Source organism: Vibrio sp. YT-15 (genome assembly GCF_033337445.1).
Taxonomy (GTDB): Bacteria; Pseudomonadota; Gammaproteobacteria; order Enterobacterales; family Vibrionaceae; genus Vibrio; species Vibrio alginolyticus.
This window is the reverse complement of sequence record NZ_JAWOQR010000024.1, coordinates 1-43,743: the sequence shown is the minus strand read 5'-3', so window position 1 is coordinate 43,743 and position 43,743 is coordinate 1. Positions and strand designations below refer to the sequence as shown.

The window sequence follows — 43,743 nt, the reverse complement described above, 5'->3', positions numbered from 1 at the left end:
CTGTCCCTGTATTGTTGGGTACTATCAAAACAGATCGACCACTTAAAGTCATGTCCGAAAATTGGGGGCCACTTCTCAAGTAACGTAGTCAGCTTTATCAACAGATGTTAATGCATTTCAAATTCGTACTCACCATTGCTGTTCACTGTAAATAAATAAGATTCTATACGTTCATCGAGAACGCTGAGGCTATTACTACAATCACGAATACGATTACCCATTTCGGGCGTAACCAATAAAGTTTTTTTAGCTCCGTTTACGAGCAAATACGCATTGCTTACCATCATTCCACAAACTGATTTGCCTTCAACAGTAAGTAGACTCCAATCAAAATTACATTCTGCGATTAGTTCATTTGCCACTTCGTTCAAGGTAGCTGCTAACATTTGAACTTTTATTTGTACTTGTTCTGACATCAGTGAAACGCCTGGCCACCAGTTGGAGCATGTTGAGCATTCTTGATGTGGTTTACACACAAACATGTCAATACCGCTACAGTTCCTTCCACCGGATTTTCGTCCTTCGTGCCTGCATCCAACAGGACATCAAGGAACGCGCCTTTCAACATTGGGTTGTTTGAATGATCAGATTCTTCATGTGCATACATGCTGGAAATAGTGCCGGCATTCTGCAGACGGATATAGTCAATGATATGCTGAACTTCGGCCATCCATTGTTTAAGTAGCGGGTCTTCTCGCTCAATTCTGCAAGAGTCTTCCGCACTGTGGCCAAAAGACGCGTTACCATCAAACGTAAACTTCACAAAAGCTGAGAACAATTCATTGCCAAGTTCCGGTCCAATATTATTTTCATTAAAAAAGATCTGCATCCGTCGTAAAGAGGCTGCAGTACGCTCGGCTAGTTCTATATCGTCTTCATTCAATGTCGTCAGATAGGTCATTACATCCCTTTATCTTATTAGCTAGTTGTTTGCTTGTACGGCTATCCAGGTGCGCTTTTCTCGGGCAATGTCTGTGTATTTCTCGTACAAGGCTTATTAATATGTCGTTTAGTGTGCTTAAAAAGAAAATATCCTCAAGCGAATTTTGATAAGATACCACGACTTCAAAACTGAACGTTTAAAATGCAATCAATCGGACCTTACTGAATGCCTAATACAGTCACATCGTTTTTTATCGATACACTAACAACGCTACTATCGACTTCCGGGTTATTCCTCGCGTTCGTTGTGACCCTATACTTACTTCAAAGGCTGACTTGCGGCTTAGCTGCGCGACAATTTGGAGGGAAAAGTATATACCTTAGCGCGATCGTAGGTACCCCTGTACATGAAATATCGCACGCTCTTATCTGCCTCCCATTTTTCCATAAGATAAACGAGGTGGCGCTATTCAAGCCTGATGGCGCTGGAACATTAGGCTACGTGACTCACTCATACAACCCCGCGAACCTCTGGCAGCAGATCGGCAACTTTTTCATAGGTATAGCTCCCCTGTTCGGTGGTACTGCGGCGATCTACATTTTAACCTGCTCGTTTCTGCCATACGGTGAAAACGTTATTGATGTCATTGACTCGTTAAGCGCCCCGTTCCGTCACACATCTGGGTTTACCACATTTGTAACCGCCCTTTATGATGCAGTGCTAAAGCTGAGCTCGGTTCTTTGGGTGATAGCTCAAGGCAGTCCGGGCAAATTTGCCATTTGGATGTATTTAACCGCGGCCATCGCTTTGCATATGTCACCTTCCCCGGCAGACCTGCGCGGTTCTGTTAAAGGGGCATTACTATTACTGCTCGTACTCGGTTGCGTTCGTTTCATTTCCGACCAGGCATGGGAATCTTTACTCGACCACCTAGCTTCGGGTCTTCTCTCGTTATCGATTACGTATTCTATTTGTATTTTACTGGCAGGAAGTTTGGCATTTTTCGTATTTGCATTTTCTTTGGTAAGCAAGAAATAAGTTATGACTCAAACACAGCAATACCAAGCACTAATCAACTGCCCGTCATGTAACAGCAAGGCAGATTTGGTCGGCCAAGTTATGGGTAGGGATAAAAAAGGTAGAGGAAAATACTCTTGTCTTTGCATGGCATGCGATGAATTTATCCAGTTGCCATCAGCATGCCCGAAGTGTAGCAGCAAGGAAGCCACTATTAACACTTCGGGTGCTCAGTATCGAATGTATTGCAGTTGCTGCAAAGAGGCATCGATATTGTTCTACGATAGCAGGATCGTGCGACCAGAGTTCTTAAAGTGTATATTTTAAGGGTAACTTCTCACGGTTTGATATTGTTGAGATTGAAATCATCCAGATCCAACATATCAAGAATTTCGATAATTGAAATATCTTCTCCCTGATCATACCGACGCTTATAGTCGAGATAAAAAATATCTCGAGGTGGACACTTTGAGTACAACTGTTCTTTTTCTTTCTTGCTTAACGCGTGTATAAACACGTAGTAATCTACCGCTTCAAGATAAGCCTTTAAAAAAGGTTTTTGTTCAGTTATTCGAAAAAACTTCCAGTTGTATCCTGTAGTTCCGCCTGAGACAGCAAAACCAGGTCTAAAGTAGGCCCCATACCCATTATTAAATTTGCCTACTGCAGCTGTGAAACCAGTAGCAATCTTCTTTGATCGGAAATTTGATTCTTTGCCCTTTCCGTAACCCATTTCCTTTGCAGTAAAAACGTGTTGAGTGTTGGGAACCCATATTGGAGAGCGCTCATTATCTTCTACAAAGTATTCAGGTATGTTGGTGCCAAACAGTAACCGAGCTGAACGGCGCCATAACTCTGCGTCAAATTCGACCTCAATATATGGTGTCCCGTGCTTTGCTTCCTGCTCAATCCACTGCAAAAACATTTCTTCACGACGGCCATTGTAAACCGCAGCAATAGCGTTATGTGACGCAATCCATTTAGTCGTAAACTCCACGGCAGCATCATGGTCATTGAATGACTTCGGGCTATATGTACTCGTTTCAAGGGTTCGTGAATGAACCTGCCAGCGATGAAATGGGTTACCAGATTTGGTTTCTATACCAACGTTGGGTGCTAGACAATCCAATGTATAGAACTTCTTGTACAATCTGGCTGGTCGATAATTGTTATCCAGATAGTAGTCATTACGTTTAGAGATAGCTTCACTAATGTTCGCGGCGTATGGTTGGAAATCTTTTCCATTAGCCTTGAATTTCAATTGAAATCCCTCCCCTTTGGGGAGTTTAGTAATGTTCCGAAACTCTGCGGTTGACTGCATTCGTTTTTACCTAAGTTTTACTGTGTATGGTCTACAGAGGGTTTAATCGAAAGACTTCTCTGGTAGATCAATGTTTTCGCCAAGCACACTACATACGTAAGCGCGCATAGCAGCAATTAATAACGTGTTTCCGTTTTGTGTACATTCACCGCCCTTCACATACGCCGAGCAGGTTGTTGAGCCATCACTTGGAGAAATGAGGCTAATGTTTTGTGCATCAGCGATTGGACCGCCCAACTGCCAGTTAGTGGAAGGACTGTAGCCACGACCGATTTTTGTAATATAACCTTTAGGGTCATCATCCCACACCCAAAACCCAGCCTCTGAGCCAGAACCAAAGCCCATAGGGTCATGCTTAATTGGAAGGTTTTGGCATTTCGCTACCGCCCAATCAAGAACAGCACCTTCTAAAGTTGAAACGTTAACGCGGGACATGAATCTTCCTTACTACGACTGGATAGCGACCATCACTATCACTTCAATGTAATTTAGGTTAATTCAAGCCTCCGATCGCGCAACAGCGTTATCGCCCTCTCTATCCAGGTTCGGATTCTTTTTTCGGAGTTTAAAATCTTTGCCACTAGCGTCCAACGTTAAGTGATTGACGAACAAGCCTCAAACTCAACTTACACCCGGCAGTTAAAATCAGCATAGACAAGATAGAGAAAACTAACCGCTCATTAAAGCTTAAGGCGTTTACCCAATGAATAAATTGCAACGCTCCCAAATGAAGGATTTCATCTGTCTGCTTACCTTCGTACAATCGAAAAAAACATTCTTTCGCGTCAGTCAACAACCTTAGTTTTCTCCTTGTCACGCAACTGCAGTATGAATGCAACCCAAGGAAGCCCTACCATGATAGCCAGTACATACGCAGGCACATAATTGACAAAAAATGGAGCAGATACCGCAAGGCCAAATGAAATACTTGCTAGAAAACTTACTATCTTTTTCATCAATTACCCATTTTCGTTTAAAAAGTTTGAAGTCGGTTACCACCGTCTTTTTATCTAGTTCTTGCATCATTGAAATAATAGATCTGCCGCGACCAGACTGAGAAGCAACACCGACGACAAATTGATGGATTGTATTTTTCGCCGATCCGGGTTTAGCTGGAAAAGTGAAAGGAGTACCAGCTATTGCCATTGTATAACGGACTAGAACCCTACCGAATTTCTTCGCGTTAACCTTTCTTTTATGTGCAACTCTATAACTCATTCAATCTCTCTACTTTTCATTTTCTGTTAGACAGGCATGCACCCGTGTTTTGAAATCTTCTTGGCACATCAATACTGCCTGCTCACAAGTCACACCGAGCTTTCTAGATAAGATTCTGTAGGCATTACCAAACTAAAACTCTGCACACCAAGAACCGGACTGACCCATGAAGATTTCATACTGTCCAAATGGGGTTTCAGCCAAAGCGCCCTGCTTATCATCGCTAAACACGAACTCTAATTCTCTAACGCTCTCTGTAGTTGCCATACCTTAAGTTGCTGCCTTATTGGTGATTATGCATTCCGATTAATGGTGTCATTTTATCATCTACGTAGTTTTAAAAACTTCTAATTTTGAAAATGTAGTAGTAGAGCTCTACTATTTGCGGGAATGGTGATCGGTGGTTTTATAGAAAGGTAACTTTCAGACAAGCAACATATTAAGGGCAACAGATCATGTCAGACGTTCAAACTATCACTTATGAATCAGGTCAAATGGGCCTATTCTTCGGTACCAACCAAGAATTGCAGTCATTTACCGAAAAGCACAACAATACAAAAAAACGTGATCTTATAATGGCGGCTGCCCGTGATTTCCTTATATCAAACGCTCTGAATGTAGCATCGACAGACGCGCAGCGATTTAAAGCTAATGTAACGGCTATACGTGTTCTTAAAGCTCTCCGTGGTCGTAACAGCAGTGCTACTCGCTTAGAGCAAGAGAAGCTAGCCAAATACGTTGGTTGGGGCGCTCTGAGTTCTATCTTTGACGAGAAGAACACAAAGACCGAATCAAAGCGCCAGCAGCTAAAAGACATGCTCACCGAAAGTGAGTACTACAGTGCGCGCACATCTACCCTATCGGCATTTTACACGCCTTTATATTTGACGCGTGGCATCTACACGATGTTAGCTAATGCCGGCTTTAATGCTGGTGGCCGAATTTGCGATCCTGCAGCGGGTATGGGTGGTCTTATAGCTCCTATGTCTGCCGATATGTTTGAAAACTCAAAAGTTACGCTGTGTGAGCTTGATAGCGTGACTGCAGAGGCACTAGAACACCTTTACCCGAATGCAACCGTATATGGTAATAAGGGTTTTGAAGAACTGAACATCAAAGCGAATCAAGATCTAGTTATCCAGAACCCCCCTTTTGGTAGTGCTAAAGTGATTGATAAGCTGGACTCACAGCTTAACGGTCTGACTCTTCACAACTATTTTATGACTAAAGGTGCAAAAATTTTACGCATGGGTGGCCTGATGGTCGCTATCGTGTCTACCTCGTTCCTTGACTCCAAGAGCACTAAGGCTCGTGAAATCGTCGCTAACCTTGCCGAGCTACGCGGTGCTATTCGACTACCTAAAAGTGTGTTTCAAGAGCACAGCGGCGCTAACGCTTCGGTTGACGTCCTATTACTGCAACGTTCTAACTCCGCATCTGCGGCGACGGCTGATTGGGTTCATGCTTTCGAGCAAACTTTACCTACAGGCGAATCGTACTACCTAAACAACCACTACGTGGCAAATCCAGATGCAATTCTCGGTGTCATGGAAGCACAGCCAGGCATTCAGGGTAAGCAGATCCAGTGCGTGTCAGAGTCCAAAGATATTGTTGGCGATGTACAAAGAGCTTTTGCCGCTCATTTCCCGAAAGATATTTACTTTGAATCGACTCAGACCTCAGAAAGTGATGATGACGAATTCTTAGCGCCTATGGCTGGCCTAGTCTCAGACAATGCCTATATCGACTTTGGCGGCTTTGCGCTAACCGAAGATGACAAAGTAGCAATTCGAAAGCAGGACGACGAACACGGCAACATGACGTTTGACGTATGTCAGGAGATCACAGGCAAACGCGCTGCCCGTATCGCTTCTATGATTGCAGTAAAACAGTCTATGGCTCAGTTACTTGAGCTAGAGCGCACAGATGGTCACGAACTGGCTATTGAAACAGCCCGTCAAGAACTTAACGTCCGTTACGATGCCTTTGTGCGTCAACATGGCTTCATTCAGGAAAGCGCCAACCGCCGCGCTTTCGGCAAAGACCCTTTCTATGCGAATCTGGCTAGCCTTGAGTCTAATTTCAATCGCGGTGTGACTCGTGAGCAAGCTAAACGCCTAAACGTACCAGCAGAAAAACCTCACGCCGACAAAGCAGAGATTTTTAGCCGTCGTATCATCAAGCCGTGGGTTGCTCCAACTTCTGCAGACACCAGCACTGACGCATTGTGGGTGTGTTGGAATGACAGCCACACTATTGATATTCCGCGTATTGCTGCGCTTTGCGGTCAATCAATCGAGCAGACTAAGCGTGAACTCGTAGGTAACCTAATCTTTCTTGACCCGAAAAACGGCCAATATGAATTTGCAGAAACCTACCTGTCAGGCGATGTAAAGAGCAAGTTTGAGCTTGTCAGTGCTTTAGTAAACGGTAACTCTTCGTTACTGCCTAACTACGAGGCTCTAAAAGCTATACAGCCTGCAGACGTCCCAGCTGTAGACATTAATGTCGAACTTAACGCGGGTTGGCTACCTATTAGCGTAGTGAAAGACTTCATTAGCCAACTGTTGAGCTGTAGTGTCGATGCTGAACACGTTTTAGGTCAATGGTTCGTTAAAGCTACAGGCGTGCCGAGTGTTATCAATACTCAACAATTCGGCATCGATGGCTACCCAGCGACAAAAATCATTTCTCGTATGATGGCAGGCCGTGACCTAATTGTGCGTCGTACTAACACACACGGTACGTTCATTGACCGAGAAGCGACCGTTCAAGTTGAGTCAATAGCAACAGAAATCACAACTCGATTCGAGGATTGGATTTGGTCATGTGACAAACGCCGCGCTGAACTTGAAAGCTTATATAACGAGAAATTTAACCGCTATGTGAAACCTAAATACAGCGGTGAAATGCTTGTATTCCCGAACATGAATAGCAGTATTTCTTTACGTGCACACCAGAAAACATGTGTACGCCGCGCACTGGCGCAAGGTTCTTTTCTCATGGATATGTCGGTAGGTTCAGGCAAAACTTACGCACTAGCTGCTATTTGTAACACGTGGCACCGATTAGGCCTTAAAGAGCGTACAGCTGTTGTATTACCTAACCATTTGGTTGAAGCAATCGCTGTAGAATGGCTGACTTTATACCCTACTGAAAAGCTACTAGTACTGTCACCGGAAGATATGAGCGCACAAAAGCGCCGCGAGACACTTAACCGAATCAAGACAGGTGCAAAGATTGTACTGATCCCTGAGTCGACCTTTAAAGCTATTGCATTACCGAAAGAAGCCGAATCTCAGATCATCCATGATGAAATTTGGGAGACTCGCCGCGCTATCGAAGTTCTAAGCGCTCGTTTCTCTGTTAAGAAGCTTGAAACCAAACTGAAAAACCTTGAATTCAAACTGGAATCACTGACCAACCGTGAAGCGAAAGACGAGTATTTAGACTTCGCTGAACTGGGTTTTGATTCAATTCTTGCGGATGAAGCACACAGCTATAAAAATTTATCGTTCTCGACGGTTGCACTGTCAAATGTTCGCGGCATTGGTAACCCTGACGGTAGCCAGCGCGCTTGGGATATGTTTTGTAAAATCCGTCACTTAAACGAAAATAACGACCATGCAGGCGTTGTATTTAGTACTGGTACACCGATCTCAAATAGCATTATCGAGCTTTGGAGCATTCAGAAATACCTAGCCTACGACGAGCTGAAACAAGCTAATTTGCACTGGTTGGATTCATGGGCTGACTTGTACACAACCACCAGCAGCGAATTTGAGATCGACGCGACAGGTATCAACTTCAAACCAGTGTCACGCCTACGCTCATTCAATAACTTGCCAGAGCTGCAGGCTATTTATGGCTGTATTGCGGAAACCGTTACTAAGAAACAGCTTAACGACTACCTACCTAAATTAGCTGGTGGCTATAACATGATACCGCCAGTAGTCGGAGGAAAGCCGCAGACAATCTTTGTAGACCCATCAGATCAACAAAAAGAATTCATCGATTCGCTAGTTGAAAGAGCTAAGGACTTCAAAAGCTCTCCAATCGATAACGACAATATGTTGCTGTTGATGTATCACGCACGATGCGCGTCACTGGATTTGCGAGTACTTGACCCGAGCAAAGCCGAAAATGAGAACTCAAAAGCAACAGCATGTGCAAACAAAGTCGCGGAGATTTACCGTCAATATGACGCGGTAAAAGGCACACAACTAATTTTTTGTGACCTGTCGACTCCGAATAAAGGTAAAGAAAAGTTACGCGCCAAAATTCGCCAGCTAATGAAAGATGCGAACACTGGCGACGAAGCAGCACAGAGAGAATTAGAAACAATCGGTCATGACCAAATCATGGCGGCTGAATCTAGCTATTCAGTCTATGACGATATTAAGCAACAGCTAATTGCGCTTGGCATCCCTGAACATGAGATCGCTTTTGCTCAGGAGTACAAAACACCAAAGGCTAAGGCAGAGCTTTACTTGCAGATCAATAACGGTGTAAAACGCGTTGTGCTAGCATCCACTCAGTTAATGGGAACTGGTTGTAATATCAACAACTTAGGTGTAGCAGTGCACCATTTAGATCCATGCTACAAACCGTCTGACATGGAGCAACGCACAGGTCGATTAGAGCGCCAAGGCAACCACCTGTATGAAGCCGACCCAGCTAATTTTGAAGGTGTTAATGTAATTTATTACGCGACCCGTAACAGCCTTGATAGCTTCCTATATCAAACGCTGGAAACAAAGGCGAACTGGATTGAAGCATTCCGCGCTGGTGAAACTAACCTACGTACAATGAACGCCCTATCAGCAGACAGCATCACGTTTGCTGAGATTAAAGCGGAGATCTCAGGTAACCCTCTAGTGCTTGAACATCTTCAATTGTCCAAAGAGATCACTAAACTGTCGGTGCAACACAAACGCCACCAGCAACAGCAGCACCAATACGAGGACGGTATTAAACGTTACCTAAGCCGTGAAAAAGCACAGGCAAAATTGATTCATGACATTAAAAGCGACATGGCAAAGTATGAAGCGAACGCATTGCCAAAAGGTGAGTTTGAGGCCGTAGTGTCAGGCTATGACGTTGATAAATTCGCTACAGCTGCGGAGCTGTTAGAAGCTGAGTTACAACACTGGTCTAAAGCTAATAAAACCAGTTACAAACCTGTTATGTACTATTGCGGCTTTGCTGTTAGGTTTGGCGTGAATTACGGTAGCCACGCCGTTTATATCGAGGGTGATAACGAGTATTCCGTTATCCTATCCGGTGGCGCTAAAACAAGTGGAACATCGATCCTTTATACAGTGATTAATCAGCTTAAAGACTTAGACAAAACGCTTAAAAACCAAGAAAGCTACTTAGAAGAAATCCGCGTTAACCTAAAAACGGCACAGTCACAGATTGGGCGAGAGTTTGACGGTCTACAGAACTTGATTGACGCTAAGAAACGATTAGCCGAGGTTAAGCATGAACTTATGACACAAAATGAGGAAACTCTAGCCGCAGCTTAAAATTATGGCGTAGTAACAAATTTTTGTTATTACGCCTTTTCTCTACCTGTAATGGTATTGCGCGATTACTACTCTCGCTTAAGGTTGAAGAATCTTAGTTAGAGGCGTAACTCAAATGACGAATTCAAAAGCACAAACAACTGACCTTATAGCTCCAATTACTTATGCCAATGAGTATGGCGAGCTTGTTCTAACCCCTGTCACTGAGTACATGCCAGTTTCTTGTATTTCAGTTGATAAACTGCCTGTTATTCAACAACACATGTTTTCTATTGAGGATGCAGAGGTAATCGGTCTGATCACTGAAAACCGTAAAGTGCAGTTGTCTACCCCTTATCTTCTTCAAAAGGGTCACCCACGTAAAACGGATGCGTACATCATCCATCACCAATCACCAAGCGTTGCTTGTGTGTGTAAGGCCGAGATTAAGACCTCTATCATTGAGAGTGGCTTAAGCGCACAAGGAGAACTCGACCGCATCTATCAAGGGTCGGCTCATAAGCTTGTCGCTCAGTACGGCATTTGAGGCACCGATAATGGAATGTAATCACGTAGTTGCCTCTGTGGGCGGTAAGTTCATAGTACTTGGCGATGTTGCGACACAGTACCGTGAGTGGTCAGCCCAGGTTGAAGATTTCAACGAGAAGAACAGAACCCACGTTGTAACACCACCGCCAGAATTCAAGTTTGCCAAATACTGTATGAATTGCGGCGAGAAGATTAACCAAGACGCGGTAAAAACTGAATTGCGAGGTGGCGATGAAAGCCGATAGCCCAACTGTCCCAATGCCAGATTACGGTGACGCTAAAGCGTTTATAAACCGATTGAAAGTCGCCACTGGTGAAAAAAGAGATGGTGAGTTAGCAATAATCTTAGGTAAACCGAAATCGACAATCGCCACGTGGAAGCAGAAAAACAGAATTAACCATGAGGCAATGATCCTTGTTCACCTATTAACTGGTGCATCTATCCAATATCTTGCGTTTGGTATAGGCGAACCATTCCCTAACGGGAAGCAAGCTGCCAACCTTCCTGTAAGTGATGAACAGCCAGAAAGCAATGTTGTTCACATGATTAGAAATGGTGATTTGTCTGTCTGTAGAACAATGACATTAGGTAAAGGAACATTAGATTTCTTCGGGTTAAACCGTGAACATCTCACGATCGTTGACCATGATGATGAAACCCTGTTTATCGACCGCCAAGAGTCATTACCAAGTTCAGGGCGATACCTTGTAGCCATAGATGGTGTGTTCGGTATTTACGAGCTTCAACGGCTACCGAACAACTGGGTTGAAGTCCAATTCTCAACTAGTAACCGCGATTTGAACTTAGCTGATCTGTTGATTGCCGGCAAAGTCAAAATGGCAATGAAAAAACGATAATTATTAGAAGGATTCACCACATGAATGCACAACAAATTTTGGCAAACGCGCCCGAAAACGCCGTCTATTGGTCACCAGTTGTAGGGCAGTACTTCGACCGCCAGTTCATCATTTCAGGTCGACAATTTGAAGGCAGTTTGATCCAGGTTGGTCAAGAATATCGTGACGAATTGGTGGCTTTAAGTTCACTCACAGACGACATGTTACCAGAGAATGACACTGCATCCGTGGAAGTTAGCTTAAATGAAGATCGTCAGGGTCTGGTACAAGTTGAAATCAATAACATCAATTTCGGTGTATTTGCGACCCTCGATGCTGATAAATACGCTTGGTTCCCCAAACGTACCGAACAATTGTCAGGAGACATGATCGTTGCCATTGGGAAAGCTCTGACCAACTGGAACGTGTGCAAAGCACAACAAGAGGTTTAACCATGAAAATCTCATTCAACCCGACAGCCGTAAAAACGACATTTGAACATCGTCGGTCTGAAACAGAAATTACGGTGGAGCGTATTAACAATGGTGCTTTGGTAACCCTTAACGGCTCAGACTCTGGAGCAGCATCATTTGAAATCAACTCACTTGAAGAACTCGACCAGTTAAAAGCGATGCTCCCAACCTTAAAGAATTACCGCGAAAAATTAAATAGAGGTTTCTGTTATGAATACTCGGTGTTGAGCATTGACCGTGATACGTATGGCGACCCCTTTGAGGAATGCATTCAATTCACCATATCTGCTGCAAACCCCGACACTCCGTGGTCTGAACGTAGCTTATCAGCCTGTCTCTCTTTCGATGATAGACAACGTTTCCTCGATACCATTGAGCTTTCGTTATAGCCCTATTTCATACTCTCTGCCTGTAGACCACTTGCAGAGAGTTCTCTCCACCACTCCCCTTTTAAAAGTTTCCAAAACCTATTAATTAGGTACTTGCGCGTTGAACGGCCCATAAGAAAATTGAAAAGTAACCAAGAGAGCTAACCACTCTCACAATTCAATTATGTGGAACTATCATCATGCAAACCGAGCAAGTAAAACAAACTGAACAGCTATACCTTCCTGTTGTTGTCCGTGAGGGCCAAGAGTTCGACTTCACCGCTTTAGAGTCTGGTACGCCTATACGTGTATCACCAAAGCTGATCGATGACTTGACCATTGGTGGCAACAAACGCCGTAAGAAAGAGCGTAGCGATGACTTCGCAGAGAGTATCCGTGCTAACGGTGTTATTCAGTCCCTGTCTGTTCGTCCACATGTTGATAACCCACACCGTTTAGAGTTGTGTGCCGGTTATGGTCGCCGTGACATGTCATTACGTTTTGACCTTGAATCTGTGCCAGTTGTAGTCAACCAATATTCAGACCGTGAAGCACTGGCGGTGATGTTTGCTGAAAACCACGACCGCGAAAATATCACGATCGTTGATGAAGCTGATTTGGCCCAAAACTACCTGTCTTACCATGATGGTGATTACGCTACGGCTGCTGTGGCTCTCGGCCTGTCAGAAAAGACATTCCGCGAACGTCTGCAACTAAAACGCCTTACTGATAACGTTTTGGACCACTTAGCCGATCCTAGTAACAAGTTTACTCTCGGTCACGCACTGATCCTGAGTACATTTGATGCTGAAACGCAGGAGAAAACACTTGCTGCAATTTTGGCTAACCCAACCGAGTACACGGTAAAAAATCTGAAACTACGCGCCTCTCAGCGCCAGATCCCTTTAGCTAAGGCTCCTTTCGACACCAAACCATGTGACAGCTGTATCCACAACACAGGGGAACAGCTAGACCTACTTGGCAACGGCGATACCGATGCAAAATGTAGTAAAGCCTCATGCTTTATTGAAAAAGCTCAGGCGTGGGTACACAACGAGCGCACAGCTGAACTGGAAGAAAAGTATGGTCGTGTCATTGCTTGGGAAGCCAAACCAGAATCTGACCGCCGTACAGTGACTGAGGAAGCGGTAGGTAAGAAGCAATTCACTAACGGATGCATGGGTTGTGAAAGCAAATGTACGGTAGTCGATGACCGCCCGATGAAATGGGGTGAATACACTCAAGATCAGTGTATTGATACTGATTGTTTCAATTCATGTGTAAGTGCTTTGAAAGAAGCAAAGGCAGAGAAAGCACGTAAGCAGAAAGAAGCGCGTGAAGCGAAAGAGAAAGAGAAAGTTGCCGCCCAGGAACAACAGGCAGAATCTTCAAATGTTGATGTGGCTGACCAACCGACAGTAGAAAAGAAAGTCACCGTTGAGCAAGAAGAAGTTGTCGTTACTACCGCTCCAGTTCAGCGTAAAACATCTGCAGCCGTGTTAGAGGATTACCGTAAGTCTCTACGTGCAACCAGTGCAAGCGTTGCAATTACCGACCCACAATTTCGTATGGCTACTGCCCTAGCCGCCTTGTGTGACGTTAGCGGTTACGAGCCACCTGTTGACGCGATTAAAAAGAACCGTTGGCCTCGCTTTAATGACCGTGTGCTTGCATTTATGGATCTGACCCTACAACAAATCCAAGAATACATGGCAGAGGCGGTCATTCACCATGCAACCGTTGGTGATAAACATTCCAACACTGATTTGATGATTAATGTTCTTGGCAAGAACCCGAAAGGTCAGAGCATCGCAATCGAAGCATGGAAACCAACTAAAGAACGCCTTGGCATGTATAACATCGCGCAAATCAACCAAATGTGTGTTGAGGCAGGATTCGATAAGGCTTATGAAGCAGCCAACGGTGAAGCGTCATTCTCTCTGTTATTCAAAAACCGTAAGGATGACATCGTAAGCGGTGTTATGGGCTTCAAATTCGATTGGTCACACTTCGCACCCTCTGACTACCTTGCCTTAGTTCGTTAACCATTCGGGGAGTGGCAACACTCCCCAAACTTACCCTATTGCGCGATGACCAAACTCGCTCAGTATGAATTACATAACCAACGGGAACTAACCACTCCCTACTCTCAATAACACTGTGGATTATCAAAATGAATTTAAAAAACGTATGTGAACTAGTTAAAGCTGCCGGTCAAACTCGCGCAATCATCACAATTGACACTAATAACGAAGATGCAGTAATCATCGTTAATATTCCAACCTCTAACGCTGCTTGTCTGCCAAAGGTTGAAGACGACAAACAGATGGCACTACGTTCAGCTCTAGCCACGCCTATGCGTGTTTTAGGCAAGATAGAAGATGTTGATGCGGTCTTTGATGAACAGCTTGCAGAATTTGGTGAGGGCTTTGCTCCTGCTTCACTTCAACTGAAAGGCGTAAAAACTAACGCTGCGGCTGCTAAGGCTTCAACTCAAGCCGTTACAACTACCCCTAAAACTACGGTTAAAAAAGCAAGCAACAAAAAGAATGCTGCAAAAACTGAAAATTCAGATGCAGTAGAAACTAAAAATACCACTGAAACCGCGCCAAAAGCTCCAGAGAAAGCCGATAAGGTAGAAACCGCACCAACTGATGCAGTTGCAACTCAAGATGCTCCAGAAGCGGTAGAGGCTGATGACGAGGGTATGTCACTTGAGAGCGACAACTTTGATTTCTTCCAGAATGGCGCACTTTAAGGTTTAGGGGTATCCGAGATATGAGTAATACAGCAACACCAGAATTGAAATGGCAATTCAAGTTAGGCAATACACTGATTGATTTCCCAAACCCTTTTGGTTCAATCCAAGACAATAAACGACTTTTGGCACAGCACTTTCCTCAATTACGTTGGACTGAAATCTACGAGGAAGATGCGCGATTAGAGAATGGTTGTATGGTTTTACCTGTTGTACCGCCACCAGTGAAAACAAACGGTTAAGCACATGGCAGACAATATCAAAGAGAAGTTAAACCAGTGGCGCGATAAGTGCGCCACCAACATGGCTAATCATTCTGTCGAAGAAGTTGAATTGGAAGAAAAATCATGCGTAATACATCAGTTGAATTCAGTGGTTCACAAAATCAAACACCTTTCTCCATCCTTACCGGAATCAATGGAACTAAAGGACATTCCACCGCTCATGTAGCGCATGTTAATAAAGCCACAAACAAGGCGGCTGGTGGCTTTAAGCCATTAGCCCCTTGGTACGCAGCGGTTAAGCCGCAAGAGCTTATATTAAGCCAGAGTGTGCGTAATAATTTGGGTTATAAACGCGAAGATGTTTACCAAGATACCATCATCGAAAAAACCTCATTTTGGGAAGCTCTCGCGCTGTTTGGACTCAAACACGGCATGTTGACCGAATTCGACATCGAGAACCTTATAGAAGCTCCTATCGGCACTACAAAGCAGGTTTCTGCTGCAAAAGAGCTTGGCAAAAAGGTACTTGGTTTCTACCAAACTGGCTTAACTGATCAGCAATACAAAATCGAAGCATGTTTTAAGGCATTTGAAGCCCCTGTTTCTATCCGTGCTGACATTGCCCATTGGTACGTTACTCCGACCGAATCGAATTGGGGTTTTGATTTAACTCTCGATGAAGACGAGTGCTATGGCGAAGACTACGATGAACTAGACCAAAGCTTCAATGACCTAAGCATCCGTATTGAGCATTGCTCTCGCGTATCAGCGTTGTCATTCGACCTAGACCAATTCAGCCCAAGTGTCGGCACAATGTATTTTCAAACCCTGCGTCTGCTATCACTTATGAACTTTAAAACGATGGCACTGGAATATTGTGATACCGAGGGAACGCTTGAAGCATACGCTGAAATTTTCAAAGTATTTGACCTGACTTCTGAACAAGTACAGAAGATCACTGGCTGCGATGAAGATTCCATCGAAGAAGTGTTGAACGACATCAACCCACTAATTTTCAAAGCTATTGGTTCGCACGATGAATATATTGATTTACATAACGTTATCAACGCTGCCTTGTACTACAAAGCAACCGTAGCAACGAAATGGTATCAGAAAGATACCCCATTCTATCGCGGTCAATCAGTCATTATGAACGCTATGGGACTGTTAGAAACTGTAAATAAAATCCGTCCTAACCCACTAAACCCGAATGACGTTAAAGGCATTGCCGCACTAAAAACTACGTTACGCACTGTCATTGAGTTAGGACATGAAGCATATGACTCACCGTGGTTGCTTGGCAGTGACAATCCGATCGATTGTTTCGCTTTTATCACAACTGGTAGCGACATCGAGAAATACACTCTTGAAGTAGAAAACGAGCACCGTCAATCAATCGGTGAATGTGGCGCACTTCGCCTTGACCTATCGGCTAACGACACAGGTCTACGCACTATCGAAAACATTCATCTAGCTGACAAGTGCTTGATGTTGCTTGCTTCGGTCTAGCGCGATTTCAAACTTAGCATACCATCTTAAATATCGGTTGAGGCTAACCACTTCAACCCATTTAACCAAGGGCTAACCACCCAACAAAATCACTGTGGAGAAGTACCATGCAAGTTCAGAAAGAACCGCGCTTAAGCATCAATAACCAACATAAAGACCCTAAGCCAGAATTCGGCTTAGTGTTCTTCAACAGCCCTAGAGGTTACGCGGTCACACGCCATGAGTTCCATGAAGAACAAATGCAAGGTGGCGTGATCATTGATACCGATGCTGTGATTAAGCTGCTTGAAAAAATCAAAGACACTAACGATGCAGCAAAGGCAGCAGAAGCCAAGGAACAATCTAAAGGCTCGGAAGTCTCCAAGTACTCCCTAATCCCTCAAAATGTCTTATTAGAATCAGACCGATTGCTTGTATGGCACACCCCTGCGACTAAATGCCCTATGTGGTACAGAATGTCAGGCACTCACCCAAAGGCACTTCGTAATGTCACTTGGACACCGTTGCTCTTTGTTCTGAATAAGCACAGCGAAACACTGTATGTGTTTGCCTTAGAAAGTGATGAACGCCCAACCCTCGACACAATGACTTATTACGCGCCTCTGGCAAACGTTTTTGATAGTCATTACTTGTGTCAGGGGTCAGCTCCCCTACCGAAGCAACTTAGCTCAAGCAACATCAAAGAAATTCAAGATACGTTGTACATGAGTGCATTTGATGGCTTTAAGCATAACCTCGCTATCAAGCTTCCAGACGACATCCCCGACCAACGTGCGTTTTGGGAAAGTAAGAACCTGACAGGTGAGCTGGTGGATGTTGCTAATGAGCTTTATCCATACGAGAAACTAAGCAAAGTACTAGAAGAACTATAAGACTAAGGGAACAGATATGACTAATTCAAAATTTGGCTTCGAAAACACAGCTCGTACATTCTACGTCCCTAGTGATTGGGTAGACCGTAAACTCAAAATTGCCCTCGTAGGTTGTGGTGGCACTGGCTCTTCGATTTTGACCGAGCTTTTCCAAATGTTCGGGATCCTCACCAAGTTAGGTTGTGATGGATTCGAAGTGACAGCCTATGACGGTGACCTTGTTTCTGAAAGCAATGTTTTTCGCCAAAACTTCTGGCAACACGATGTCGGCAACAACAAAGCTGATGTTCTGATCACGCGATTCAATCAATTCGGTGGCGTTAACTGGAAATCAAAACCTGTTTTCTTCACTGGCGAGATGGCAGTCACTGAGGAATATGACCTACTAATCACGGCTGTAGATAAAGCATCCGTAAGGTATGAGATTGGTCGCGCACTTGATACCTCAGTTAAACGTGCTCTATGGCTAGACATGGGCAATGATAACCATCAATCAAATGTCCTGCTCGGTAATGCGAGTCGTCAAAAGTTCTACGGTGAAAAACGACTTCCAACGCCTTTCGAGTTGTTTGGTTCGCAATGGGAAGAAGCCGCTAAGACTGAGGTCGATACCGCTTCATGCAGTACCGAGGAAGCCATTCAAAAGCAGACATTCGGCATCAATGGTATGACTGCACGTTCAGCAGCGTCAATGCTGCTATTCCCCCTACTTCGTTTCGGAAAACTTGAGCATCACGGCTTATTCATCGACTTGCATCAAGCCGAGATTACCAAAATGCCGGTAGATCCTTTGCAGTGGTCTTTCTATGGCTACCAAGAAGAAAATATTAATTAACCAACTATTGCAGGGGTTCTCCCCTGCATTTGCTTTAACCAAGGAACATGAATGAAAAAGAGAGAGCAAGACACAAGAGAATACTTCACGAATATAACTCAAGCTATTGATGCGGCTTACGAGTCGTGGGTAAAACAAGCGACTGATGAATTCCCTGTACTGAGCATTCTCAAAGATGGTGAGCCAGTTCCTAACCCCATTTATCGCCACGCAGCGCGATATGGTCTAACTGTAATACTTCATTCGGTGCAAACAATCTGGTCGTATGCCGCTGACATCGTTGGGGCTGACGTTGATACTTCTATCAAGCGACACGACAACTTCCTGCACTTGACCAACATGACGTTCTTACCGGCAGAGATTGGCAGACACGCCTATTCTGCGTCACGGTTGCTGACCTACCAAGCTACGGCCAGTGAACGTGCTAGTGACGAAGCAACTCAGCCAATACCAGACAGTGAGTTTAGTACTGCGGCTCTAGACCTGTTTATGCTTGATCGTGAAATGTCAGCGTCAATGTTTGACTTTGTAGGGCCAAAACTGGGGATCAGTGGTGTACCAGTAGAAAAAGCCTATGTGCCTTTAGAATATCGAAGTGAAGTGTTTAAACGAGTTCTATCTTCCCTGTTCAGCGAATTCGAAGAGATAAAAACCGTTGATACAGGCTTTCGACTGATGAATGAGCAACACGAAGACATTATCACTCATTTATCGAGAGCTGCTTTTGCAAGTCTTGCATCAACAAAGCCTTGCTCTAAAGGTGGTTGCTCAATGCATCGCTATTACCATGAGCATTATCAAGACTAACGCGGGAACGCCCACCAGCCTTCAATTTGTCGGGGCATATTTTCAATATCTAAAGCAAAGGCCACTTTTATAGTGGCTTTTGTTTATAACTCACCTAAAGGTCTTTGATTGAGTCATTTAAGCGCGACAGGTTGATGTACTGCTTCCACCCCTTTCCGTTCCACTTCTCTTTTGGGTCATCTTCCTGCCCAGTAAGAAGGATTAACCCCTGACGATTATAAATGTCAGTTACCGGGTCAACGCTTGACTGAGGTCTTAAGAACCCCGTTAAAAGACGTCTATTCCCTGTTTGAATTGAAAAGTCTCCAGGTACAGTAATTACTGCAGCAAACTTTATTTTATGCGCTTTTGCTAACCGACTATCCTGCTTCACTACCAAATCAACTAAGCGGTATGTATGGCACTGATTTGAGCATATGGTGCTGAAAAAACTGTTGGTGCTCTCAGACAGTCTTTGGAAGGATTGTTCATAATCTTCATCGCGGTTCACGAGCAAAATGCCATACACAATTTTATGCGTTAATTCGTACTTCTCTGGTGTATGAACAACATCTTGCACTACCGGACCAACTGCTACGTTTTCTTGTATGGCCGCGTCTTCCATGAATGCCAGTTCGTTCATACCAACCCAAATTAACTTTGAGTTATGGGTGGTCTGTGCATATTCCATAAGTGACCTATTCATGTTTTGCTGCTGCAAGTTGTCGTAACATTGATTCTGCACTTTTTAGATGCACTAACCGATCACACACGCGTTCGTCCGTTATACCTTCATCGCATCTGGATTTGAGTTCTTTGTTGAACAACTCCAAGTATGCCAAAGCATCTTTTTGTTCCTTCAAGCTGGTGGATTCCGTGGCTTTGAAAGCAAAATCTTCTACTAATTGGACATTGAAATACTCAGATTCCCTTCGCATCTCTGGGTACTGTTCCATGAAGTACTCAGCAGTATCCGCGAGAACTTTTGTAATCCCTGTATCGTTCTTACTAACAGCCACCACAGAAGCACTAGCCGATAGAATTGCACCCGTGAGGATGACTTTCATCAATGTATTCATATCAACCTAAACGTTATTTTTAATATCGAAGTATTTTATGTTTCTATTGCCATAATACCACGCTCTTGTGCGTTTGAAACTCCGTAGTAATTTGGAAATTCAAATAGCGAGTAAGGCGAATAGAAATGATTAATGCAGTTAACACTATCGACGTAAAAGAGTTAGATTCATGGGATACATGGAAACAAGACCTTATAGACTTTGACGGTGAAATCACACCTCTTACATTACGTTCAGTGGATGCAATCTATCGCTATCTTATACAAGGCTACACTTACCAAATTCAGTACAGCTCAGGCAAAGACAGCGAAACTGTTCTAGGGCTATTCTTGCTTGCGTTAATGCGTGCTAAGCGTGAAGGTAAAGCCATTTCAAACGCCCACTTTTTGGTGCATGTTGATACAGGTATTGATAACCCTGAAATTCGTAATCTTGCCCAAAACAAAATCAACAGCCTTGATAGTTTCATTATGGAAAACTCGCTTCCTTTAGTGACCTACATTGCACACCCTAGCTTATCTTCTACATGGGCTTCTCGCGTTCTTGGTGGTCGTGGCTTACCAACCTTTGTTTCATCAAAATTCCGTCAGTGTACCCATGAATTAAAAATCACTGGTGCTAACCGAGTTGTTTCTAAACATACAAAATTGATGTCGAAAGAGCAGAAAGCAAAACTGATCATGCTTCTTGGCTCTCGTGACTTGGAAGGAACTATCCGAAAAAACAACATCGCCAAAATGGGTGGTGATGACATCAAGATCAGTAAATCAGGTAACAAGTATTCTCTATACCCTATAAAAACTTGGTCATCAGCTAATGTGTGGGAGTACCTGACCTATTCGGGCAACCGCCCAAGTTCAGTGCTACCAAGTTACCTTGAAGACCACTACCAGACGGTCGACATTTACCGCGATAGCGGCGCGGGTGAATGCGTAGTTTTCCAAGCGGATACTGATACAGACGGTGGAGCTGGACAAAGCTCGTGTGGCAGTCGTCATGGTTGCGTATATTGCCTCGCCTCTCCAGCTGATAAATCTATGCTTACATTGCTTGAAACTGATCCAGAACGTTATGGTTATATGACGGGCTTGAACCGCGTACAGCGCTTTCTTGAGCTTACGCGTTACAACTGGGATATGCGTCATCCTGTTGGCCGAACAATTAACATTGGCGGGTACATTAAGATTCAGCCGGACGTATACTCACCTGCTGTTCTTAAACGACTTCTACACGCGATTCTTAGCTTCGATTATCTTGAACAAAAACGAGCTGCCAAAATTAAGCAGAAGGTACTTAACGGCACATTACCTGAGACAGAATACAACCTGCGTATGTCAGAGCCACAATTCCAGATCATTGATGAACGCCAACTGATTGCTATCGAGATGCTTTGGTCACTCCACCACTTCCAGAAGCGCCCATTTGAAGCGCTTGATATATGGCATCTGGTTTATACGGATGGTGAGCTTGAGCTGCTAGAAGAAGTAGATAGCATGGTCGCCACCCCTAAAACTCCCCAACCAGCACCATTTTGGTTGCATGTTGGCGAATGGGGTGACAACTCTGGCCTTGATGGTTTAAGCGACAATATGACGGAATTCGCTTACTTTGATAGTCACCAAGACCAAACTCACCGCTTAGTGAGTACTAAGGAAGGTTTACGACGAGTTGTGGACTACGTTGAATCAGAGTTGTTTGATGTCGACATCGATGCAGCGCGATTCATTGTGCACGAAGAGTATCCACGGCTTCGTCCAAAAGCCCATGACGGCTATTACACACCTTATTACGCGGCTGCATATTTACTTCGCTTTGGTGCTGTACAACTAGGAAAAGGTCAGGCTGCACGCTATCACGAAATGGCTCAACGCGGTCAGACCTACCACACGCTTGGTTTAACTGGCCAACTATCTATGGAAGAGATTGCCAACAACCCTAAATATCAGGGTTTAATCCTTGATAACAAGGCGTACAAAGTACTTGCTGCAGAATTGAAAATTGAACAGGACAAGGCTGCAGAGCTCGAAGCTATTCGAGAAGAAAAAGAGCAGAGAATCGCTGCGAAGCGTAAAGCTTGGGCTAAAGCTAATCCGAAATTGGCAGCAAAAGCCAAAAGCCTCAAGAAAGAAATTTCGATGCAGCGCCACAACGAACAGTTATTCAAGTCTCTGTTTGTCATGGCCACCAGCATTCATGCTGAGATTCAAGTTGATACCATTTCAGGAAACCTTAACAGTGACAAGCTTCCCCGTCGTTTAAAGGTGCTGAACGGCCTTCGTAATGAGATCACTTCTCTACGTGAGATTCAAACTGAAAAGTACATTCAGAAAGGCTACAAGCATCAATTAGAGATGAATGAAAAATGGTTAACTATCCTTGAATCTGGAAACTTTGATAATTTCGATTCCGATCATCTTGCTGATTACGCCCGGATTGCACCTGCCCAGTTCAAACAAGAGCTTCGAGACAGCATTCAGCGATGCAAAGCGTCACTAACCGGTTGGTATAAAGGTGATGGCCATAAATCATCCTGTACGCAGGATAGAAATATCGTCATCAAGGTTCATGAAAAAGACCAAATTGAATTGGACCTATCTGTTTTTCTAGCCGCTTAATACCGCGTCCAAAAGCACCTTGGTTTCTATTTCCAAGGTGCTTGTCGCTAGACATTAATGATTAGAACTTTTCTTTTTACGAAGCCTGTTGCGACCGTGGTGACTTGCCACTAAGTGTGACAATAAAGATTAAAACTAATGTTCTATCTTATGACTATGCTGATGAAAATATGACAATAAAGTTCGAAACTAATCGAACTCATCGAGAGTTATCCATTCTTTAATCTTGATTTCCAGTTCAGCTATTGCTTTGTCAATGTTCGGTGTCCAATACGGATCGTCAGGCAAGATTACCCCTGATAGCTGGTCTTGACGTGCGCTATACATTCCAGCCAAATTTGCTACTTCCGCATCATACTGCTCCGAAGTCCATTTTTTTGCTTGATCCATCGCTTATCCTTCTATGTCCGTAGCCTAATTTAGTTTCAAACTATATTGTCACAATCTTTATCTTTAATGTTGCAGTTTCAATCTTTGTTGCCTGACGACAGTGCTATGCAATCAAACAACCCCAGCTAAATAACAGTAGTTATCAACCGCTCAATAAAAAACAAACGTTTACATTAACAACTGAATTGTAACAATCAAATGGAGGGGTCATGACGCGCCCGATTAAAATTACGCTCCTAGCAATTGCATTAGGTGCGGCTTTTGTTGGCTATCACGGCTATTCCGATAAAACTCTAAGTCCTACACCTTCAAACAAACTGCAGGATACTGCGTCTGCAAGTCTGCCACTGACAACTGAGTTCTTAACTGATGAAGAGATTCAGTCATCCCTACTCATGCTGAACGAGCACCCTGACCCATTAGATTTATTAAACATCGGTAATAACGCCCTATCGGAGAATAATTACTTCGCAGCCTACTCAGCTTTCAGCGCAGCCGCTCAAAAATACAATACCTCGGCCATGATCAAACTTGCTGAACTACTTGAAATGGGAGCCATTGGCGGGAAACCCGACATTGATCGAGCGTTAAAACTCTATAACGTCGCATTTGAGCTGGGGTCATTAGATGCGACTCTTATCCTTGCTAATTTCTATGAGCTGGGAATTAACGTACCAGAGAACGTTGATAAGGCATCACATTACTATCAAATAGCCTCAAATAAAGGGAATTCCAAAGCAATTCATTGGCTAGTAGAGCATGCTAAAAGTGAGCCTGAATTTGCAAGTCAAGAGCAGGTATTAGCATGGAACCTATCTCTAGTCGATCAAGGTGATGCCCTAGCAATGATTGACGCTGCCAACGCGTATTATATTGGCCAAGGCACTAAAATCGACAAAACTACCTCTATCAAATTATTAGAGAAAGCGATACAGGCCGACAATGATTCAGCAAGAGTTATGTTGGCAACAATTCTTCTCGATGACCATGACATAGAAACCGACCCGGTAAAAGCGACAGAGCTTTTGTCAATTTCTGCTGCCAACAACAATCCAAGAGCTCAGGCTTTATTAGGTAATGCCCTATCCGGTTTTAATGACTATAAAGAGTTTGGTATTGAACCTGATAACGAACGGGCTTTTCAATTGATCGAGAAGGCGCTGGATCAAAACTTACCATTAGCTCATGGGTACGCTGGAGATTTCTATCTAGCGTCATTTGGACCAGGTGTAGATCTTAAAAAAGCTGTTGAGCATTTCGAAGAAGGTGCGAAGTTGGGTGACCCAAAATCTATGATTGGTCTTGCTCTCCGACTTAAGTCGGGAACCGGTATTGATAAGGACTATGACCGCGCAAATCAGCTAATCGACCAGGCAATATCGATGAATTTCCCGGATGCTATTTTCCAAAAAGGCTTTGTCTATGAGAAAGGTGCTGGCGTTCCTGTTGATTATGCAAAGGCAATGGAGTACTACCATAAAGCTGCAGACTTAAATATATCCTCGGCGGCATACCATTTAGGTTTTATGTATGAACAAGGCTTAGGATTAATCGTAGATACCAACAAGGCTTTGGAGTGGTACAAAAAGGCAGATGAGTTAGGTGATATACGCGCAAAGCGCAAACTAGATACCTATCATAAAAATGGGTCTTTCGATGTTAAAAACGCTTGTGACCATTAATAGCCAAGCTGTTCAGCTAGTAATTATCACCACCTAAATACTACTACTTATTAAACACCCAGTATTTGAATATCCTCTACCCTTCTAGGTTACTTTGCAAAGTAACCGGAGGGGTCAATGAAACGCCCATTTAAATATTCACTATTGGCACTTTCTCTTGGTGTCGCTATCGCTGGCTACAAGGGCGTTTTACCCCTGCCATCTAGTGAAGCGCCAACAAACGATAAGTTAGCCGTAGAAGTGCAAGATCAAATATCGGCAAGCGATTACCTAACCGCCGATGAAATCTCTGCAAATCAACTTACACTTGCTCAGCAACCTGACGCCCTTAAGCTAATTGAAGATGGCGACCAGGCGTTGTCATCTAATGATTATTTTGCTGCATATAAGTTCTATTCTGCAGCAGCACAAACCAAAAACACATCCGCCATTATTAAGCTGGCTGAGCTCCTTGAAATGGGTGCTATCGGCGGCGAACCAAAGATAGAGCGTGCACTAAAGCTATATCAAACTGCATCCGACCTCGGCTCTATTGATGCCACGCTACTTTTAGCTAGTTTCTATGAGTTAGGTATCAACGTACCAGAAGACATAAACAAGGCATCTGAACTATATCTAACCGCCGCAAACAATGAGAGTCCTAAAGCTCTTCGTTGGTTAGTTGAACGTGCCCGTTTTGAGCCAGGCTTTGCTAAAAAAGCTCAAGTGATGCAATGGAATCTCTCTCTTGTTAAAACTGGCGACATGAAAGCCATGCTAGATGCCGGTAATGCTTACTACTCAGGCACCGGGGTAAAGCAAGACAAAGAGATGGCACTAAAACTTTTCGAAGATGCAGCAGAACAAGGAAACGATTCTGCGCACACAATGCTTGCCGAAATCTTGTTGTATGACCATGACGTAGACCGTAATCCAGCTCAAGCTGTCGAGTGGCTAAAAGAGTCAGCGACCAATGGAAACCCTCGGGCTCAGGCCATGCTAGGAATTGCCATTTCATCCCTTAATGACTTAGCACCAGAAGGCATTACGGTTGATGATAAAGATGCTTTCCATTGGATAGAAAAATCATTAGAGCAGGATTACCCACTATCCCACTCATATGCCGGGCAGTTCTACCTGTCATCTACCGGAACAAAACAAGATATTCCTAGAGCAGTCGAGCATTTTATTCGCGGTACCGAACTTGGCAATGCTGATGCGATGGTTAATTTAGGTTGGCAGCTAATCCACGGCCAAGGCATCGAGAAAGACGAAAAGAGAGCTTTTGAACTGATTAGTGCCGCAGCTGACATGAACTATCCGAACGCGATTTACAACCTTGGCTGGATGTATGAGAACGGAATAGGCACCAAGCAAGACTATGAAATGGCAATAAAGCTATATCAAAAATCCGCGGATCTAGATGACCCATCAGGTACTTATAACCTTGCCGAAATGTATGAGAAAGGCCGTGGGATTAATGCCAATACCGAAGCTGCCCTTCGCTTATACAAGGAAGCGCATCGAATTGGTGATACACGCGCAAAAGAGAAATTAGATGTGTATGCAAAACAGGGAGATTTCCAAGTTGAAAATAACTCCAACGTTTAATCGTAAACTTGCGCTGATGATGGCTCTTATAGTCACAAGTCATCAGGCAAGTGCTAACTGTGGTGGTTCTCCACCAGCTGCCGCACCTGTCCCATCATTGAGCAATACATCTAGCTCAATCAATGAAGACGGCGCAACGACAATGAACCCGGGCCTAAGCAGTTCTATTTCCATCACTGGACGTAGAATCAATAGCGGCCCTGCGCATGGTACGGCTCGCTGGTCAGGCAATAATGTCTATTACAAACCAGCCGCTAACTGGTGTGGTCGAGATACATTCACCTACTCTGCTTCCAACTCTTCTGGCTGGTCTGCTACGCGTACCGCGACCATCAACGTGGCCTGTGTAGTTGATGCTCCAGTACTTGGTAATTCGAACACCAACATCACAGAAGACACTAACGGAACACTATCGCCAGGCATGAACCTTGACGGTGGCACCATCTCTGGGCGTTACGTGACAACTCAACCTGCACACGGGTCTGTCTCATGGTCAGGTAACAAACTTGTTTACACCCCAACGAATAACTATTGTGGTTCAGATACTTTCCAATACCGCATTAAAACTCAGGGTGGCTACTCAAACATAGCAACCGGTACTGTTGGTATTGCTTGTGTTGTTGACTTACCGATCATTGGTAATGTGAGTGGTACGCTTGATGAAGATACTAACAAGTCTCTAAGTCCAAGTATCAACATTGATGGTGGTACAATAACTAAGAGAATTATCAAGTCTCTGCCTGCACATGGTACGGCAGTATGGAATGGTAACAATCTTGTTTATACCCCGGATGCTAACTACTGTGGTGCAGACACATTCACGTATCAAGTGGCTACAGAAGCCGGCAACTCAAACGTAGGTACTGCAAACCTCAATGTTACCTGTATTGTTGATCCGCCGATTGTTAGTGATGTCTTCATTGAAACACTAGAAGACAACTCTAAGAGCGCGACACCGACTGTTAACCTTGACGGTGGTAACCTCGTATCACGTGACATCGAAGTTGCTCCAGCAAACGGAACGGTAATTTGGCAAGGTGCTTCACTACTTTATACGCCAAACCCTGATTATTGTGGTAACGATGAGTTCCAGTACAGCGTGACAAACTCTGCAGGTAAATCTGAACTGGCGAAAGGTGACGTTTTTGTCGAGTGTGTCGTAGACGCTCCAATACTCGATGGTGTGACCGAAACTGTTATTGAAGATACACCGAAATTACTTTCGCCAAATTACAACATCGATGGCGGCGTAATTTCTAAGTATGACATCGTTTCTGACCCAGCAAATGGTACAGCTGAATGGGTAGATGGCAACATACTGTACTCCCCGGCAGAGAACTACTGTGGTTTTGATACATTTACCTACCAAATCACCACTGAGGGTGGCAAATCGAACATAGCAACATCAAACATCAACGTTGAATGTGTTCAGGATGCTCCTACAGTCGATGGACAAGAGGAAATCAAGATCACTGTGGAAACCACTAAGGATTACACGTACCTCGCTAATGACGTTGACGGTGATACCCTAACGGCCACAATGACTGAACTTAACAAATCGTCACTTCCTGAGTGGGCTAAGTTCGCATTTGATGGTTCAAAAGGTACTCTGACGTTGAGCCCTAGTGATACAGACATGGGTGATTACACACTTGAATTACTTGTCGATGATGGCCACAGCGGTATGGCAATGAAACGCATTGCGGTATATGTACGTGATGATCGTCCAGTAACTCTAACTTCTATCCTGCTTAAGACGTTCAGTATTCCACAGGAATTCGAAACACCAGCAGGTAAGAAGATGAACGCGGTGTACTTTACCGGCATTAAAGACAGCCTTGGTAATCTAATCACCGGTACATATGACCTAACCATCACGATGGATAGTTCAGTAACTTTCCCAGTGACTATTCTTGGCCAAAGAATTGAACCGGGTGTACCTACAGTGATTAGCTATGACATTCCATCACCAGGTGTTGTCGATGTTAAAGCTATCCCTGTAGTGGCTGGTGAAGATGGTGTTGTTAACTTCCAAATCAGTTTTGATGTTAAATAACAAAACTCCTTGATAGACATAAACAAAAAGCCACCAAACGGTGGCTTTTTTATTAGCTGCTTTGTGTTGATGTATAGCTACTACACCATAAACTTTAACTTCAAACCTTTAACATGCAGACCAAAAGCACGAGTTAATGCAGTATCGGTTCTTCCTGCATAATGTTTTTCTAAATCAGCTAAAAGTTCTTGCAACATTAAGTGTGTATCCACATTAACACCACTTGGTAGCTTAGAAACATGCGTCAGAAGCTTTGCTATACATTCACATCTTAGTATTAGGAATTGTTCCTTATCTTCACCAGAGGGACACGCATTCTCTGTATTCTGGATAACTTTACTAATGTAACTGTAACTCGACAAAGGCTGTTTAGAGTTAAATGATTTCAACCGTTTATCGAACTGATCTTTTATCCATTCAATTTGTTCTTTCATAGAATCTGATTACCAACTGTAAATGACTTTCCCAACCAGATTGCTTTGAGGAACAAAGCCCCAAAATCGGCTATCCTGACTTTCATCTCGGTTGTCTCCCATAACAAAGTACTGACCTTCTGGAACTTTCCAGATCCCTTTCTCCATGCCTTTCTGAATAAAGAAGCTGTCGATTCTGTCGGATTTAGTTTTATCGATCTGAGTGTCGTTATCGAACTCCACTAATTTTAGCCATTTCGATTCAACAGTAAGCACTTTATTTTTGTATATAACTGTGTCACCAGGGACACCTACAATACGTTTGATGTAATTTATTCCAGGATTATCTGGCAGCATAAACACGGCTACATCACCATGTTCTGGTTTCTCCCGGTACAACAAAACATTGTGGAATAACGGATCGCTCACCCCGTAAGCAAATTTATCGATCAACACTGATGTGCCAACCTTGTACGTCGGCAACATGGATTTTGTAGGTATGTTATAGATCTCAAAGAAAAATGAGCGTACTAGGAATACATAGAGGATAACGGGAAACAGCATACAAATGACGGAGATCAACACCGGGCGACGGGCTGTTAACTTGACGTCGCTAGTGACCTCGCTATGCAATGTAACTATTGATTTATAGCGTGCAGGCATCCATACATGGCGCTCCAACAGCCATATGATTGCACAAACCAACGTAACAAACGCCAGTGTCAAAACGAAAAAGTTTACCACGGTAACCGCCATACATTATTTTTTGAAAGTGTGGTAAATATTACCCTACACTCTACCTCTTGAAAATCTCTCAGTTTTGTATTGACGCAGACTTTATTCCCCTCGTACATCTTGCATGTTCAACATTGAACGTTAGAATTGCACTTTTCGTTAATTACAGGGTGAACAAGTGATAATGATACGTAAGGTCTATCAGATTGTTGCACACCACCTACACAAAGTGACATGGCGGTCGTTGCTCGGTGTCGTTGGGCTGCATTACGCGATTTGTTGGGCTGGCTTTTACTTATGTGGTGAATTTGAACTAATTCAACCTATTAATTTTATCCGCTACATGTCGGTATCAGGAAGCACAGTTGGGTTCGGCGTACTGACCCCTGTAACTGACCCAGGCTCATTGTTCATGGCCATCTACCAGTTACCGGTATCTTTAGCCATCTTCGGGGCGTTACTTGGGAAAATGATTAATCAAACACGGGAAATTATCGAGCGAAACATGAATGGAACCTCAGATTTTAATAGCTTTAATAAACACGTTCTCGTTGTCGGCTACCGGGGCGAAGAAACGGATTCACTGATCAAGTGCATTTTATCTGACGAACGACGCCAAAACGGAAATATTCTCTTATGCGTAAAAGATTCTTCAATGACACACCCTTTGCCTGACTTATCTGAGGTGTCCTTTGCTAAAGTCACCTCATTTTCAGATGTAAATGAACTTGAACGAATCGCGGCACACGCGGCAAATCGAGTAATTATCCACGCAGAGAATGATGAACAGACCTTGACGGCCTCTTTGTCGTTATCATCTGCTGTAAATGAAAAATGCCACATCGTTGCTTACTTTGATTCACCTGCGAACGCAGAGCTGTTAGACAAACACTGCAAGAATGTTGAATGCGGCACGAACCGGACATCATCTTTACTTGCACGATCGATGCAAGACCCCGGCTCTAGTCGAGTGATTAGCCAGTTGCTAAATCCTCTAACGGGTGCGACTCAATTTTCTCTGCAAGTCCCTCTTTTACACTCTCCAGTAAGCATTGGGCAGCTATCTGACATAATGAGGAAGAGAAATAAAGCCACGTTGATTGCAGTTTCAACACTACAGTCTGGTGATGACGTAATCCTTAATCCCGATGAAAACCATTTGGTAGAGTCTGGTCATTTTATTCACTACATCGCCGCTAATCGAGTCATGAGCGATGAAGTCGATTGGCAAGCTGCTTAAACACGTATCAATGGTCGCTTTCAGCGGCCATTTTTTTTGCGCGTTTTAAAGTGCCTGCAAATATAGATCCTAATTAACAATGAAGGATTTAGACATGCCCAAACAGTTACTCTCCGTACCAATTGATTCTCTACAGCCTACAGTGCCTACAGAATCGCTCATAGAAGACTTCAAAATCAGTGCGAGGACTTCTATAGCTCGTAGCTCTCCATCGGCTCCACTCAAGCAATTGCTCAAAGCAGGATTGATTAAAGGTAGTGTCTTGAATTACGGCAAAGGCAGAACTAGCCAAGATTCAGACGCGATTAACAAAGTGGCTTTTTGCCACGATTATGATTATGTGTACGCTCCCTTCCCGGAACTACTGGGCAATTCATACGACACGGTATTTTCTGCTTTCGTCGTTAACACTTTGCCACCAGCTGCACGTGACCATGTATGGAAACAAATGGCCTCGGTTTGTAAAGGAAAAGCGTATATTGCCGCTCGGTCTTCCACTGACCGCGGCTTAAAGGGTGTTCGTGAGCAAGACGGTCTAAGAACGCTCCGATCAACATTCCAAAAAGGTTACCTGAAAAACGAGCTAAAGCAGGAAGCACAACAGTATTTTGCATCCGTTAGAGAGATTCCAACAAAAGGCGCATTTCGATTAGTTGAGTGCTCACATGACTTCGTAGAGGTTACAGAGAACTCCACGCAACTTAGCTTGGTACAATAACTCACTGTTGATCAGTCGCGCCGGGCTGCATAGAAGTCACAATCAATTTTCTCACCGAAGAACAATAACAGGCAGGTGTCTTGTGGGACTTCTGTCTGTTTATCTTCAACGTAGTTTTAATACCCCTAAACCTCCCCTCTTATTGCCCATATATCGCTATGTTTTCAGCTATTGTGCGATCTCCAATTGTAAATATAGTTGTTTTGAACCAACCAAAACACTGTGGAAATTTAAATGCAAAATCTACTTACGCAACCAGTTCAGACACTATCAACTACTCAGCTATCAGAGCTATGTGTTTACCTAAACAGCGAGTACCGTAAAGGCTCTCCAGTCGTGTCTGACGAATCATTTGACTTTTATGCTCGTGAGCTTTTCGCTCAAGATCCTGAAAATGCTTTTTTCTCACAACCACAACCTACTGACACCGCCGCTGACAATGCGAAAGGTCGTATAGGGCATCCAAGACCCATGCTTTCGACAGACAAGGCGTATGAACTAAGTGAAATCAAAACCTATGTTGATCGCTGCCATTCAATCGCTTCCTCAATTGGCATGAATCCAGAAGATGTTAAGTTCCGTGTCTTAGCAAAACTGGACGGTATTGCAGGCCGCTATGTAGCTTCCACTCGCCAACTTGTAACACGAGGCGATGGAACATTCGGTAACGACATTAGCCAACTGCTAGATAGTGGACTTGTGATTGTCGGTGACGAGTCTCGTGACGGCGTTGGTGAGGTAGTTATGCCTACTACGTACTTCGATGAAAATTTATCAGACGACTTCGCACATCCACGTAATTTCGTAAGCGGAGCAGCTAGTGCCTCAACATATAGCGACGCGGCTTTAAAAGCTCTTAAAGACGGAGCTATTCACCTTGTAATGTACCGTGACATGCCAGTGATTGTAGTGAGTGGTGACGAGCTACTGGCTAACCTTGATGAACTTGTACGACGCACCAAAGATTCATCCCCATATCCTTTGGATGGTACGGTCATTGAAGTCGAATCCGACGAACTAAAAGCGGAAATGGGCAGTAACAATCGCTTTCACAACTGGCAGATCGCCAAAAAAGAAGCGGGAGAAACAGCCGATGTTGAAATTATTGGTGAAACACTTTCTGTCGGCAAGACGGGTCGTATTACCCACGTATTCACTATCCCACCAACGGAACTGTCTGGTGCAGTGATTACAAAGATTTCAGGGAAGAATGCAAAGTACGTTAAAGACCACGGTCTAGGTATTGGAGCAAAATTTCGCTTGATAAGATCTGGTGAAGTCATCCCAAATCATTTAACAACTTTAGAGCCTGTAACCCCCAACATTCCAGCTAACTGTCCGTGCTGCGGTGAGCCGACAGAATGGCTTAAAAATCCTATGACTGGTATTAACACATTCATCGCGTGCAAAAACATTTCATGCCCTGCACAGCAAGGTCGCGCTATCTCGCATCACTTCAAAATGCTTGGTATTGACAACTTTGGTAGCGCAACGATTCAGCGTCTAATTGACAACGATTTCACGTGTTTTGAACAGATTTATCTAATGAACGAAGAGTCATTTATCAATATTGGTTTTGGTTCGGGACAAGCAGCCAACTTTGTTTCTGAGATTAAACGCGGTATGCGTGAACCTATTCAAGACAAGTTTCTTGTCGCTAGTTTGGGGATTTCTAAACTTGGGCGTTCAGCGAGTGAGAAGATTCTTAAACACTTCCGCATTGACGAACTGGGTAGCCTTACTGAGAGCGATTTAAGTGCTATTCATGGATTCGGTAAGAAAAACTCAAAGCACATCTCAGAATCGCTTACAGCGCGTCGTGATTCTCTGAACTTTCTTTTGTCTCGTGGCTTCAATATCAAGCATACACAGGATATTGAAAAGGAATTAAGCGAGACATCTGCGAATGGCTCACTAAGTGGCGTTAACATCGTTTTCACTGGCACTATGAGCGGTAGCCGCGATGAAATGCAGTCAGATGCAAAAGCGAAAGGCGCGAACGTTCAGAAGTCGGTTAACAAGAAAACGAATGTACTTTGCTGCGGTGACAAAGTGGGTCAGAAGAAATTAGACCAAGCTAAGGAGCTTGGTGTTGAAATCATCTCCGAGAGTGAATACTGGGAGCGCTATAAAGACTAACCATCTCCTACCATACAAGGCCAGCTTAAAACGCTGGCTTTGTGCATTGCGGGTTACAGCAAGTAACGTAGCCTAATTAAATCATCCAACAGCTCATTGAGATACAAATGAACAACACACAGAACAACTCAGATGCACACCGCTTTGATGGCACAGTTTCTCTAGCCGTTTTTCGCAACAAGATTGAATCGCTTTATTCTGGCTGTAGCATAACTACCGAGGGTCATAGTGAGAACGGTTCAGCCTTAACGTTATTTTACGTGAATGATGGTCATTGCGGGACGTGGCAATCTGGGTCGGGCGTTATTTTCTCAACTACTCGCGTAGAGCGGAACATCAAAACCTCAAAAGATCTTACTGATTTCATGTCTACGATAGACGTGCCCACGGATTTCTAAACAACGACTATCACAACTGCATGACAGGAAAGAAAATGACTGTTAACAAGTCGAACTTAGTTTCATCGGTTGAACACCGATTTATATCAAAATCAGATGTGGCCGTTAAAATTCACATCCATTTGCCTGACGATACATTTACTCACTTAAGCATTGGATTCATTAAGAGTAATGAGCACGAAGCGATAGAAAGAGCCATCTCCATTAGAGATGAAATTGGAGAAAACGCTTGGGGTAAGTACTGGAAACAAGTTCTTGCAGACAGGTATATCTTCACACGGTTGCCTCATACACTTGAACCAAAGCTCATATTTAAACCACGGGGTGATACCTTTGACGAGTGTTACTTGGCTAGATTCCCAGTTTTTGTTGATGGTAAAAAGAAGATGAAAACTATCGTCCGATCTATTGGAAAGAGAAGTAGAGAAGAAGCCTACAAGCAAACCAAAAATGCAATCTTGGATGGCTACAAAGACGAGATTGATATAATGCTGTATATGGGGCGAATCACGGCAAACGACTTGTTCTTAACCCTACCCGATGACAAAAAAGATAAGGGGAAAAAATAAATTTCATTTATTTCTAAGCTGCCCTTGCAATACACCAGAGAAAATTTCTATGCTTCTTTTAAATAAAAAAGCAAATGAAATATATCAAAGCTCTAACAGTGCTGATTAACGCGCTAACAAAGTTGATCAAAACCCTCGATGACAAACCAATACTGGTACAACTCTCTGTTCTTGTATTGTGCCTAAGCATATTGACCGCCACGGTTGGTATTGTCTTAACGTCATAAAAGCTAAAGGCGCATTCTATGATGCGCCTTTACTTTGGGCTAAGCGTACTCGGCTTCTAATATTTCAAATGAATTTCGCTTAAGCTCTAATACTTCCCCAGGTTCAGGTGGTTTCAATACCGATTTAGGACAGAATAACACCACGTTGTCATAATCACCTCCAACTCCTATATACGATTCAAAAATCGCTATGGCCTCATGTGCCCCGTAAGCAACTTTAGCTGCATACCCTTGTGATAGGAGCATCCGTAGAGTAGCCAATTGGTGAGGCTTTAATGCATTTCTGGCTTCTGATATTGAGCGATATGAATCAACAGGTCGTTTAAATTCAATGTATAGCCCATGAAACCCTAGTTTTGGGCAGGCAAATTGGCAGTCTGGCCAACCAGCTTTCTGCCCTTCTGCGCACAACCTGAAACGCTCACCTTTGCGTCTAAAACCGCCGTTTGGTGTTGCTGCTAAAAAATTGTAATACTCAGGATAACGCTCATATACGTAGTCAAAAAATAGAGTTTGCTCGTAATGCTCCCTGTCTTTAGAAATCAGGTCTGGACGTTCGTCTAAACGGATGATCTCTTGCTTATGTGGATTGGTTTCAATTTTTTCTTGCTGTGCAGTAAGGTCATTGAACTCTACAAGTGATAGGGTTCCGTTTTGAGGTAGTTGCTTTGCACTAACTTGCCTGAACCCAGTTCGACGCTGTTTACTGGCTGTTTTACTATTGCTGCCAGTATGCTTGCCACTACCGTATGTGGACTGCGCAAGTAACGCCAGTCTCTCTGCTTTCGGGAGTACTGCCATCTTTAGAATCAGCCCTCTGAATAGCCCGCGCTATATGCGTCAAAGGCTTGGCTATAACGCTTATATCGATTGTTGTATGGCTTATTGTTTTCAGCATCTGCACGTCCTGCCTTGTATGCAGAGCTAATTTTTAGCACTTTCACAACAGGAAACAGTGGTGACGTTAACGTAAGAAAACTCGTGACCAGGATTGACCACAATGGCGGCTCAATTCCAAATGCGCCTGTAGCGCTAACCGCAATAGTTACAACCATTAATCCGTGAAAGAGCCAAGACTCAAGAATGTTTTGGATATACAGGCAAAACAGGAACAGAGTAGATTGTTTCTTGCTTAAATGACCTGATCGATGTCTTTCTAGATACTGCTCGATTGTACGGCTTCTCAGATAACCATTTTCAAAATACACGTATTACTCCGCTTTCAATATTTAGCGTTATTGTAACACCATGAAAAGTTAACATGCTATTTTTACCTGTAATGAATCCCCTACTCTTCTCAATTCGAACATAGTTCTCAAATCCGATCTCCTGAACAAATCAGAGAATTTTTTCGCACCATAACGTTTATGATGGATACTAGGGTTTAGTGAACGTACACTTCTATTAACACTGGCGGTCATAGCCCAGCCATCAGAATTCAAATTCTGTTTAATGGCCTTCTTAAGTAATTTGATAAGCTTTAAAAGCGGCCCAGAAAGACCGTGAGGACGTTTGTTTTCTTCTACCACCTCGTTGTAGCACCAATAGTTATTGCAAGCCATACGGAAGCTCTCAGGAGCCTTAGCTTCACCAAACCCCTGAACATCGACCCCCAAGTTTCTGAATCGTCGAGCTAGAACTGCGAAATCAGAATCCGAAGTGATCAAAGCTACTTGGTCAAACTCACTGCGTCGCTCATACAGCAAGGTCATTGCATCTACCACTAAAGAGATGTCACTACTGTTTTTCCCAGCAACAGCTCCAGGTTCATTAACTAAAACCATGCTTTTAGAGATGGCGTATTTCTTCCAGGTCTTGAGCCCCGGCCTTGAGAAGTCACCATACACACGCATTTCTATAAGGTTGTCGGTTCGTTGAATAAACTTAGTCACTTCACTCAGTTTCTTGGCTGAATAGTTTTCAGCATCAATCAAACAGATCGTTCTTTTCATCGGGTCTTGCTCCACATTTTTATTGGTTAAGCCCAATGAAATCATGGAACACTCAACCTGCAAGGCATAAAAAACGCGGCAATGGCCGCGTAATTATCGTCAAATTGTCTTCATTATTTCCGACGTGATGTTCCGTATACGAGTAACAATCCAGCTGTTGCTGCCAGCGTATTGACGACATTGTTGGTTCCACCAGCAATCGCAATCAACACAGCTAGGGTTAGCGTTATTCCAATGTAAACTAAATGCGTGTTTTCTCTTGCAAGTTCATAGTTTGCTAGGTTGTCACGGCATTCCTGCCACCCTTCGGAAATGCATACCTGCTTTTGCTTCAACTCTTGCCACTTAAAGTAAAGCCCAATAGTTAACGTTAGTGCGATACTCATGATTAATATTGGTGTTGGGATCATATGTACTCCTACCTAGTATTCTTCACGTAAGCGTTCTCGGATTTCGCTAAAGATTGGCATAGCTCGTTCAGCTGCCTTTTTATTAGCAAAACGGTGCAACACATATTCTTGTCCATCTTTGACATAGAAAAGTTCGTAACCAGATTCAATAATCCCTTCACTTTCCGTTGTGGGCATTGTTGTCGACCAGCCACCATCAATTGAATGGAATACATCGCGCATCTCAATATCTGCATTGCTATGAACAAAATCCTCTTTGCTAACCGAAACAAAGTTACCATTTCGAATTATTTTCAAGGCTTGTGCGTCGAAAGTTCCGTCATCGCATACGTCTGATAGGTAGTTAAAATCTAGTCCAGAATAAAGGTAGAAATGGTTTCCCTCACGAACGAAAATATTCTCTTCTTCCTCGCAATCTGCAAGGTCTACTGCGTTTACTTCTAATCCGGGAACATTTGTGAAAACACGGTCCAACCGCCCGTTTTCTTGCTCAATATAAACTGATGGTGAGATTGCGTTCACAGACTCAAGTTTTACGACCGATTGTGTATCGTCAGGGTCTGTTAGATGACCGTTGGCAATGCTTGCCTCAATTGCTGCACGAACATTTTCTTTGAGAGCTTCTGATATAGACTCGGGGAAAACAACACCTTCCACGGAAAAGGTAAGATTGATATTGATAGAATTCATATGGGGTATTCTCTATTTAGTGAATTGATACCCCAATTAAATTGCAGTTTCGTAAACGCGCAATATGCCAATTATGCAGGGATTCCCTTATGCGAAAACTCGACCTGAGATCCAATTAAACCCAGCTCTGTCACTGCTAAACCTAGAGAATCAGACTCACCAAGGAGTATGAATTTTGTTTGGGAAAGAATATTTTTCTTCCATTGAGACATTGCTAATCCGCGTTCGGGTTGAATCTGCAGGGTAACTATCAAGGTTGATGCCAAAGCATCCGGGTCAAATGCTCTTTCTATTCGATGACTTTTTTCCTGATCGCTCAGTTGAGCCGAATCATATGGTGCAAGCATAGTATCTGGCCAAACGACTCCATGCATGTCCGAAAGAATCAGCCAAGGCGAGCCTTTTTTCTCAACGTATGTCTTACACGCACAGAACATTGGTGACGTATACAACGAATGAGCCTCAATCGCTTTTTCTGACCAGTCTTGTTCTACGGATGCAGAAACAATGTATACCTCGTATTTTGACATACTTTCCCTTTGCTATTACGAATTCAATTTTGAAAGTTAGTGGCTTTAAAACCGCTGCTAATTTAGACTATGAAACTTGAACAAAAACTGTGGAAGCCCAAAATCAAGATGAACGCAATTAATTTCCCAATATCAGCTCAAGTCTTAATCCCAAGTGAAGATAGTGTTTCACTGCGGATCATGTTCAACAAAAGTGAGAACATATCTAACAGTATAACTCTCAGACCAACACAAACGCTAACTATTAATAGCGTAAGCGTAACTATTGAGCAGGTGGATTCTACTGATTTGGGTAACTGGGCTAAGTTTAAGATTTGCGCGAGCACTGGGGAATTAGGTGTTCTTGCTCTCGACTTGAACTTCATGGGGAATGAATTTCGTATCCAAGATACAGAGGGTGTACATTGGCATGGTGATGAAGTTTGTTTCGACCTACCTGGTAACTCTAAAAAAGAATTGGTGTTCTGGATAATGAACAAGCCCTCAGCGTAAGCCGAGGACTCTAGAAACTAACTGGCTATTGACCAACGGCCCAAGTTTGATTGCTGCACTCCACACCCAAGCCAGCGCGCTTTAAATCCGTTAAAGTTACTTGCAGAACATGGCTATCAATATTAATAGGGCCGTGTACTGCAGACCATTCAATTTCACCATTATGCTTAATCTCCCCTACTTCAAGCACAGCATTCGCAATTGAAATTGGTTGGTCCAAAGTACCAAACCATTCATTTGGATTCGCTTTGGCCAATTTAGCCCGTTCAATGAGTCGCTTAGTAATCTTCGGCTTTGCTTTCGAACGCGGCTTCAAGATCGCCCAAGGGTAAATATCTACCGGCATTTGTTCAGAGTCAAAAACAAAACGGTAGAGGCCATCGCCATATTTTGCCATCTGTGCGAGTGTCATCAGAGAGGATTGGCCGCTCATATCCATTCCAAGCTTTAGAGCCGACATTTCAAAGTTAGGGTTGGATGATAGCCAGCATATAGGCTTCTCAGGATACTGAGGCTTTAACGGGCTTGTACGTAAAAGCCCCATTTCAAAGATAGATTCGAGTTTAATGCCAAGTGTGTAGTGGAATAGTTTCACTGTGTTGCCCTTTATTCGTTTCGACTCCCACAATTAAAAATCGAAGTAAAAAACGCGCAACACGTGAAACCGCCCTTTCGTTGATTTATTTTGTAGATCTTTTGCGAATGAAAGCAGCCATTAACAGGAAGAATACGGCGCCAAAAGATGTGCTACCACCAGAGCTACCACTGTTTGCCTGATAATCTGATTCATCATCGCCTGAAACATCGATGTCATCGGCATCTTCAACGGTTGTATTGTATGAATCGCGCATTGTTGATGTCACAACAAGATCGGGAGTAATTTCGTCGTTTAACACAGACTCAATCCAGTCACTATAATCCGCAACCTCAGTGAATACGGACGTATCACTCGATGTTGAACTCTTACAGCCATCCCAACCATAACTCGTGATGCCTACCTGCACGTATTCAGCCAAGTCATCGTCATACCAATATAAAGGACCTCCCGAATCTCCTGAACATGTAGAGTTCCGAACGCCAGTGCTTGCATTATATGCACCTTGCATACACAGCTGATTTTCCCCAGCTCCCATGTCGCATGAGTCAGTTGGGACATATGTCAGTGTTGTGTATAACAATTGATCTGAGTAGCTACCACTCTCTGTCATTCCTAAACCAACAGCAATGAAGCTTTCATCTTCTACTCTGTATGAATCTGCTTGTGTAGATTCTGCCAACACCGCGTAATCAGAACTGGAGACATTCATATCATCTTCAAGCTCTAAGATTGCAATGTCATTTGGCCAAGGCACCGAACTTTCACTAGATGAATCCACATAATCTGGATGACGGTAAACATTCGTAATTCTGATGTTCTCTACTGCACCAGATAAAAATTGATTTGAATTCGACAGCTGCGGAAGAACTGCAGTATACACAAGATATTCCTCGTTCAACCCTCCACTTCCATCACTAATACAGTGCGCAGCCGTAGCGACATGATTAGCATCTATAATTGTTGCGCCGCAATATTGGCCATAAACACCAGTGTAACTTGATGCGTCGTAATAAAGAGCCGCGTAGGAAGGCCAAGTATCTGTAGTAGTAGTCAAACCGTTATAAATATATGTGCTGTATTCCTCACTACTTGCGGTGGAGGTGTTGGTCAGGAGCAACACGGAACAGATAGCACCGAATAGACTTAATTTCTTCATTTGAACCTTTTTACTTCTCTGTTTCTTCTGATTTGATGAAGCTTTTCTCGTATAAGCCATCTTCGAATAAGTCACGATCAACAACCAAATGTGGGAAACGATACGCCCGTTCGATATGCTCGATTTCAGTCATATGGCATTCGTCCTCTCGGGTGCCGTAAATGCTCTTTAATTGCTCGTAGCCTTCGAAATCAGGATTCTTTTCAGAATCATTTGATACGTAGCTAGTTGGATACCATGTATCTTTCTTGAACTTAGCAACTAAAATGGCAGGTAATTCACCAAAAAATACCTTATTAAAGTTATCTTTTGAAAGTGACAGACCAGAGTACGTAATGTCCATCTTTTTACAAAACATCATCAAGAGCTTGTAATGTTTTCTGCATTTTTTGTAGTTCCAATCATCACTTCCAGAAACGCTGTAAGTAGCAATTTCTTTACCATTTATTACTTTCGTTCTTTTGAAGATCACTCCTATCTGAGTTTCGTTCTTGGCGCTATCTCCTAATGACAATTCATACTCTGTGTTTGGTTCATCTGTACCAATCACAAATTGAAGTTCCACTCGTTCATTATTGAGTTTAAGTTTTGCAAGTTTTGCTGCTAGAGAACCAACGTTTTTATAAACTTTAAATTGACCATCGTGTTTCTGGAATTCTTTGCCAGTCCCTTTGAGCCACTTGATGTCGACATTGAAACACTCCGATACCTCAGCCAATACATCATCATTTAAAGTATCGATAAGCTTTTCATCATCCATTAGCACTGAACGTGGAATCTCCTTGCTGCTGATTAACAGAGGGATGTCGAACGGATTTATCTTATGCACTTCAAAAACATAGCGGAAGCGAGAACATACCGTTTCAAGGCATACAGAAATGTTCCCAGTCTCTGATTCTTTCACAGAAGCTAACGTGCTCTGAATGAAATCTACTGCTGAACAGTTTTGTTGATATGAACAGTTTTCTACCCACTGTTTCAAATCAGAATCGAGCATAAGCTCAACACTATTTGGTGATTTATCTTCTTGTTCAACTTCCAAAGCAGAGGTTGGTAACTTACCTGTAAACAAGACATACAAGCGATTCCAAAAACTCAAGTCTTGGCAATCATTTCTCATTTGAACTACTCCATATAAACATAACAATTCAGCTTGTAATTTCAGTATACAAGCCAACTCATATTTCCAAAATTACACGACAATCAGAATCGCGCAAGATCAAATACAACACAGTCCATCGTTTTCAAATTTGCGCGTTTTAACATCTGTCGTTTAATACATGTATACCAATTGAATACGAGAAATGAACATGATTAATAAGTTTGAAATTGTCTTGAGAAAGATTCACAACAACCTTATAGCTGCTGGCGTAATGCTGACTAATGGCCTCACTGCGGGTGACGCATCTGGATACGAGATGTACGGTGAGAAAACAGGTGATAACACCTTCCTTATACATGTTCGTAAGGCGTCCTTTGTTCCAAAAAACGAATTTGGCGAGACTTATGAAAAGCACTCTCTTTCTGAATTACCAACGAATGACATATGGCGTCGTTTCGAATCAGATAAAGCAAACTTGTTTGGTGGTGTAATTGTTGGGCGTGACAACCAGAAGTTTGAAAATGAGCCGACTGAGTTAAATCGACTGGCGGTAGTTTCTGTCATTGAAGACAAAGCAAATCTGGTACCGACTGACGGACACTATTTGTTTCGCTCAACAAACGCGGTTGAATCGGATGAATTTATCACATTCTTCATGGAAAGAGATTTAACAAAAAATACAGAGACGTTATTGGACGCTTTGCAAGGTGATGCCTTGATGTCTTTCTATCGTAATGTGGGAGAGGAATAAAGTTTCATACTAAACAGTCAAATAACCCTGTTCGTACCGTTCTAAATGATACGTAACCCCAAAAAAAGATTCATACTAATTTCTACAACCAAGTCTGAATCGGGCTACCACTGAGTATTAAAGTATCATACTGGTTTCTTCATCACAGCCCCAACCAACACCCAACCATCACACCCAACCAACGCTTTCAAACTCGTTTTTGGACAAGAATGAGCTAGAAGTATTGATCTAGCTCTGGTGATTTGAATTAGAAAATGTATTAATGTTGTGTATAGTTTATCAGCAGGTATTCGTAAGCATCTACTCAGGAAAAACAACAATACCCAACGCTTCGAGAAGCTGTTCTTGTTGCCAGCTGGCAATTTTGATACCTGATGTATCGACTTTTCGAGGATCTAAACCGTCGAGTTCGGCGTGACATAAATTAGCACCCTGTAGGCTAAACTGTCCCCAGACATCTTCAGAAAAAACACCTCGACTTAAGTCTGACTCTTTCAGTGATGCGCCCGCGAGGTGAGTCCCTATCCAGCGATTTTCAAACAGCTCACATTTTTCTAAACAGACCCGCTCCATATTGGCATAAGACAGGTTACATCCAGTAATAAAGGCTGAGCAAAAGTACATACGATTACTCACTTGATTGGCAAAGTTTGCTCGGGAAAAGTTGGCCCCTTTTAAATCACACTCACGTAACTCAATACCGTAGCAATTGGCGTTACTAAAGTTTGCCATCGCAAGCTGGCATTGTTGGAAACTTGCATCGCGAAGGTCTGCGACATCAAAATGGCAACCTTCGATATCACCCTGTTCAATGAACTTGCAGTTAATAAATGTCGCATCACGCAAGTTAGCACGTCGAAAATCGCATCGGATAAAGGTGCAAGCAGTGAAAGTAATATCACTTAGATCTTGATGTGAAAAACTGTGGTGTCGATATGTGTGACGGTAGGTTTCCATGTTGACTCCTATGATGAACTGAGAAGTGGACCCCGCTGGTTGGACACATAAGCTCATTTCTTAAGTGGTTGACCCAGCTCATGCTGCGTATCTTTGC

The 43,743-nt window shown here is 43.3% G+C and carries 45 protein-coding genes and 1 pseudogene; 25 read left to right on the top strand and 21 right to left on the bottom strand.

Going from position 1 to position 43,743, the window contains the following annotated elements:
• Window positions 1-107: 107 nt before the first annotated feature.
• Window positions 108-416 (bottom strand): hypothetical protein, encoded by a 309-nt coding sequence (locus R7D93_RS24020; RefSeq protein WP_053409862.1) that lies wholly within the window; start codon window positions 414-416, stop codon window positions 108-110.
• Window positions 416-901 carry a hypothetical protein gene (locus R7D93_RS24015; protein WP_225478181.1) on the bottom strand — a complete coding sequence of 162 codons (486 nt, stop codon included), beginning with the start codon at window positions 899-901 and terminating at the stop codon, window positions 416-418. The genes R7D93_RS24020 and R7D93_RS24015 overlap by 1 nt, the downstream gene beginning before the upstream one ends.
• Before the next feature lie 441 nt (window positions 902-1,342).
• On the opposite strand from R7D93_RS24015, the gene R7D93_RS24010 reads away from it, so the two are divergent.
• A complete protein-coding gene (locus tag R7D93_RS24010; RefSeq protein ID WP_225478182.1) occupies window positions 1,343-1,921 on the top strand; it encodes a hypothetical protein in 579 nt (192 codons plus the stop codon).
• A gap of 316 nt (window positions 1,922-2,237) precedes the next feature.
• Here R7D93_RS24010 and R7D93_RS24005 read toward each other — a convergent pair whose 3' ends face one another.
• The 4 genes from R7D93_RS24005 to R7D93_RS23990 all read right to left on the bottom strand — a co-directional run bounded on the left by R7D93_RS24005 (window position 2,238) and on the right by R7D93_RS23990 (window position 4,706).
• Window positions 2,238-3,221 carry a hypothetical protein gene (locus R7D93_RS24005; protein ID WP_225478183.1) on the bottom strand — a complete coding sequence of 328 codons (984 nt, stop codon included), beginning with the start codon at window positions 3,219-3,221 and terminating at the stop codon, window positions 2,238-2,240.
• 42 nt (window positions 3,222-3,263) lie between these two features.
• Window positions 3,264-3,656 (bottom strand): phage protein NinX family protein, encoded by a 393-nt coding sequence (locus tag R7D93_RS24000; protein WP_225478184.1) that lies wholly within the window; start codon window positions 3,654-3,656, stop codon window positions 3,264-3,266.
• Window positions 3,657-4,034: 378 nt separating this feature from the next.
• The gene (locus tag R7D93_RS23995) at window positions 4,035-4,439 is read right to left on the bottom strand and encodes a hypothetical protein (protein WP_225478185.1); all 405 of its coding nucleotides are present in this window, start codon (window positions 4,437-4,439) and stop codon (window positions 4,035-4,037) included.
• A gap of 132 nt (window positions 4,440-4,571) precedes the next feature.
• Complete coding sequence (locus tag R7D93_RS23990; protein WP_258520379.1) at window positions 4,572-4,706, bottom strand: hypothetical protein; 135 nt, start codon at window positions 4,704-4,706, stop codon at window positions 4,572-4,574.
• 188 nt (window positions 4,707-4,894) lie between these two features.
• Between R7D93_RS23990 and R7D93_RS23985 the strand changes: the two genes are divergently transcribed.
• The 13 genes from R7D93_RS23985 to R7D93_RS23925 all read left to right on the top strand — a co-directional run bounded on the left by R7D93_RS23985 (window position 4,895) and on the right by R7D93_RS23925 (window position 19,178).
• Window positions 4,895-9,967: a DEAD/DEAH box helicase family protein gene (locus R7D93_RS23985; RefSeq protein ID WP_225478186.1), complete on the top strand. Its 5,073-nt coding sequence runs from the start codon at window positions 4,895-4,897 to the stop codon at window positions 9,965-9,967.
• 115 nt (window positions 9,968-10,082) lie between these two features.
• The gene (locus tag R7D93_RS23980; protein ID WP_225478187.1) at window positions 10,083-10,493 is read left to right on the top strand and encodes a hypothetical protein; all 411 of its coding nucleotides are present in this window, start codon (window positions 10,083-10,085) and stop codon (window positions 10,491-10,493) included.
• Between the two features lie 10 nt (window positions 10,494-10,503).
• Window positions 10,504-10,740, top strand: a complete 237-nt coding sequence (locus tag R7D93_RS23975) for a hypothetical protein (RefSeq protein ID WP_225478188.1) — start codon at window positions 10,504-10,506, stop codon at window positions 10,738-10,740.
• On the top strand, window positions 10,727-11,353 hold the full coding sequence (locus R7D93_RS23970) for a phage repressor protein CI (protein ID WP_225478189.1): 627 nt from the start codon (window positions 10,727-10,729) through the stop codon (window positions 11,351-11,353). The genes R7D93_RS23975 and R7D93_RS23970 overlap by 14 nt, the downstream gene beginning before the upstream one ends.
• Before the next feature lie 20 nt (window positions 11,354-11,373).
• The gene (locus tag R7D93_RS23965) at window positions 11,374-11,784 is read left to right on the top strand and encodes a hypothetical protein (protein WP_225478190.1); all 411 of its coding nucleotides are present in this window, start codon (window positions 11,374-11,376) and stop codon (window positions 11,782-11,784) included.
• Between the two features lie 2 nt (window positions 11,785-11,786).
• Window positions 11,787-12,194 carry a hypothetical protein gene (locus tag R7D93_RS23960; protein ID WP_225478191.1) on the top strand — a complete coding sequence of 136 codons (408 nt, stop codon included), beginning with the start codon at window positions 11,787-11,789 and terminating at the stop codon, window positions 12,192-12,194.
• A 179-nt stretch (window positions 12,195-12,373) separates the two neighbouring features.
• Window positions 12,374-14,218 carry a ParB/RepB/Spo0J family partition protein gene (locus R7D93_RS23955; RefSeq protein WP_225478192.1) on the top strand — a complete coding sequence of 615 codons (1,845 nt, stop codon included), beginning with the start codon at window positions 12,374-12,376 and terminating at the stop codon, window positions 14,216-14,218.
• Window positions 14,219-14,346: 128 nt separating this feature from the next.
• Window positions 14,347-14,931, top strand: coding sequence for a hypothetical protein (locus R7D93_RS23950; RefSeq protein ID WP_225478193.1), 585 nt, complete (start codon window positions 14,347-14,349; stop codon window positions 14,929-14,931).
• A gap of 20 nt (window positions 14,932-14,951) precedes the next feature.
• The gene (locus R7D93_RS23945) at window positions 14,952-15,173 is read left to right on the top strand and encodes a hypothetical protein (RefSeq protein WP_017190476.1); all 222 of its coding nucleotides are present in this window, start codon (window positions 14,952-14,954) and stop codon (window positions 15,171-15,173) included.
• A gap of 105 nt (window positions 15,174-15,278) precedes the next feature.
• Window positions 15,279-16,664, top strand: coding sequence for a hypothetical protein (locus tag R7D93_RS23940; RefSeq protein ID WP_225478194.1), 1,386 nt, complete (start codon window positions 15,279-15,281; stop codon window positions 16,662-16,664).
• Between the two features lie 107 nt (window positions 16,665-16,771).
• Complete coding sequence (locus R7D93_RS23935; protein WP_225478195.1) at window positions 16,772-17,536, top strand: hypothetical protein; 765 nt, start codon at window positions 16,772-16,774, stop codon at window positions 17,534-17,536.
• Between the two features lie 16 nt (window positions 17,537-17,552).
• Window positions 17,553-18,371, top strand: a complete 819-nt coding sequence (locus R7D93_RS23930) for a PRTRC system ThiF family protein (RefSeq protein WP_225478196.1) — start codon at window positions 17,553-17,555, stop codon at window positions 18,369-18,371.
• A gap of 51 nt (window positions 18,372-18,422) precedes the next feature.
• Window positions 18,423-19,178, top strand: coding sequence for a hypothetical protein (locus R7D93_RS23925; RefSeq protein WP_225478197.1), 756 nt, complete (start codon window positions 18,423-18,425; stop codon window positions 19,176-19,178).
• Window positions 19,179-19,272: 94 nt separating this feature from the next.
• On the opposite strand, the gene R7D93_RS23920 is transcribed toward R7D93_RS23925, so the two are convergent.
• The gene (locus R7D93_RS23920; RefSeq protein WP_225478198.1) at window positions 19,273-19,863 is read right to left on the bottom strand and encodes a hypothetical protein; all 591 of its coding nucleotides are present in this window, start codon (window positions 19,861-19,863) and stop codon (window positions 19,273-19,275) included.
• Window positions 19,856-20,224: a hypothetical protein gene (locus R7D93_RS23915; protein WP_225478199.1), complete on the bottom strand. Its 369-nt coding sequence runs from the start codon at window positions 20,222-20,224 to the stop codon at window positions 19,856-19,858. The genes R7D93_RS23920 and R7D93_RS23915 overlap by 8 nt, the downstream gene beginning before the upstream one ends.
• 137 nt (window positions 20,225-20,361) lie before the next feature.
• Between R7D93_RS23915 and R7D93_RS23910 the strand changes: the two genes are divergently transcribed.
• Entirely contained in the window at window positions 20,362-22,851 is a 2,490-nt protein-coding gene (locus tag R7D93_RS23910) for a phosphoadenosine phosphosulfate reductase family protein (protein ID WP_225478200.1), read from the top strand.
• Between the two features lie 189 nt (window positions 22,852-23,040).
• Here the strand turns inward: R7D93_RS23910 and R7D93_RS23905 are convergent, their stop codons facing one another.
• Window positions 23,041-23,241 carry a hypothetical protein gene (locus tag R7D93_RS23905; RefSeq protein ID WP_225478201.1) on the bottom strand — a complete coding sequence of 67 codons (201 nt, stop codon included), beginning with the start codon at window positions 23,239-23,241 and terminating at the stop codon, window positions 23,041-23,043.
• A 209-nt stretch (window positions 23,242-23,450) separates the two neighbouring features.
• Here R7D93_RS23905 and R7D93_RS23900 point away from each other — a divergent pair, with 209 nt between their 5' ends.
• From R7D93_RS23900 to R7D93_RS23890, 3 genes are all read left to right on the top strand, one after another.
• Window positions 23,451-24,923, top strand: coding sequence for a tetratricopeptide repeat protein (locus tag R7D93_RS23900; RefSeq protein WP_225478202.1), 1,473 nt, complete (start codon window positions 23,451-23,453; stop codon window positions 24,921-24,923).
• Window positions 24,924-25,040: 117 nt separating this feature from the next.
• Complete coding sequence (locus tag R7D93_RS23895) at window positions 25,041-26,513, top strand: tetratricopeptide repeat protein (RefSeq protein ID WP_225478203.1); 1,473 nt, start codon at window positions 25,041-25,043, stop codon at window positions 26,511-26,513.
• On the top strand, window positions 26,491-28,569 hold the full coding sequence (locus tag R7D93_RS23890) for a tandem-95 repeat protein (RefSeq protein ID WP_225478204.1): 2,079 nt from the start codon (window positions 26,491-26,493) through the stop codon (window positions 28,567-28,569). The genes R7D93_RS23895 and R7D93_RS23890 overlap by 23 nt, the downstream gene beginning before the upstream one ends.
• 80 nt (window positions 28,570-28,649) lie before the next feature.
• Here R7D93_RS23890 and R7D93_RS23885 read toward each other — a convergent pair whose 3' ends face one another.
• Both R7D93_RS23885 and lepB read right to left on the bottom strand, forming a co-directional pair.
• Window positions 28,650-29,003 carry a hypothetical protein gene (locus tag R7D93_RS23885; RefSeq protein WP_225478205.1) on the bottom strand — a complete coding sequence of 118 codons (354 nt, stop codon included), beginning with the start codon at window positions 29,001-29,003 and terminating at the stop codon, window positions 28,650-28,652.
• Window positions 29,004-29,015: 12 nt separating this feature from the next.
• Window positions 29,016-29,726, bottom strand: a pseudogene (lepB, locus tag R7D93_RS23880) (signal peptidase I); the annotation flags it as partial.
• Window positions 29,727-29,901: 175 nt separating this feature from the next.
• On the opposite strand from lepB, the gene R7D93_RS23875 reads away from it, so the two are divergent.
• From R7D93_RS23875 to R7D93_RS23855, 5 genes are all read left to right on the top strand, one after another.
• Window positions 29,902-30,957 carry an ion channel gene (locus R7D93_RS23875; protein ID WP_053409834.1) on the top strand — a complete coding sequence of 352 codons (1,056 nt, stop codon included), beginning with the start codon at window positions 29,902-29,904 and terminating at the stop codon, window positions 30,955-30,957.
• A 94-nt stretch (window positions 30,958-31,051) separates the two neighbouring features.
• Window positions 31,052-31,675, top strand: a complete 624-nt coding sequence (locus R7D93_RS23870) for a class I SAM-dependent methyltransferase (protein WP_225478207.1) — start codon at window positions 31,052-31,054, stop codon at window positions 31,673-31,675.
• Window positions 31,676-31,909: 234 nt separating this feature from the next.
• Window positions 31,910-33,814: a BRCT domain-containing protein gene (locus R7D93_RS23865; protein ID WP_225478208.1), complete on the top strand. Its 1,905-nt coding sequence runs from the start codon at window positions 31,910-31,912 to the stop codon at window positions 33,812-33,814.
• A 107-nt stretch (window positions 33,815-33,921) separates the two neighbouring features.
• A complete protein-coding gene (locus R7D93_RS23860; protein ID WP_225478209.1) occupies window positions 33,922-34,212 on the top strand; it encodes a hypothetical protein in 291 nt (96 codons plus the stop codon).
• Window positions 34,213-34,247: 35 nt separating this feature from the next.
• Complete coding sequence (locus tag R7D93_RS23855) at window positions 34,248-34,781, top strand: Fe3+-citrate ABC transporter substrate-binding protein (RefSeq protein WP_225478210.1); 534 nt, start codon at window positions 34,248-34,250, stop codon at window positions 34,779-34,781.
• A 266-nt stretch (window positions 34,782-35,047) separates the two neighbouring features.
• Here R7D93_RS23855 and R7D93_RS23850 read toward each other — a convergent pair whose 3' ends face one another.
• The 6 genes from R7D93_RS23850 to R7D93_RS23825 form a co-directional block, all read right to left on the bottom strand.
• Entirely contained in the window at window positions 35,048-35,809 is a 762-nt protein-coding gene (locus R7D93_RS23850; RefSeq protein WP_053409830.1) for a hypothetical protein, read from the bottom strand.
• Between the two features lie 8 nt (window positions 35,810-35,817).
• Window positions 35,818-36,216 carry a hypothetical protein gene (locus R7D93_RS23845; protein WP_139374578.1) on the bottom strand — a complete coding sequence of 133 codons (399 nt, stop codon included), beginning with the start codon at window positions 36,214-36,216 and terminating at the stop codon, window positions 35,818-35,820.
• 48 nt (window positions 36,217-36,264) lie between these two features.
• On the bottom strand, window positions 36,265-37,005 hold the full coding sequence (locus R7D93_RS23840) for an NYN domain-containing protein (RefSeq protein ID WP_225478211.1): 741 nt from the start codon (window positions 37,003-37,005) through the stop codon (window positions 36,265-36,267).
• Between the two features lie 68 nt (window positions 37,006-37,073).
• Window positions 37,074-37,370: a hypothetical protein gene (locus R7D93_RS23835; protein WP_225478212.1), complete on the bottom strand. Its 297-nt coding sequence runs from the start codon at window positions 37,368-37,370 to the stop codon at window positions 37,074-37,076.
• 12 nt (window positions 37,371-37,382) lie between these two features.
• On the bottom strand, window positions 37,383-38,060 hold the full coding sequence (locus tag R7D93_RS23830; protein WP_225478213.1) for a hypothetical protein: 678 nt from the start codon (window positions 38,058-38,060) through the stop codon (window positions 37,383-37,385).
• Window positions 38,061-38,131: 71 nt separating this feature from the next.
• Window positions 38,132-38,590: a DUF6884 domain-containing protein gene (locus R7D93_RS23825; RefSeq protein ID WP_053409825.1), complete on the bottom strand. Its 459-nt coding sequence runs from the start codon at window positions 38,588-38,590 to the stop codon at window positions 38,132-38,134.
• 108 nt (window positions 38,591-38,698) lie between these two features.
• Here R7D93_RS23825 and R7D93_RS23820 point away from each other — a divergent pair, with 108 nt between their 5' ends.
• Window positions 38,699-39,082: a hypothetical protein gene (locus R7D93_RS23820; RefSeq protein ID WP_225478214.1), complete on the top strand. Its 384-nt coding sequence runs from the start codon at window positions 38,699-38,701 to the stop codon at window positions 39,080-39,082.
• 25 nt (window positions 39,083-39,107) lie between these two features.
• On the opposite strand, the gene R7D93_RS23815 is transcribed toward R7D93_RS23820, so the two are convergent.
• The 3 genes from R7D93_RS23815 to R7D93_RS23805 all read right to left on the bottom strand — a co-directional run bounded on the left by R7D93_RS23815 (window position 39,108) and on the right by R7D93_RS23805 (window position 41,956).
• A complete protein-coding gene (locus R7D93_RS23815; protein WP_225478215.1) occupies window positions 39,108-39,677 on the bottom strand; it encodes a hypothetical protein in 570 nt (189 codons plus the stop codon).
• An 85-nt stretch (window positions 39,678-39,762) separates the two neighbouring features.
• The gene (locus R7D93_RS23810; protein ID WP_053409822.1) at window positions 39,763-40,836 is read right to left on the bottom strand and encodes a S1 family peptidase; all 1,074 of its coding nucleotides are present in this window, start codon (window positions 40,834-40,836) and stop codon (window positions 39,763-39,765) included.
• Window positions 40,837-40,846: 10 nt separating this feature from the next.
• Entirely contained in the window at window positions 40,847-41,956 is a 1,110-nt protein-coding gene (locus tag R7D93_RS23805; RefSeq protein WP_258718591.1) for a hypothetical protein, read from the bottom strand.
• Window positions 41,957-42,146: 190 nt separating this feature from the next.
• Here R7D93_RS23805 and R7D93_RS23800 point away from each other — a divergent pair, with 190 nt between their 5' ends.
• Window positions 42,147-42,689 (top strand): hypothetical protein, encoded by a 543-nt coding sequence (locus R7D93_RS23800; protein WP_225478217.1) that lies wholly within the window; start codon window positions 42,147-42,149, stop codon window positions 42,687-42,689.
• A 300-nt stretch (window positions 42,690-42,989) separates the two neighbouring features.
• Here the strand turns inward: R7D93_RS23800 and R7D93_RS23795 are convergent, their stop codons facing one another.
• Window positions 42,990-43,646: a QnrS family quinolone resistance pentapeptide repeat protein gene (locus tag R7D93_RS23795; RefSeq protein WP_225478218.1), complete on the bottom strand. Its 657-nt coding sequence runs from the start codon at window positions 43,644-43,646 to the stop codon at window positions 42,990-42,992.
• Between the last annotated feature and the right edge of the window lie 97 nt (window positions 43,647-43,743).

Coding starts and splice junctions, on each gene's coding strand:
- R7D93_RS24020 (WP_053409862.1), bottom strand. CDS start 416: ATGTCAGAACAAGTACAAATAAAAGTTCAAATGTTAGCAGCTACCTTG.
- R7D93_RS24015 (WP_225478181.1), bottom strand. CDS start 901: ATGACCTATCTGACGACATTGAATGAAGACGATATAGAACTAGCCGAG.
- R7D93_RS24005 (WP_225478183.1), bottom strand. CDS start 3,221: ATGCAGTCAACCGCAGAGTTTCGGAACATTACTAAACTCCCCAAAGGG.
- R7D93_RS24000 (WP_225478184.1), bottom strand. CDS start 3,656: ATGTCCCGCGTTAACGTTTCAACTTTAGAAGGTGCTGTTCTTGATTGG.
- R7D93_RS23995 (WP_225478185.1), bottom strand. CDS start 4,439: ATGAGTTATAGAGTTGCACATAAAAGAAAGGTTAACGCGAAGAAATTC.
- R7D93_RS23990 (WP_258520379.1), bottom strand. CDS start 4,706: ATGGCAACTACAGAGAGCGTTAGAGAATTAGAGTTCGTGTTTAGCGAT.
- R7D93_RS23985 (WP_225478186.1), top strand. CDS start 4,895: ATGTCAGACGTTCAAACTATCACTTATGAATCAGGTCAAATGGGCCTA.
- R7D93_RS23980 (WP_225478187.1), top strand. CDS start 10,083: ATGACGAATTCAAAAGCACAAACAACTGACCTTATAGCTCCAATTACT.
- R7D93_RS23975 (WP_225478188.1), top strand. CDS start 10,504: ATGGAATGTAATCACGTAGTTGCCTCTGTGGGCGGTAAGTTCATAGTA.
- R7D93_RS23970 (WP_225478189.1), top strand. CDS start 10,727: ATGAAAGCCGATAGCCCAACTGTCCCAATGCCAGATTACGGTGACGCT.
- R7D93_RS23965 (WP_225478190.1), top strand. CDS start 11,374: ATGAATGCACAACAAATTTTGGCAAACGCGCCCGAAAACGCCGTCTAT.
- R7D93_RS23960 (WP_225478191.1), top strand. CDS start 11,787: ATGAAAATCTCATTCAACCCGACAGCCGTAAAAACGACATTTGAACAT.
- R7D93_RS23955 (WP_225478192.1), top strand. CDS start 12,374: ATGCAAACCGAGCAAGTAAAACAAACTGAACAGCTATACCTTCCTGTT.
- R7D93_RS23950 (WP_225478193.1), top strand. CDS start 14,347: ATGAATTTAAAAAACGTATGTGAACTAGTTAAAGCTGCCGGTCAAACT.
- R7D93_RS23945 (WP_017190476.1), top strand. CDS start 14,952: ATGAGTAATACAGCAACACCAGAATTGAAATGGCAATTCAAGTTAGGC.
- R7D93_RS23940 (WP_225478194.1), top strand. CDS start 15,279: ATGCGTAATACATCAGTTGAATTCAGTGGTTCACAAAATCAAACACCT.
- R7D93_RS23935 (WP_225478195.1), top strand. CDS start 16,772: ATGCAAGTTCAGAAAGAACCGCGCTTAAGCATCAATAACCAACATAAA.
- R7D93_RS23930 (WP_225478196.1), top strand. CDS start 17,553: ATGACTAATTCAAAATTTGGCTTCGAAAACACAGCTCGTACATTCTAC.
- R7D93_RS23925 (WP_225478197.1), top strand. CDS start 18,423: ATGAAAAAGAGAGAGCAAGACACAAGAGAATACTTCACGAATATAACT.
- R7D93_RS23920 (WP_225478198.1), bottom strand. CDS start 19,863: ATGAATAGGTCACTTATGGAATATGCACAGACCACCCATAACTCAAAG.
- R7D93_RS23915 (WP_225478199.1), bottom strand. CDS start 20,224: ATGAAAGTCATCCTCACGGGTGCAATTCTATCGGCTAGTGCTTCTGTG.
- R7D93_RS23910 (WP_225478200.1), top strand. CDS start 20,362: ATGATTAATGCAGTTAACACTATCGACGTAAAAGAGTTAGATTCATGG.
- R7D93_RS23905 (WP_225478201.1), bottom strand. CDS start 23,241: ATGGATCAAGCAAAAAAATGGACTTCGGAGCAGTATGATGCGGAAGTA.
- R7D93_RS23900 (WP_225478202.1), top strand. CDS start 23,451: ATGACGCGCCCGATTAAAATTACGCTCCTAGCAATTGCATTAGGTGCG.
- R7D93_RS23895 (WP_225478203.1), top strand. CDS start 25,041: ATGAAACGCCCATTTAAATATTCACTATTGGCACTTTCTCTTGGTGTC.
- R7D93_RS23885 (WP_225478205.1), bottom strand. CDS start 29,003: ATGAAAGAACAAATTGAATGGATAAAAGATCAGTTCGATAAACGGTTG.
- R7D93_RS23875 (WP_053409834.1), top strand. CDS start 29,902: ATGATACGTAAGGTCTATCAGATTGTTGCACACCACCTACACAAAGTG.
- R7D93_RS23870 (WP_225478207.1), top strand. CDS start 31,052: ATGCCCAAACAGTTACTCTCCGTACCAATTGATTCTCTACAGCCTACA.
- R7D93_RS23865 (WP_225478208.1), top strand. CDS start 31,910: ATGCAAAATCTACTTACGCAACCAGTTCAGACACTATCAACTACTCAG.
- R7D93_RS23860 (WP_225478209.1), top strand. CDS start 33,922: ATGAACAACACACAGAACAACTCAGATGCACACCGCTTTGATGGCACA.
- R7D93_RS23855 (WP_225478210.1), top strand. CDS start 34,248: ATGACTGTTAACAAGTCGAACTTAGTTTCATCGGTTGAACACCGATTT.
- R7D93_RS23850 (WP_053409830.1), bottom strand. CDS start 35,809: ATGGCAGTACTCCCGAAAGCAGAGAGACTGGCGTTACTTGCGCAGTCC.
- R7D93_RS23840 (WP_225478211.1), bottom strand. CDS start 37,005: ATGATTTCATTGGGCTTAACCAATAAAAATGTGGAGCAAGACCCGATG.
- R7D93_RS23835 (WP_225478212.1), bottom strand. CDS start 37,370: ATGATCCCAACACCAATATTAATCATGAGTATCGCACTAACGTTAACT.
- R7D93_RS23830 (WP_225478213.1), bottom strand. CDS start 38,060: ATGAATTCTATCAATATCAATCTTACCTTTTCCGTGGAAGGTGTTGTT.
- R7D93_RS23825 (WP_053409825.1), bottom strand. CDS start 38,590: ATGTCAAAATACGAGGTATACATTGTTTCTGCATCCGTAGAACAAGAC.
- R7D93_RS23820 (WP_225478214.1), top strand. CDS start 38,699: ATGAACGCAATTAATTTCCCAATATCAGCTCAAGTCTTAATCCCAAGT.
- R7D93_RS23810 (WP_053409822.1), bottom strand. CDS start 40,836: ATGAAGAAATTAAGTCTATTCGGTGCTATCTGTTCCGTGTTGCTCCTG.
- R7D93_RS23805 (WP_258718591.1), bottom strand. CDS start 41,956: ATGAGAAATGATTGCCAAGACTTGAGTTTTTGGAATCGCTTGTATGTC.
- R7D93_RS23800 (WP_225478217.1), top strand. CDS start 42,147: ATGATTAATAAGTTTGAAATTGTCTTGAGAAAGATTCACAACAACCTT.
- R7D93_RS23795 (WP_225478218.1), bottom strand. CDS start 43,646: ATGGAAACCTACCGTCACACATATCGACACCACAGTTTTTCACATCAA.